The sequence below is a fragment of the Bauldia sp. genome (assembly GCA_037200845.1).
GTDB lineage: Bacteria > Pseudomonadota > Alphaproteobacteria > Rhizobiales > Kaistiaceae > DASZQY01.
In genome coordinates this window covers 2,965,001-3,021,339 of record JBBCGQ010000001.1, presented here as the reverse complement: position 1 = coordinate 3,021,339, position 56,339 = coordinate 2,965,001, and the positions used below count along the sequence as shown (strand labels likewise).

Here is a 56,339-nt window from a genome sequence, read left to right as displayed (position 1 = left end):
GCGATCCCGGGGGAATTCCCATGATTTTCAAGCGCACCGTGATTGCGCTGCTGGCTTCGCTGGCGCTGATCTACCCGCTCCTGTCGGAGGCGTCGGCGAAGACGCCGAAGGGCAGCATCTATCTGATGCGCGGCCTCGCCAACATCTTCTCGCTCGGCCTCGACGACCTGAACACCAAGCTGCAGGCGCGCGGCGTCAACTCGGTGGTGCTCAACTATTCGAGCTGGCCGGAGATCGCGGCCGACATCGTCGCGCGCTACAAGACCGACAAGAACGCCCTGCCGGTCGTCGTCATGGGCCATTCGTTCGGCGCCGATGCGACGCTGCTGCTTTCGGCGGAGCTCGCCAAGCACAACATCCCGGTCGCGCTGGTCGTCGAGTTCGATGTGGTCAGCAACATCCCGGTGCCCAAGAACATCAAGCACCTGATCAATTTCTACGAATCGGCCGGCAACGGCCGCAAGCTCGAGGCGCCGCCGGGCTTCAAGGGCCGGCTCGACAACATCGACCTGTCGAAGACCGATACGACCATCGGCCACCTCAACATCGAGAAGAACGCCGCGCTGCACGCCAAGGCGATCGCGGCGACGCTGGGCGTTCTCGGACACTAGGTTTTCCCCCAGGAATCGCGTTCCGCCGCATTGGCTCTTTGCGGCGGTTTTCGGGTATGGTTGCCGGGATGGCCGTAAGTGTATCCCGAGTTAAGGCAATTTGCGCCGCGCTGACGTTAGCCGGCGTACTGGCGCTCGGCGGTTGCGCCGACCTGCCGGAGATCACCGGCAAGGAGAAGCTTGCCGATATCGCGCCCACCGGGCCGCTCGTCGGTGCCGGCGAGGTCTATCTCCTGCGCGGCGGCTTCAACATCTTCTCGACCGGCATGGACGAGCTCGCCGCGAAGCTCAGGGCGCGCGGCGTCGATGCCCGCTCCTACGGCCACGCGCAGTGGCGCGAGCTCGCCGCCGACGCGCGCCAGCGCTATGTCGCCAACCACGCCCCGATCGTTCTGGTCGGCCACTCGTGGGGCGTGCTCGGCGCCGTGCTCATGGCGCGGGAACTCGCCAAGACGAGCACGCCGGTGGCGCTGATGGTGCTCTACGATTCGACCGACCCGGTGGTCGTCCCGGCAAACGTAAAGCACGTGATCAACCTGCGCTCGAAGGCGGCGATCGGCGCGCACATCGCGGTCACCGGCGGCTACGGCTTCGGCGGCGTCATCGACATCGAGGACCGGCCGGAATACGGCCACCTCAACATGGACAACGCCCCGGCGCTGCACGAGGAAACCATCGCCGAGGTGCTGCAGGTGCTGGCCGGGCGGAAAACGAAACGGTAACCACGCCGCAGAGGCGAGACGCGGAATCTTGGTGCCTTCCGCCGGTAACCGCGCCAGACTGTTTCGGGAATGTCCTCGATCGTCGTCCCCACGCAAGGCTGAGCCGTGATTCTGGTTCTCGGCGGACACGGGCAGCTCGGCAGCGAGCTGGTCGTCAAGGCAGGCGAAGCGGGCGTGCCGCTCGTCGCGGCCGGCCACGCGGAAGTCGACGTCGCCGACCCGAAGACGATCGCGCGCGCGGTCGCGAAATATCGCCCGACGCTGATCGTCAACGCCGCCGCCTACAACAACGTCGACAAGGCGGAGAGCCAGGTGGCGCAGGCGGAGCGCACCAATGCGCTCGGCGCCTCGGTCGCGGCAGCCTCGGCGAAGCGCGCCGGGCTGCCGATCATCCATATCTCGACCGACTACGTCTTCGACGGCGAGAAGACCGGCGCCTACGTCGAGACCGATCCGGTCGGGCCGCTCAGCGCCTACGGCCGGACGAAGGAGAAGGGCGAGGAGGGCGTCCGCAACAGTCATCCGCAGCACCTGATCCTGAGGACGAGCTGGCTCTACGGCGTGCACGGCTCGAATTTCCTGAAGACGGTGGTGAAGCTTGCCGCCGAGCGCGACACGCTGGGCTTCGTCGCCGCGCAGCGCGGCACGCCGACCTCGACAGCGGAGCTGGCGAAGGCGATCCTCACCGCCGCCGACACCATCGCCAAAGGCACCGCGCCGTGGGGCACGTATCACGTCGCGGGACAGGGCGCGACGTCGCGGCACGGCATGGCGACGGCGATCGTCGCGGCGCAGGAACGCTTCACCCACCGCGCGCCGCCGATCGAGGTGATCGCCGTTTCACCGGACGCGGCGCGCCGCCCGGCCAACTCGGCGCTCGACTCGTCGAAATTCGCGGCGACCTTCGGCTACGCGCCGGGCGACTGGCGGGAAGCCATCGAGCACGCGGTCAATCTGCTCTTCGCCAAGCAGGGGCGGATGTGAAGCTGGTGTCCCCGGCGTGACTCGAACACGCGACCCCCGGTTTAGGAAACCGGTGCTCTATCCGGCTGAGCTACGGGGACTGCCGGTGCGGCGCCAAGATAGCCATAGGCGGCGGAATGTGAAGGGCGGGATAATTCTGGTCTTGTCGTTGATGCTGACGGGCTCGGCATTGGCGGCCGAATGTCCTGCCGCGGGCTCGGATACGGCCGTGGTCGCTGAGGTCATCGACGGCGCCACGTTGCGCCTCGCCGATGGTGCCGAGATTCGTCTCGCCGGCATCGAGGCTCCGGCGCGGCCTTTGGCGCTGGCGGCCGGGGCGGCGTGGTCGGCGGGTGAGGCGGCGCGGGCGGCCCTGGCGCAACTCGCCGCCGGGAAAAGCGTCGCCCTGGCGGAAGCCGGCGACGCGCCTGATCGGTATGGGCGGGCGCATGCCTATGCATTTTTGGCCGACGGGCGGGCGCTCGCCGAGGCGCTGATTGGCGAGGGCTATGCGCGGGCGCGCTGGTTTCCGAACGAGAATGGCTGTTTTCCGGCCTTTCTGGCGGCGGAAAAGGCGGCGCGGCAGGCGAAACGCGGGCTGTGGGGCCAGCCGGAATACGCAACCCTGGAGGCCAATGATCCTTCGCTTGGCACCCGAAACGGCTTATATCACCTCGTCGAAGGTCGGGTGGTCTCGGTCGGTCACGGGTCGCGCATGATCTTCCTCGATTTCGGCCACGACATCCGGCGCGATTTCACCGTCATGGTGTCGCCGGCCGTCGGCGAGGCGCTGGCTGCAGCCGGGCGTCCGGTCGATGGCTTCGCAGAGCGGCGGGTGCGCGTGCGTGGCGTGATCGAGGAAAGCAACGGCCCGGCGATAAGATTGAACGATCCGGCCGAGATCGAATTGTTGGACGATGACGGTCAGGACGACGATGTGGGCGCTCCGCGCTGATCAGGGCTGGGGCAGGGTGGCGGCGGTGGCGCTGGCGGCGATGCTCGTCGCCGGCTGCAGCACCGCCGGCCGCAATAGCCCGACCGCGGCGATCTTCGGTGCCGATGCGCCGGGCGCCAACACCCCGGCCGTCGATACGCAGGAACATTCGCGCATCGTCGCGGCGTATGGCGGCATCTACCACGATGCCAACGTCGAGCAGACGCTGGTGCCGATCGTGTCGCGCATTGTCGCCTCGTCCGACCGGCCCGACCAGGCGTACCGCATCACCATCCTGAACTCGCCGGCGATCAACGCGTTCGCGCTCCCCGGCGGCTATCTCTACGTGACGCGCGGCCTGCTCGCGCTTGCCAGCGATTCGTCCGAGGTCGCCGCGGTGCTGGCGCACGAGATGGGCCACATCACCGCCAACCACGCGCAGGCGCGCCAGGAGAAGGCGCGTGAGGCGCTGGTGGTGTCGAAGGCGGTGTCGGAAGTGCTGAACGACGACAACAGCGGCCAGCTCGCCCTGGCGTCGAGCCAGCGCAATCTCGCCAGCTTCTCGCGCCAGCAGGAACTGGAGGCCGACGCGATCGGCGTGCGCACCATCGGCAAGGCCGGCTACGATCCGTTCGCGGCGGCGCGCTTCCTCACCGCGATGGCGCACTACTCAGACTTCCGCGCGTCGCAGACGCTGCGCGACAAGGCGCCGGACTTCCTCGCCACGCATCCCTCGACGCCGGAGCGTGTCGGCTTCGCCCAGCAGGCGGCGCGCCAGTTCGGTGCGCCGGGCATCGGCGAGACCGACCGCGACCGCTATCTCGCCGGCATCGACGGCATGGTGTTCGGCGACGATCCCGGCCAGGGCTTCGTGCGCGACCGCACGTTCATCCATCCCGGGCTCGCCATCGGCTTCACGGTGCCGGAAGGCTTCGTCATCGACAACACCAGCGACGCGGTGCTGGCGACCGGCGTCGATGGCACGGCGCTGCGCTTCGACGCGGTCGGGCTCGCGACCGGCACCGATCTCGTCGAGTATCTGAAATCAGGCTGGATCAACGGGCTCGACGAGAACAGCATCCAGAGCTTCTCGGTCAACGGCCTGCAGGCGGCGTCGGCCGAGGCGCAGGCCAAGGGCTGGTTCTTCCAGATCGCGGTGATCAAGGCGGCGGGCGCGGCGACCTACCGCTTCATCTTCGCCAACGAGGCGGCGAGCGACGCCTTCCATCGCGAGGCGCAGGCGACGACGGCGAGCTTCCGCACCGTGACGCCGCAGGAGCTCGCCGCGCTGAAGGCACTGCACGTCCACATCGTGACGGCGGCCGCCGGCGACACCGAGGCGATCGTGGCGCGCCGCATGCGCGGCGTCGACCGGCCGCGCGAACTGTTCCGCGCGCTGAACGATCTCGACCCGGGCGAGGCGATCGTCGCCGGGACGAAGCTGAAGATTGTGGACGATCGGTAAAACGCACTGCGCTTAACCTCTCCCCTTGAGGGAGGTCGAAATCGCGTCAGCGACTTCGGGAGGGGGTTGCGGCGCCTGCCGACCGAGCCCGGCCCCTCCCCAAAACCGCTTCGCGGTTTTGACCCGCCCGCAAGGGGAGGGTTGAAGCGGAGCTAGACGAACGAAGCGGTGTCGGGGTGGTCCTTGAGCAGCGCCTCGCGGAGCTTCTCCAGCGCGCGGTTCTCGATCTGGCGGACACGCTCCTTCGAGATGCCGAGGCTTTCGCCGAGCGACTCCAGCGTCGCGCCTTCGTCCTTGAGGCGGCGCTCCTTGACGATGCGCAGTTCGCGCTCGTTCAACACCGTCAGCGCCGAGCGCAGCCACGTCGTGCGGCGCTCGGTGTCGATCTGCTCGCCGACCGATTCGTCGGGCAGCGAGACCGGATCGACGAGGAAGTCCTGCCGGTTCGAGCTTTCGCCGCCGTCGCCTTCGTGCAGCGGCGCGTTCAGCGATGTGTCCGGCGCGCCGAGGCGCGAGTCCATCGTCTCGACGTCGGCGATGGAGACGCCCAAGGCCTCGGCGATCTCGCCGAAGACGACGCGGCGCGGGCGGTTGTCGTTGGTCTGCGCCAACCGGGCGCGCAGGCGACGCAGGTTGAAGAACAGCGCCTTCTGCGCCGACGAGGTGCCGCTGCGGACGATCGACCAGTTGCGCAGGATGTAGTCCTGGATGGAGGCGCGGATCCACCACGTCGCGTAGGTCGAGAAGCGGACCTCGCGGGCGGGCTCGAAACGCGCGGCGGCTTCCAAGAGGCCGACGTGGCCTTCCTGGATGAGGTCGCCCATGTTGAGGCCGAAGTTGCGGAAGCGGGCGGCCACCGCGATGACGAGGCGCATGTGCGCCGAGGTCAGCCGGTCGAGCGCGACCTGGTCTTTCTTCTCGCGCCAGCGGACGGCGAGGTCGTGCTCCTCCTCGCGCTCGAGGTAGGGAGCGCGCATCGCGGCGCGCACGAAATCACGATTTGATGCTGCTGCAGTCGTTGCCATCGGCCTGACCTCCATGTGGCTTCAAGGGCCACCGAGGAATCGTCCAACACCGAAACACTAGACCCGCGATCCGGGTGCGGAGTCACACAATCTGTTGATAGCGATTGTGATTGTCTCGGTTTGGAATCTGTTCACCCCAGAAACGGCGAAGGCGCCCGGTGTTGCCACCGGACGCCTTCGAAAATTACGAAAGTCGGTAGCGCGATCAGGCCGCCTTGGCGTCGGCCTTGGCGTCTTTCTCGCCGGCGGCCGGGGCGCCGCGGCGCGGGCTCTTGGCGAGGTTCTGCTCGATCTGGCGGACCGCTTCGGTCTCCGAGATCTTGTTCACCGATGAAATCTCACGCGACATGCGGTCGAGCGCGGCCTCGTAGAGCTGACGCTCGGAGTACGACTGCTCGGGCTGCGTGTCGGAGCGGAACAGGTCGCGGACGACCTCGGCGATCGAGATCAGGTCGCCGGAATTGATCTTGGCTTCGTATTCCTGCGCACGGCGGCTCCACATGGTGCGCTTGATGCGGGCGCGGCCACGCACCGTCTCGAGCGAACGCTTCACGGTCGCCGGGTCGGCGAGCTTGCGCATGCCGACGCTGGTCGCCTTAACGGTGGGCACCCGGAGCGTCATCTTGTCCTTGATGAAGGAGATGACGAACAGGTCGAGCTTGATGCCGGCCACTTCCTGCGTCTCGATGCCCACGATCTTGCCGACGCCATGCGCCGGATAGACGATGAACTCGCCGGTCTTGAAGCCGGAACGGGTGGTGGCGGACTTCTTGGTTGCAGCAGCCATGGGCCTTGTCGAACTCCGTTAGGTACGCGCGCCGCGAGTGGTTCGCGGGTGCCGGCGGGTTTTTCCGCCTTGCCTCCCTGCCGGAGAAAACGACGCTGGCCCACCCTTTGATCCGCCGAACCGGCGGGCGCTACCCTGGCACGACCCGGCGTATCGGCAGCGACAGCCCGACAAGCCTATCGAGGCTCGGCCGGGCGCTGGAACGCCTTAATTTTGGTCACGCTTAGGAATTTCGCGCGGGGGACGCGAGCAACAGGCTCGTTTTGTTCCGACAGTGTGTTCAAGATAACACAAAATACGGAAATTTCAATGGGTTACAGGCCCGACGGTAAATAACCTGCGGATATGCTGCGGTGCGTCATTAATGCCCGCCGGCGCATTTCTGCGGTTTTCCCTGTCCGCCGGTACAACCGCGGCTAATCGCCCTCGCCGGGGTTGGGCGAGAAGAACTTCTCGAACTTGTCGGGCTGGCCCTCGAACTCCTTGGCGTCGGGCGGGGCGTCCTTCTTGGCAGTGATGTTCGGCCACTGCTTGGCGAAGTCGGCGTTGACCTTCAGCCATTTCTCCAGGCCTGGCTCGGTGTCCGGCTTGATCGCGTCGACCGGGCATTCCGGCTCGCACACGCCGCAGTCGATGCATTCGTCGGGATGGATGACGAGCATGTTCTCGCCCTCGTAGAAGCAGTCGACGGGGCACACCTCGACGCAGTCGGTGAATTTGCACTTGATGCAGTTTTCGTTGACGACGTAGGTCACGGCGGGTCTCGGAACGGCCGGAAAAGGCGCGGGTTTCGGTTAGCCGGTTCGGGTGATGGGCGCAAGGTTTGGCGTTTCGTCTGGGGCGCTCTTTGTGTCGGAGGCGGTGAGGAGGAGAGACACCCCTCCCCAAAACCGCGATGCGGTTTTGGCCCTCCCGCAAGTGGAGGGCTCAAGTGGAGTCCCGGTCGCGCAGCGCGGCGAACCCTCCCCTTTGCGGGAGGGTCAAAACGCCGAAGGCGTTTTGGGGAGGGGTGCCTACCTCTCATCCTCCATGTCCCCACGCTTCAGCGCCGTGATCGCCCGCCGGTCGCGCTTGGTCGGCCGGCCGGCGCCGCCGTCGCGTGGCGCGGTGGGCGTCGGCACCTCGGGCGGCGTCAGGTCCTCGTAGAGCAGCCGCGCCTCGGTCGCCGGGCCGCGGCGTTCGCCGCATCCGACAACGCGCAGCACGCGGATGGTGCGGTCGAGGGTGACGGTCAGCGTGTCGCCCGGCTTGACCAGGTCGCTCGCCGTGTCGCGGCGCTCGCGGTTGATGCGGACGCGGCCGTCGACGATCAGCTTCTGGGCCAGCGTGCGACTTTTGGCGATGCGGGCGAACCACAGCCACTTGTCGAGGCGCTGGCGGTCTTCGCTCAGCCGCCGCGCTCCTTCGCCTCGAGCGCGGCCTTGAGCGCGGCGAGTGCGGCGAACGGCGAGGTCGGATCGATCGGCTTGTTGCGTTTATCGCCGGCTGGCGGCTCGGTCGAGAAGCGCATCGGCTCGGCCGAGCGCGGCTCGCGGCGCGGACGATCGCCGCGGTCGCGACCGCCGTCGTTGCGCTCGCGGCGACCCTCGGGACGCGGCCGGCGGTTGTTGCTGCGCTCAGCCTCGCCGTCCTTGCGGTCGGGGCGGGCGTGGTGCTGCGGACGCGGCGGGCGTGTCTCGCCGTTGGTTGCCGGTGTCGCGGCGTCGGCCGGGGCCGGCGAGGCGGCATCGGCCGCAGGCTTCGCCTCGACCTTCGCGTCGCGGCGCTGTGGACGGCGATGGCGCGGCGGCTGCTGGTCGCGATCCTTGCGGCCGGGGCGCCAGATCTCGATGAACTGCGGCTCGGCTGGAGTCTCGACGGCGGGAGCCTCCGCGACAGCAGCCACCTCTTCGGCGACCGGCGCGTCGGCAACGACGGGCGCAGCGTCGATCGGTTCGGCGACGGCGGCTTCCGCGGCGGCCGACTCCGGCGGCTCGGCGGCCAGCGTCTCCACGACAGGCGCCGCTTCCGCGACTGGCGCGGCCTCCGGCGGCATGCCTTCGGCCGGCGTCGCTTCTGCAGCGGGCGCGGCTTCAGCGGCGGGCTTCGGCTGGACGGGCTTGCGCTCGACGCGGTAGCCCAGCGAGCGGAGCACCGATGCAAAATCTTCGCCGGAGCATCCGAGCAGCGACGTCATCGATACCGTCGCGGTGAAGCCGTATCCGTGGATCGCGCCGGGCGGCGGCTCCGGCTGCTCGGTTGTCGGGCGCCACGCGATGAGCGGGCGGATGAGATCGGCGAGGCGCTCGAGGATGTCGATGCGTACCGCACGGTTTCCGGCAACCTTGTAGCCGACGACGCGGTAGAGCGGCCGGGTGATCGCCGTATCGACCGGCACGCTGGTGCGGCCGGAGGCGGCGAGGCGCGACAGCTCGGGCAGGCCGGCGACATCGAGGCCGCCGTTCTTCAGCGCCCACAGCGTCGCAAGCAGCGCGCTCGGCGCCGGCTTGAGCAGCGCCGGCACGTAGATGTGATAGGCGCCGAAGCGGACGCCGAGATTGCGCAGGCCGGCGCGCGTCTCCTGGTCGAGCGCCTTCACCTCGTCGGCGATGTCGCTGCGCTCGATGACGCCGAGATTTTCCGACAGGCGGAACGCGATGCCGCGCGCCGGTGCCGGCAGCGTCTCGGCGTTGCGGAGATCGACGAGCGGCTTCAGCAGCGTCTCGATGTGATTGGCGATCCACAGATCGATGCGCGCCTGGACGCGCTCACGCTGTGGGGCGGGCAGCGCCTCGTCGGCGAGCAGGATGAGGCGCGGCTTCAGTGCGTCGTCGCCCTCGGTGAGCTTGGCGATGATCGCGCCCTGCCAGCGCAATGCGCCGTCGCCGGCGAGCACGAGGTCGCCGTTGTTGGCGGTGGCGACCTTGTCGGCGCGGTTGGCGATCTCGCCGGCGAGCGCCTTCTGGGCGGCGGCGCGCAGCGCCTTTGCCTCGGGGCCGTCGGTGGCATTCGGGTCGGGCGCAAAGCGGAAACCGTCGAGGTTTCCGACGTGCTGCCCCTCCACCATCACGTCCCCGGTCGTCGTGATCTCGGCTTCCAGCATCGCGTTCTCTTTCAGGCGCCGCATCAGCACGCTGGTCCGCCTGTCCACGAAACGGGCGGTCAGCCGCTCATGGAGGGCATCCGACAGACGATCCTCTATCGCGCGCGTGCGCTCCTGCCAATGGTGCGGGTCACGCAGCCAGTTCGGACGGTTAGCCGCGAAAGTCCAGGTGCGGATGTGGGCGATGCGGTTGGCGAGGGTGTCGATGTCGCCGTCGGTACGGTCGGCGAAGGCGACCTGGCTCTCGAACCAGCTATCCGAGATGGCGCCTTCCTTGACCATGAAAGTGAACAATGTCGACACCAGCTCGGCGTGGTTGGCGGGTGCGATCTTGCGGTAGTCGGGGATCTGGCAGATGTCCCAGAGCATCGCGACGCGGTCGCGGCCGACGGCCATGTCGGCGATCGTGACATCGCGCACGACGCGGTCCAGCGCATCGACGTCGACCGACGGCGGCGCCTTAGTGAGGCCCTGGCGCTGCGGCGCGACGTCGAGGCTCGCCTTCAGCGCGGCGAGCGAAGAGAAGTCGAGATCGCGGTTCCGCCACTGCACGACCTTGACCGCATCGAAGCGGTGGCTCTCCAGCGACTCGACCAGCGCATCCTCGAACGGCTCGGCGCGGCCGGTGACGCCGAAGGTGCCGTCGCGCATGTGGCGGCCGGCGCGGCCGGCGATCTGCGCCAGTTCGGCGGAGGAAAGACGGCGGTGCTGATAGCCGTCGAACTTGCGATCCGAGGCGAAGGCGACGTGATCGACGTCGAGGTTGAGGCCCATGCCGATGGCGTCGGTGGCGACGAGGAAATCGACATCGCCGGACTGGAACAGCTCGACCTGGGCATTGCGCGTGCGCGGCGAGAGCGAGCCCAGCACGACCGCGGCGCCGCCGCGCTGGCGGCGGATCAGCTCGGCGATGGCGTAGACCTCGTCGGCGGAGAAGGCGACCACCGCCGAGCGGCTCGGCAGGCGCGTTATCTTCTTCGAGCCGGAGTAGGTGAGCAGCGACATGCGTGGGCGCGTCACGACGTTCACGCCGGGCAGGAGATTCTCGATGATGCCGCGCATGGTGGCGGCGCCGAGCAGCAGCGTCTCGTCGCGGCCGCGAAGGTTCAGCATGCGATCGGTGAAGACGTGGCCGCGTTCGAGATCGCCGGCTAACTGAATCTCGTCGATCGCCAGGAACGAGGCGTCGGTCCGCTCGGGCATCGCCTCGACAGTGCACACCTTGAAGCGCGCGTTCGGCGGGATGATCTTTTCTTCGCCGGTGATGAGCGCGACCTGCTCGACGCCGACGCGCTGCACGACACGGTTGTAGACCTCGCGCGCGAGCAGGCGCAGCGGCAGGCCGATCACGCCGGAGGCGTGCGCCAGCATCCGCTCGATGGCGAGATGGGTCTTGCCGGTGTTGGTGGGCCCAAGCACCGCGACCACGTTGCGGCCGCCCGCACTCTCGGGCTTATCGGAAAGATTCATGCTGACCGAAAACTAACGCGGGTTCCGTGTCTCTGCCGCCTGAGCCCCTCAAGACGGCAAGTGCGAGTGCGACCGCGCCTCTCCTGTACCATAGCGACACACGATCGGGGCGAAATTCACGGTCGCCTGTGCGCTGTTAATCCTCAGCGAGTCGGGCTCTCACTCAGGCGAAAACGATCTGGACCGCGCGATGAGTCCCGATCCGTTCTCCCCCACATGTGGTGGGCGGTTACCGGAGACAAGACTCCGGTCACGATGAACGTCTGTCTTCGCCTTGGATTTCCTGGGTTCCGTTAAGCTGCCGGTGCGGTTGACGCGGCCTCACCGCGTGCCGCGACTCGCTGTGGAAAGCCTGTGGATAACTTGTGGATAAGTCTTAACCGGCGTTCGCCTGCTGCTCGCCGGCGGTGACGTCGAAACTGCGCGCGCTGATGACGAGGTCGCCGACCTTGGTGCCGATGAGGATGCGCGTCGGCACGAGGTAGCGGGTGCCGGCAACCGGCGACAGCCAGATCTCGAGGCGCTGGTTGTCGGCCATGTAGGCGACGTCGTCGTCGCCGGTGCGGTGGCCGGCGACCGGCACGTAGCGGGCGGCGCAGACAGAACCTTGCCGTCGCCATTGCCGTTCCGCGTCTCCTTGTAGGACAGGCGGATGTCGAAGCGCTTCCAGCCGTCGAAAACGTGCACGACGCGGTTGCAGGCACGGTTGCCGTCGGGCGCATCGGACGGCTTGTCCATCGCCACGACGAAGGCGCCGACGGGATCGACGACGTTCTGCCGGGCTTTGCGCAGTGAGCGGCACGCGGTCGGAGGCCTTGGGCAGGTTCGGTATCGCCTGCAGGCCGACGATGGCGCCGCCGCGCATGGGTCATCGAGACGCTGGTGGCGAAGCCGCTCTCGCTGGTCTCGAGGTTATAGGACGCCGGCAGGACGCTGTTGCCGCTGATGCGGCCGGAGCCGGGCTAGCGTGCGCGCGCGTCGGAAACGAAGCGGCTGACGCCATAGGTCGAGCCGGCGATGGCGGCGGCGTAGCCCTTGTCGGTGAAGCGCGCCTTGACGTCGGCGCGGCCGATATTGATCCCCGAGATGGCGATCATATAGGTGGCCTGGAGCGTCACCCCGGCGCCGGACGACGCGGATACGGGGGCGCCAAGCGTGGCAAGGAGCAAAAGCCCCCCCGGCAAGGATGCGACCGCCCTTTGCGGCGATCGCGGGAATTGCCCTCGCGCCATAGACCCCAACTGCTTATTGTTCAGCCGGCTTCTCCCGGCTTCTCCCCTTACCCCTAACCGCAACGGGGGTAACAGGGTCATACTTAGGCCAGTTCGCCGAGGCCGTCACCCCGGCGGAGCGGAGCCGTCCACGGCCAATTTCCTTGACGCGGAATGCCGGCATCACTATACGAACGCAGCCTTCCGGCGGGATTTGGCGGCTTTGCCGCGCCTCCGAGGCGCAATCCCTTGGAAAACGAGGATTATTCGAGATGTCACGGCGTTGCGAACTTTCCGGCAAGGCGGTCCTGACGGGCAACACCGTCAGCCACGCGAACAACAAGTCGCGCCGCCGCTTCCTGCCGAACCTCAACCAGGTGACGCTCATCTCGGACGCGCTGAAGCAGAACGTGCACCTGCGGATCACCTCGCACGCGCTGCGCTCGGTCGAGGCGCGCGGCGGGCTCGATGCGTTCCTGCTCAAGGCGCGCGACACCGATCTGTCAGCGAAGGCGCTGAAGCTGAAGCGGCAGATCGCGAAGAAGACCGAGGCGGTCGCCGCGGCCTCGTAAGCATCGGCAACGGCTGGAAATTGCAAACGGCGCCTCGCGGGCGCCGTTTTTCGTTTTCGGATATGCGAGCCGGCTAGAAATGCAGGTTGAGCCCCGCGCGGACGGTGCTGCCGGAGTCGCTGCCCGTTGACGAGAAGGGCTGCCCGGCAAACCAGGTGTGGGGTCCGTGCTGGGTGTAGAGGTACTCGACCTTCACGCTGATCTTGTTCGTAACGGCCTGCTCGATGCCGCCGCCTGCGGTCCAGCCCCACAGCGTCGCCTGATCGTGAAGATCGCCTGCGGTCACATCGACCTTGTTGTGCGCCACGGCGACGCCGCCGGCGGCAAACAACAGCGTGCGATCGAAAGCGAAGCCGACGCGGCCGCGAAGGTTGGCGGCGAGATCGACGGTGGCGGTCACGGTGTTGTTGGGCGGCGGCGGGAAATTGGCGTTGCCCAAGTTGTCATCGACCGTGTCGGTGATGTTGGCGAATGTGGCATCCGCTTCCAGGCCGACGACGAGGCCGCTGTTGTACTGGTAGTTGGCGCCCACTTCGATGCCGCCGCCCCAGCCGTGCGGATTCTGGGTGTTGATGGGCAAGAGAATCAAGGCGTTGTCATAGGTCTGCGGCGCCGAGCCCCAGGAGTAGCCGCCCTGCAGGCCGACGTAGACGCCGGTCCAGCTATAGGCCGCGGCGGGCGGAGGTGTCGGTGCTGGCTCGAAGGTACCAAGGTCGGCGGCGTGCGCCGCTGCGCCAGACAGCACGACTGATGCTGCTGCCACGATCCAACTCTTCATCGCATTGCCTCCGGAGAATCCTGCGGTGGATGTTGGCGATGAAAAGTAAATTAATGCTGAGATCGCAACACCCATCCGCACGGGCAGTTCTGACAAGGTGGCAACCATCGCGAGTCTTGCTGTGCTCGGTGGGCTCGAAACCGACGTGTTATCGCCGCGGCCGCCGCGCCTTTCTGCGACCTGCGCCAGCCTGTGGCTCGCGCGCCACTTGTCCGTGTGGCGGACACACAAGAGCGTGATCGGCTACTGCGTGGCGGTGGGCGCCACGAGCTTGAACTGCAGCAGGATCGAGCGCTGTAGGAAGCCGTGGTTGTCGTCGGAGACGATGTCGAGCAGCGTGTCGCCGGTCGCCGACGTGCGCACCGCCAGGCCTTCCATGTTGTCGATCTGGAAGGTGTTGTCGGCGACGATCAGCGTCGTGCCGTCGACGGTGGCGCCCGGCTTGATGCTCGCCGCCGCGATCTCGCGAATGCGCATGGCAAAGCCGCCCATGTACGAGAAGCGCCGCTCGAGGATGAGCAGGTCGCCGTTCGGCAGGAAGTTCGCATCGGAGATGTCGAAGTCGTCCGAGCGGCGGATCTGGAACGGGCCGGGCCGGGCGCCGTCGAGGATGAAGCCGCGATGGTTGCCGGCGCCGTCCAGCGAGCGCTCGGCAATCGCGATCGTCGCGCCGGCCAGCGAACTGGCGGCGGGCGCCACGGCCAGGGCTTCCAGGCCCTGGTTGCGCCGGAGGCCCGCGACGAATTTCGGCAGCGGCGGATGGGTCGGCGTGGCGGCGGCGAAGTCGGGGCCGGCATAGCGGCGGACCGCGGCCTTCTGCTCGAAGGAGACGAGCGCCGTCTCGCGCCCCGCGCGGTTGACGATGCGCAGGCTCTCGGCATCGGTCGAGACTTTGTTCGGCGCGGGCTGGCCGTTGTCGCCCAGCATCACGCCGATCTTCGGCTCGGCGAGGTCGACCAGTTCGTCGCCGTCCTCGACCAGCCGCGCGGTCAGCCAGAAGCCGGTATCGGCGATGGCGACGATGCGGCCGTCGGCGGCAAAGTCGAGGCCCGACCACGAGCCGAAGTTGCCGTCGGTGGAATACATGGCGAAACCGCCGCGATATTCGAGTGCGCCGAAGCGGGTTTCGCCGGTGCTGAGCTTGAAGCGCGGGATCGGCACCGTGCGGACGTCGAGGGCATGGAAGCCGGGCGGCGTGATCTCGGGCGCGGCGGCGGCGATGGCCGTCGCGGCAAGGACGGCGGCGACCGCTACGATGTGTTTCATTGCAGCGTGGCGCGGCGTGGACGCGATGGAGCGCGGGTGGGCGCAGCAGTGCGCTCGTCGAACAGCTCGGCGAGCTTGTCGGTCATCGCGCCGGCCAGCTCCTCGGCGTCGACGATGGTGACGGCGCGGCGATAGTAGCGCGTGACGTCGTGGCCGATGCCGATGGCGATCAGCTCGACCGGCGAGCGAGTCTCGATCTCCTCGATGACGTGGCGGAGGTGGCGTTCCAGATAATTTCCCGCGTTGACCGACAGCGTCGAGTCGTCGACCGGCGCGCCATCCGAAATCATCATCAGAATCTTGCGCTGCTCGGGCCGCGCGACGAGGCGGGCGTGGGCCCAGGTCAGCGCCTCGCCGTCAATGTTCTCCTTGAGCAGCCCCTCGCGCATCATCAGGCCGAGATTGCGGCGGGCGCGGCGCCAGGGCGCATCGGCGGCCTTGTAGACGATGTGGCGGAGATCGTTGAGGCGGCCGGGATTGCCCGGCTTGCCGGCCTGCAGCCATGCCTCGCGCGACTGCCCGCCCTTCCAGGCGCGCGTGGTGAAGCCCAGAATCTCGACCTTGACGCCGCAGCGCTCCAGCGTGCGCGCCAGAATATCGGCGCAGGTGGCGGCGACCGTGATCGGGCGCCCGCGCATCGAGCCGGAATTGTCGAGCAGCAGCGTCACTACGGTGTCGCGGAAGTCGGTGTCGCGTTCCGCCTTGAACGACAGCGGATGCATCGGGTCGGTGACGACGCGCGACAGGCGGGCGGCGTCGATGACGCCTTCCTCGAGGTCGAAGTCCCAGGCGCGGCTCTGCTGCGCCATCAGGCGGCGCTGCAGGCGGTTGGCGAGGCGGCCGACGGCGGATTGCAGATGCGCGAGCTGCTTGTCGAGATAGGAACGCAGACGGTCGAGCTCGGCGATGTCGCACAGCTCTTCGGCCTTCACCGTCTCGTCGAACTTGGTGGTGAAGGCGTGGTAGTCGATCATCGGCGGCAGGTTCGACCACGGCGTCTCGGCGCGGCGGGCCTCGCCGGCCTCGCGCGCCTCGGTCATCTCGGAGTCGTCGATCATCTCCTCGGCTTCCGCCTCGCCGGCCTCGCCTTCGCCGGCGTCGGTTTCCTCGGCGGAGGCATCGACTTCCTCGGCGCTCGACGAGTCGGAACCTTCCGATGAATCGGAGGCGCCCTCGGCGTCGTCTTGCGGCTGGTCGTTCTCCTCGCCCTCCTCGGAGTCGTCGCCCTTCTCGGAGCCGAGCTCCTCGCCCATCTCGAGCGCCGTAAGAATTTCGCGGACGGCGTCCGCGAAGCGCGGCTGGTCGTCGATGGCGCCGGTCAACTGCGCCAGGTCGCGGCCGGCGCGTTCCTCGATCCACGGACGCCAGAGGTCGACGATCTTTTTCGCGGATGGGGGCGGCGCATCGCCGGTCAGGCGCTCGCGCACCATCAGGGCGACGGCGTCTTCCAGCGGTGCATCGGCGCGGTCGGTGACTTCCTGGTAGTTGCCGCGGTGGTAACGCTCCTCGAGCATCGCGGTGAGGTTCTTGGCGACGCCGGCCATGCGGATCGAGCCCAGCGCCTCGACGCGCGCCTGCTCGACGGCATCGAAGACGGCGCGGGCGTTCTTGCCCTGCGGCGCGTTCTGGCGATGCACGGCGGGATCGTGGCAGGCGAGGCGCAGCGCGAGGGAATCGCCGATGCCGCGGGTGATGGCGACGTCGGCGGCGGTGAGCTTGCGCGGCGGCTCCGGAATGCGCGCCTTCAGGCCGGACAGCAGCGGCCGGTCGGCGGCGAACGTCACCTCAAGCTCGGGCTTCCCGGCAATGGCGCGCACGCAGCCGACCACGGCCCGCTTGAAGGGCTCGCTCGGTCCTTCCTGCGGTTTGGTACGGGGCGCGGGATCGTTCGGGATGGCCATTTCGGTCGTGCTTTATTCGACTAGGGTAGGAGCTTATATTGATGCGACAGGAGCAATCTCGTGGCTGAGCCGGAAAATCAAACGCTTCACATCCTGCGCGAAATCCGTGCTGCCTTGCAGGGCCTGGATCGCAAGACGACATCCGGCTTTGAAGCGGTCGACGCCCGCTTCGGGAAGGTCGAGGCCCGCCTTGGGAATATCTGGCAGGCGCTCAACGGCGAAAGCATTCTTGGGCGTTATGCGGTCGCGGATGTCGAGCAGCGTCTCGAGTCGCTTGAAAAGCGACTCGCCGATCTCGAAAAAGCCGACTAGGTCCACTTAGCTCATCACCACGTTCGCCGTCGACTCGGGCAGCTCCGCGTTGAACGAGCGCTGGTAGAATTCGGCGACCAGGCTCCGTTCCAGCTCGTCGCACTTGTTGACGAAGGTGACGCGGAAGGCGAAGCCGACGTCGCCGAAGATTTCGGCGTTCTCGGCCCAGGTGATGACCGTGCGCGGGCTCATCACGGTCGAGATGTCGCCGTTGATGAAGGCGTTGCGGGTCATGTCGGCGACGCGCACCATCTTGGCGATGACGGCGCGGCCCTTGTCGTCGCGCCACTTCGGCACCTTGGCGGCGACGATGTCGACCTCTCGGTCGTGCGGCAGGTAATTGAGCGTCGTGACGATCGACCAGCGGTCCATCTGGCCCTGGTTGATCTGCTGCGTGCCGTGATAGAGGCCGGAGGTATCGCCGAGGCCGACGGTGTTGGCCGTGGCGAACAGGCGGAAGCTCGGGTGCGGGCGGATGACCTTGTTCTGGTCGAGTAGCGTCAGGCGGCCGGAAACTTCCAGCACGCGCTGGATGACGAACATCACGTCGGGGCGGCCGGCGTCGTATTCGTCGAAGCAGAGCGCGATGTTGTGCTGGAGCGCCCACGGCAGGATGCCGTCGCGGAACTCGGTGACCTGCCGGCCTTCCTTGAGGACGATGGCGTCCTTGCCGACCAGATCGATGCGGCTGATGTGGCTGTCGAGGTTGACGCGCACCATCGGCCAGTTGAGGCGGGCGGCGACCTGCTCGATGTGCGTCGACTTGCCGGTGCCATGGTAGCCGGTGACCAGCACGCGGCGGTTGCGGGCGAAACCGGCGAGGATGGCAAGCGTGGTCTCGCGGTCGAACAGGTAGTCCGGATCGGTATCCGGAACGTGCTCGTCCGGCTCGGAATAGGCCGGAACCTCGAGGTCGGTATCGAGCCCGAAGACCTGGCGGACCGAAATCTTCATGTCAGGCAGGGGCGAGGCGGCAACTTCAGTCATGGCACATCCGATGCGCCGTCAGGCGCGACGTGGGTTTCAAGGAAAATGGCGCGATTAGCCGCCGTATTAGCAGAAACCGGCGGCTTTCAGGTAGTGGTAGGCTTGGATGATCTGTCGCAGGCGGTCCTCCGACGAGCGGTCGCCGCCGTTGGCATCCGGGTGGAGCTGCTTCACCAGCGCCTTGTAGCGGGCCTTGATCTCGGTGCCGCTTTCGCCGCCTTCCAGATCCAGCGTCGCGAACGACCGCCGTTCAAGATTACGCAGCGGCCGGCTCTCCGGTTCCACTTTCTGCTCGCGGGCGCGCCGGTCGCCACTCCCGCCAAAGACGCCGAACGGGTCGGAAAACGCCGCCGCCCAGGCGCGGTTGGGGTGGAATTTCTGCGCCTCGACGCTGTCGGCGTTGACGCCCATCGTCCAGGTCGGCCGGTGCCCTATGTTGGCCGAGCGCTGGTAGGCGACGACGTCGTCGTCCTTCATGCCGGCGAAGTAGTTGTAGGACTTGTTGTACTCGCGCACATGGTCGAGGCAGAGGTTGTAGTACTGGCCTTCGCGGTCGCGGCCCTTGGGCGCCCGGTAGCCTCCAAGATTGCCGCAGCCGTGCCATTCGCAGGGACGGGTGTCCGCTGCCACGGCAGGACCTTCCTCCGGGCTGATCCGGATGCGGTCGAAATACTTGGAGTTCAGATTCATCGCCGGATTATGGTCGCCGTTGGCGCCTCCGACAAGGCGCCCGCAAGGAGAGCGCAATGACGGTCGCTGAGAGGATCACGGGGAAGTTAACCGAGGCTTTTCGCCCGGTAGAGCTCAAAGTGGTGGATGAGTCCCATCTGCACAAGGGCCACGCCGGACACCGGCCGGAAGGCGAAAGTCATTTCCGCGTGAGGATCACGGCCGAGGCGTTCCGCGGCAAGACCCGGGTGGCGGCGCACCGCATGGTTTACGACGCCCTCAAGGGCGAAATTGCCGAGGGACTGCACGCCTTGGCGATCGTAGCGAAGGCGCCGGAGGCGGGCGCCTAGCCCTTCTTGTTGTAGACCAGCCAGGTGGCGAGGTCCCACGCGTCGCGGATGCCCAGAAGCAGCAGCGCCATCGCTCCCAGCGCGACGCCATATTCGGCGAAGGCGGTCTGCTGCCACACCATCCATGCCGTGACGAACAGCCAGACGTGGCCGATTGCCGGCAACACTCCGTAAAAGACGTAGTCGCTCCAGTGCGTGGCCGTGAGCTTGCCGCTTGCCAGACGGTAGAATGCGGCGACCGCACTCATGATCCCGACGACGGTTGGAACGGCGATCGTCAAGGCCATCGCCGGCGCCGGCAGCGTGGTCACTACCGCGGCGCAGCTGATCACCAGCACCGTGACGAAGTGGAACACGGTGGGCGACAGAAACGTCCGTTGGACTGCCGTCACCCGGGCGGTCTCGGCCTCGCCCGACAGCGTGATGACGACGAACAGCAGGCCGATCAGCGCGCCGGCCGACGAGCCCACCATCAGGTAGTACGTTTCCCATGTCTCAGGCATGGGAGCGATGTTACGCGACGGGCTCCGGATGGAAAAGATGCGTCGCATCTCACTCCACGTCGTCCCCGCGAAGGCGGGGCCCAGTAGTCGCTGGCTGTGCGTCAGACGCCCGGGCGTCGTTACTGGATGCCCGCCTTCGCGGGCATGACAGCGGGGGGATGCTGACGCTGTTCTTCGATCCAACGCAGATACGCCTCGCGGTCGATGCCGGCGTCGTTGCGGCGGTGGAAATAGAGCCGCTCGGCGATGCGCCGCATCGGGGCGGAGGCGAGCGCCATGTTGATGAGGAAATTCGGCGGCGCGAGGTCGAGGGCGTAGCGCAGCGCGCGCTTGGCGGCGAAGCGGGGCACCTCGCGGGCGAGTGCCACCTCCGGCGCGGCACCGCCGATCTGGAGATGATCGGCGATCAGCGATGCGGCGCGGCGGCCGTACTTGAAGGCGAGGCGGATGCCGCCGCCGGTCATCGGCGAGACCCAGCCGGCGGCATCGCCGACGAGCAGCACGCCGGGCGCCGAGGTGCGGGCCAGCGGCCCGCCGCACGGGATCAGGCCGCTGCGGCGTCCGACGACGCGCAGTTTGCTCCAGCCAAAATTTTTCTCCGTCCGCGCCATGAAGCCGGCGAGGTCGGGCTTCACGCCGTGGCTGACGGCGAGGCCCAACTGGATGATGTCGGGGCCGGGTGCGGCCCAGGCAATGTAGCCCGGCGCCAGTTTCGAGTCGGCGAAGCAGTGGAGGAAGCGCGGGTCGATGGAGTCGTTGGGCTCCAGCTCGACTTCGAGGCCGGTGAGGAAGCGGCGGTTTTGCGACAGGCCGAAGGCTTCGGCGACGCGCGAACGGGCGCCGTCGGCGCCGATCAGGTAGCGCGTGCTTATGTCGATGTCGTTGAGGTGGATGATGGTGCCTTCCCGCGTCGCGCCGGTGAAGCGCGTGGCGTAGAGGATCTGTGCGCCGGCCTCGCGCGCCTCGCACGCCATCCAGCGGAGCAACTCGGCGGTGTCGGTGGTGAAGAAGGCGTAGCCCGGCGAGAAGAGATCGATGCTTTTGAGATTGGGTGCGTAGAGGCGGACGCCCGGCACGCGCCGTGTCAGGCGGTGCGGGATGTCGATTTCTTCCATCGCTTCGCGGACGAGGATGCCGGACGTGTGGACGCGGGCGCCGGCTTCGCGCTTGGCCTCGATCACAGCGACGGACAGGCCGCGCGAGGCGGCGGTCTTGGCGGCGGCGAGGCCCGCGAAGCTCGCGCCGACGATTACGACATCGAATTGCATGAGAGTCGCCCCCAGTTTGGATGGGGAGATTTCACCTCGGGATTGCGGCTGATTTTCGCTGGCGTTGCGGCGAAGCGGTGGCGGCCACACACACTCCGCTTCCCCCGCGAAAGCGGGGGTCCAGGTAGCGCGCTAAGCGAGGTCGCGAGTTCGGGTCGGCACCTGGGTCCCCGCCTTCGCGGGGAAAGCGGGGAGGCAACGGCCTCTCCCCAACTCTGCTCTGCTTCCCCGCGGAGGCGGGGGTCCAGGTCGTGTGCGAAGCGAGGCGGTGTGTTCGGGTTGGCACCTAGTCCCCGCCTGCGCGGGGAAAGCGGAAAACTATTATTCGCGGGGGAGACTAGGAGGCCGCGGCCGTCGCCTGTGCCTTCGGCTTCACCTGATCGACCGCCGTGATCCTGAGCGCCGTGATCCGGTTGCGGTTGCGGCGGAGCACCTGGAAGCGGAAGCCGTGGAAGGTGAACGCCTGCCCCGGTTCCGGGATGATGCGGGCTTCGTGGATGACGAGGCCGGCGATGGTGGTCGCTTCCTCGTCGGGCAAGCTCCAGCCCATGACGCGGTTCAAGTCGCGGATCGGCACCGAGCCGTCGACGTTGACCGAGCCGTCGGGCTGGCGGCGGATGCCTTCGGCGGTGACGTCGTATTCGTCGGCGATGTCGCCGACGATCTCCTCCAGAATATCTTCCAGCGTCAGCAGGCCCTGCACCTCGCCGTACTCGTCGACGACGAGTGCGATGTGCAGCTTGCGCTTCAGGAACGCGTTGAGCTGGTCGGTCAGGCTCGTGGTGTCGGGGACGAACCACGGCTTCTTGATGATCGTGCGGATGTTGATCTGCGAAAGATCGCCGCCGACGTTCTTCATGCGGGAGAGCAGATCCTTCGCGTGGAGGACGCCGATGATGTTCTCCGGCTTCTCTTCCCACACCGGCACGCGCGTGTAGGCGCTCGCCACCACCTCATCGACGATCTTCTCGATCGGGTCGCCGACGTTGATGGTCTGCATGCTGGTGCGATGGACCATCACGTCGGCGACTTCGAGCTCGCCGAAGCGGAAGAGATTGTGGATGTACTCGGCCTGCACCTCCTCGACCTTGCCGTGCTCTGCGGAGACGTCGACCAGGCCCTCGATCTCGTCCGTCTCGAGGATTTCCTGGTGCGAGCCTTCGCGCACGCCGAGCATCGCGAGGATGCCGCCGGCGGCGTTGTTGAGCAGCCAGTTCAACGGATAGAAAATCACGAACGAGACGTGCAGCGGGTAGGCGATCCACTGCGCCACCGGCTCGGGTTCGCGGATCGCCAGCGTCTTCGGCACCTGCTCGCCCAGCACGATGTGCAGCGAGGAGAAGACGAGGAAGCCGACAAAGAAGGCGGTGAAATTCACCGCCGACACCGGCAGGCCGAGCGGCAGGAGCAGCGGCTCGAGGATCGCGGCGACCGTCGGCTCGCCGACCCAGCCAAGGCCGAGGGACGCCATGGTGATGCCGAGCTGGCAGCAGGCGAGATAAGCCTCGACGTTGCGCAGCATGCGCTGCGTCAGTTTCGCGGCGAAGCGGTTCTCGTCCGCCATCGAATCGATGCGGTAGCCCTTCGATTTCACCAGCGCGAATTCGGCGGCGACGTAGAAGCCGTTGGCCGCGAGCAGGAAGAACGCGAGCAGCAGGTTGAGGGCGGAGCCGCTCATCCGCGCGTCTTCTTGTCGAGGAAATCGGTGACGGCGGTCGCCGGGATGTCGTTGGCGATGAACGCCCTGCCGATGCCGTGGGTGAGGATGAAGGTCAGCTTACCGCGCGTCACCTTCTTGTCCTGATGGATCAGCTCCATCAGGCGCGCCGCGACCATCGGCTCGCCGGGAATGTCCTGGATGCGCGTCGGCAGGCCGACTTCCTGGTAGTGCGCGATGACGCGCTCGGCGTCCTCGGGCGGGCAGAGGCCGAGGCTCGCCGAGAATTCGTGGGCCAGCACCGTGCCGATGGCGACCGCCTCACCGTGCATCAGGCGATCGGAGTACCCGGCGGAGGCTTCCAGCGCGTGACCGAATGTGTGGCCGAGATTGAGCAGTGCGCGCACGCCCTCGTCGCGCTCGTCGGCGGCCACTGTCACCGCCTTGGCCTTGCAGGCGATGGCGACGGCCTGGTCGCGCTCGGGCCAGCCGGCGGCCATGGCGCGCCAGTTGCCCTCCAGCCACTTGAAGAAGCCGGCGTCGTTGATGAGGCCGATCTTGGCGACCTCGGCGTAACCGGCGTTGAACACGCGGGGGGGAAGCGAGTCGAGCAGCGCCGAGTCGGCCATGACCAGCGACGGCTGATGGAAGGCGCCGACGAGATTCTTGCCGCGCGCCGAGTTGATGCCGGTCTTGCCCCCGACGGAGGAATCGACCTGCGCCAGCAGCGTGGTCGGCACCTGGACGAAGCGCATGCCGCGGCGGACGATTGCCGAGGCGAAGCCGGCGAGGTCGCCGACGACGCCGCCGCCCAATGCGATGACGATGTCGTTGCGCTCGACGCGGCTGGCGAGGATGGCGTCCACGACCTTGGTGAGCTGCGCGAAGCTTTTCGATTCTTCGCCGGCCGGCACGACGATCGTCGTCTGGTCGATGCCCTTGGCGCGGAGACTCGCCTGCAACTCGGGCAGGTGGAGCTTGGCCACCGTCTCGTCGGTGACGATCGCGGCGCGCACGCCCGGCAGTCGCTTCAGGATCTCGTCGCCGACGCGCTTGATCAGGCCGCGGCCGATGAGGATGTCGTACGAGCGCGGGCCGAGTTCGACCTTGACGGTAACCGGCGTGCGCGTGGGCGCTGCCACGTCGGCCATGGCGGTCAGGCCTCTGCCACCGCCTCGCGGCTCAGATAGTCGGCGAGGGCGGCGAGGATGTCGTCGATGACGGCGTCGTGCGCGATGTCGCGCGACTGGATGTGGATCGCAGCCTCGGCGTAGATCGGGTAGCGCTCGGCGATCAGCCGCTCGATGATCTCGGCGGGGTCGCCGCCGCGCAGCAGCGGACGGTTGTTGCGGCGCTTGACGCGGGAGAGCAGCAGGTCGCGGTCGGCCTTGAGCCAGATCGAGATGCCGGCCTCCTGGATCGCGGCGCGGGTGTCGGCCTGGATGAAGGCGCCGCCGCCGGTCGCCAGCACCTTGGGCTTGCCGTCGAGCAGGCGCTGGATGACGCGGCGCTCGCCGTCGCGGAAATAGGCCTCGCCGTGCTGGTCGAAAATATCGGGGATCGACTGGTTGGCGGCCTGCTCGATCTCGGTGTCGGCATCGGCGAAGGCCATGCCGAGGCGGGTCGCCAGACGGCGGCCGATCGAGGATTTGCCGGCGCCCATCATGCCGACCATGACGATGGTGCGCCCGGCCAGGAGCCGCGACACCTTCGTTTCGACAGGTTCGCTAACGTCCCTGGCAGAGCCGGTCCTGGCCACTTTCAACGTCCTTCTGGGGCGGTATGGGGTGTTGAGGGAGGGTAGAACCGCTTTCGGCCTATTCTGTCAAGGATTGCGTCGGATGCTTCCGCCTTGCCGCCGCTATCCTCAGGAATAGTAACGGCGCATTCGGAAAAACCTGCAATTATTGCCGACCCATGCCCAGTCTTGTCCGATTCCTTGTCGTGGTGGTGATTCTGGCCGCCCTTGTCGCGGCCGCGACCGTCTATCTGGCGTTTTTCGTCCACCCGGGCAGCCGCGAAATGACAATCCGCATCCCCGACGCGAAATTCGAGAGGCCGAAGTGACCGGCGGGCATCAGGTCGAAGCCTTCCTCGAGATGATGAGCGCCGAACGGGGCGCGGCCGTGAACACGCTGGCGTCGTACCGGCGCGACCTCGAGGATTACGGCGTCTTCCTCGCCAAACGCGGTATCGGCTTTGCCGAGGCCGATGCGGCGGTGGTGCGCACCTATCTTTCCGATCTCGACGATCGCGGGTTTGCGGCGAGTTCCGCGGCGCGGCGGCTTTCGGCGGTGAAGCAGTTCCACCAGTTCATGGTGTCGGAACAGATGCGCGCCGACGATCCGACCGGCATCATTTCCGGGCCGAAGAAGGGTCAGCGGCTGCCCAAGATTCTGTCCGAGGCCGAGGTCGAGAAGCTGATCGAGACGGCGGCGGCAGAAACCCGGCGCCCCGACCTTTCCGCCGGCGCCCGGCTCCGCGCGCTGCGCATGCACGCGCTGATGGAGCTGCTCTATGCCACCGGGCTGCGCGTATCCGAGCTGGTGGCGCTGCCGGCCTCGGCGGCGCGCCGCGAGGTGCGGTTCCTGACGGTGAAGGGCAAGGGCGGGCATGAGCGCGTCGTGCCGCTCACCGACAAGGCGCATGCGGCGGCGAGCGTCTATCTGATCCACCGCAAGGATTCGCCGACGGCCGACAGCCCGTGGCTGTTCCCGTCGCCGGCCGACAGCGGGCATCTCACCCGGCAGGCATTCGCGCGCGATCTCAAGGATCTGGCGGCGCTCGCCGGCATCGCGTCGGCCAAGGTCTCGCCGCATGTGCTGCGCCACGCCTTCGCCAGCCATCTGCTGCAGAACGGCGCCGATCTCCGCGTCGTGCAGCAGTTGCTCGGCCATGCCGACATCTCGACGACCCAGATCTACACGCATGTGCTGGAGGAGCGGCTCCGGGCGCTGGTTACCGAGCATCACCCGCTGGCCCGCAAACCGGCCGCCTGAAGCCTTGACTCGCAAAGCCGCCTAAAGGCATCACTCTCCCTCGTTTTGGCCACCCAAGAGTTACGGATTGCGCAGCTACCTCGACTTCGAAAAGCCCGTCGCCGACCTGCAGGGCAAGGTCCAGGAACTGCGCTCGCTCGGCGATAACGGCGACGCCGTCGCCATCGGCGAGGAAGTCGCCAAGCTCGAGAGCAAGGCGGCGCAGGCGCTGGCCGAGATCTACGCCAAGCTGACGCCGTGGCAGAAGACTCAGGTTGCGCGCCATCCCGACCGGCCGCATTTCGGCGACTACGTCAAAGGCCTGATCGAGGATTTCACGCCGCTCGCCGGCGACCGCTCGTTCGGCGAGGACGAGGCGATCGTTGCGGGCCTGGGCTTCTTCCGTGGTCGGCGGGTCGCCGTCATCGGCCAGGAAAAGGGCAACGACACCGAAAGCCGCCTCAAGCACAACTTTGGCATGGCGCGGCCGGAAGGCTACCGCAAGGCGATCCGCATCATGCACCTCGCCGACCAGTTCGGCCTGCCGGTGGTGGCGCTGGTCGATACGGCCGGCGCCTATCCCGGCATCGACGCGGAGGCCCGCGGCCAGGCCGAGGCGATCGCGCGCTCGACGGAAGCCTGCCTCAAGCTCGGCGTGCCCAACGTCGCCGTCGTCATCGGCGAAGGCGGCTCGGGCGGGGCCATCGCCATCGCCACCGCCAACAAGGTGATGATGCTGGAGCACTCGATCTACACCGTGATCTCGCCGGAGGGCGCGGCGTCGATCCTGTGGCACGATTCCAGCCGGGCGCAGGATGCGGCGACCGGCATGAAGATCACCGCCGAGGACCTCGTGCGCTTCGGCGTGATCGACAAGGTTGTCACCGAGCCGGTCGGCGGGGCGCACCGCGAGCCTGAGGTCACGATCGCCGCCACCGGCGACGCCATCGCCGAGGCGCTCGACTCGATGGACAATTTGCCGCCGGAGGAAATCCGCCGGCAGCGGCGGGAAAAATATCTCGCCATCGGGCGGTCGCTCTAAGCCCGTCGCACGTCTGTCGCCTCCGTTCGCCACATTCCTTAACGCCAAGCGGCGGTTGACGAATTGCGAGAATCCCGGTCTAAGGCGAAACGGGCTGGCTGACCGAATCTGATAAGAGAGCCTGATGGGGTTTCAGCCGTTTAGGAGAGCTGCGCTCGGCCAGTGGCTTGCCATTGGGCTCGCCGCCGTTTGGCTTTCCGCCTGCCAGGACTCGGGCGTCCCGAAGGAACTGCGGCCGGTCCCGACTTCGCTCGTCGCCAAGATGAATCTCCTCGACATGAAGGAGACGTCGCCGATCTTCGTGCGGCTCTACAAGGAGACGTCGGAGCTCGAAATCTGGAAGCAGCAGACGAACGGCGACTACGCGCTGCTCAAGACGTACGAGATCTGCAAGTGGTCCGGTAAGCTCGGACCGAAGCTCAAGGAAGGCGACCGCCAGGCGCCCGAGGGCGTCTACGTCGTCACCCCGGCGCAGATGAATCCGGCGTCGCACTACTACCTGTCGTTCAACATCGGCTATCCGAACACGTTCGACCGCTCGCTCGGCCGCACCGGCTCCAACCTGATGGTGCACGGCGCCTGCTCGTCGGCCGGCTGCTACTCGATGACCGATGCCGACGCCGGCGAGATTTTTGCGCTGGCGCGCGACTCGTTCCGCGGCGGGCAGACCTCGTTCCAGATTCAGGCACTGCCCTTCCGCATGACGGCGGAGAATCTCGCCAAGCATCGCGACGACGCGAACATGCCGTTCTGGCGGATGCTCAAGGTCGGCTCCGACAATTTCGACCTGACGCTGCGCCCGCCGAAGATCGACATCTGCGACCACGGCTACGTCTTCAATGCCGACGCCGGCCCGACCTTCGATCCGAACGGCAAGTGCCCGGACTACACGCGGCCGCAGGCGCTGGTGAACGCGCTGGCGCAGAAGCAATCGAGCGACGACGTTGCCTTCAACGCCGCGGTCGTGGCGCTTGAGGCCGAGGAAAAGCGGGCGGCCGACGTTGCCACCAGCGTGGCGGCGAAGGCGACGGGCAATGCCGCGACCGCTGCCAAGGACACGGCGGCGACCGATGCTACGCCGACGGCCGCGACAAGCGCGGCGCCGAAGGTCGTCGCCAACGTGCCGATGCCGCGGCTGCGGCCCGAGGGCAAGGCGCCGGCCGCGACGTCCGTCTCGGCGCCTGCGGCAACCGGCACGATCGCGCCGGACATGACTCCGGACATCCCCGAGGTCGGGAAGTTCGTGAAGAAGAAATTCGTCTGGCCGGGCGACGGCGAGGGAGCCGCCGCGGGAACTTCGGGCTAGGCGCTGACGGCTATTGGCGGCCAACCTCCCCCTTGAGGGGAGGTCGAAATCGCGTCGGCGATTTCGCGAGGGGGTCGCGGTGCTTGTCGATGGCTTCCGACCCCTCCCCAAAACCGCTTCGCGGTTTTGACCCTCGCTCAAGGGGAGGGTTGAGTCTCAGCTAGGCCAGCCGGCCGTGGCAGTGCTTGTACTTCTTGCCTGAGCCGCAGGGGCAGGGGGCGTTGCGCTGGGTCTTGCCCCAGGTCGACGGGTCCTTCGGGTCGACTTCGCCCGATGCCGCGGCGCCGGTGGCGGCCAGTGCCGTGAGGCCGCCGTTGCGGGCCGGCTGCTGCGTGCGCAGCGCCGAGTTCCACTCGTCCTCGGCGTCGTTCTCGCCGGTGGTAGCGTCGATGTGCGTCTCTTCCAGCGCCTGGATGTCGCCTTCCGGCGCGAGCGGCGGCGGGCGCTGGACGAGCTCGACGCGCATGATCTGGTTGGTCACCGCCTCGCGCAGCCGCGCCAGCATCGCCTGGAACAGCTCGAAGGATTCCGTCTTGTACTCGTTCAGCGGGTCGCGCTGGGCGTAGCCGCGGAAGCCGATGACGTGGCGGAGATGGTCGAGGGTGACGAGATGCTCGCGCCAGAGATGGTCGAGCGTCTGCAGCAGCACGGCCTTCTCGATCTGCCGCATGATCTCGGGCGAGAAGCGCGCCGTGCGGGCGGCGGCCGCCTCGTCGGCGACGCGGGTCAGGCGCTCGCGCACCTCTTCCTCGGCGATGCCTTCTTCCTTCGCCCACTGGTCGACGGGAACGTCGATGTTGAGGTTGGTGCGCAACTCTTCCTTGAGGCCGGCGACGTCCCACTGTTCGGCGTAGGCCTTCTCGGGGATGTGCTTGGCGATCAGCTCGTCGATCAGCTCGTTGCGCATTGAGGCGACCGTCTCGGTCACCGTGTCCTGGCCCATCAGGTCGATGCGCTGGTCGAAGATGACGCGGCGCTGGTCGTTCATGACGTCGTCGAACTTGAGCAGATTCTTGCGCATGTCGAAGTTGCGCGCCTCGACCTTCTGCTGCGCCTTTTCGAGCGCGCGATTAATCCACGGATGGATGATCGCCTCGTCCTCCTTGAGGCCGAGCTTCTGCAGCATGCCGTCCATGCGCTCGGACCCGAAGATGCGCATCAGGTCGTCCTGCAGCGACAGGAAGAACTTCGAATGGCCGGGGTCGCCCTGGCGGCCGGACCGGCCGCGGAGCTGGTTGTCGATGCGCCGGCTTTCGTGGCGCTCGGTGCCGAGCACGAAGAGGCCGCCGGCGGCGAGCGCCTTCTGCTTCAGCACCTCGATCTCGCGGCGCATCTGGGCGATGCGCTCCTCGCGTTCCGGGCCTTCCGCTATGCTGCCCAGCTCCTGCTGGATGCGCATGTCGAGGTTGCCGCCGAGCTGGATGTCGGTGCCGCGGCCGGCCATGTTGGTGGCGATGGTGACCGCGCCCGGCACGCCGGCCTGCGCGATGATGAAGGCTTCCTGCTCGTGATAGCGCGCGTTCAGCACCTGGTGCGGAATCTTCTCCTTGGTCAGGCGCTCGGAGAGTTCCTCCGACTTGCCGATCGAGGTGGTGCCGACCAGGATCGGCTGGTTGCGCTCGCGGCACTCGCGGATCAGCTTGACGATCGCCTTGTACTTCTCGTCGGCCGAGCGGTAGACCTCGTCGTCGTCGTCGATGCGGACCATGTCGCGGTTGGTCGGCACCTCGACGACTTCCAGCCCGTAGATGTCGGCGAATTCGTCGGCTTCGGTCAGCGCCGTGCCGGTCATGCCGGCGAGCTTGTCGTACATGCGGAAGTAATTCTGGAACGTGATCGAGGCGAGCGTCTGGTTCTCGGGCTGGATCTGGACGTGTTCCTTGGCTTCCAGCGCCTGGTGCAGGCCTTCCGAGTAGCGGCGGCCGGGCATCATGCGGCCGGTGAACTCGTCGATGATGACGACTTCACCGTTCTTGACGATGTAGTCCTTGTCGCGCTCGAACAGGCGATGGGCGCGCAGTGCCTGCTGGATGTGGTGGACGACAGTGACGTTCTCGACGTCGTAGAGCGAGTCGCCCTTGAGCAGCCCGGCTTCCTGCAGAAGCTGCTCGAGCTTGACGTTGCCGGCCTCGGTGAAGTTCGCCGTGCGCTGCTTCTCGTCGGTCTCGTAGTCCTCGGGCGTCAGCGCCGGGATCAGCACGTCGATCTGGTTATAGAGCTCGGAGCGATCGTCGAGCGGGCCGGAGATGATGAGCGGCGTGCGCGCCTCGTCGATCAGGATCGAGTCGACTTCGTCGACGATGGCGAAGTTGTGCCCGCGCTGGACCATGGTGGCCAGCTCGTACTTCATGTTGTCGCGCAGGTAGTCGAAGCCGTACTCGTTGTTGGTGCCGTAGGTGATGTCGGCGGCGTAGGCCTCGCGGCGCTGCGGATCGTCGAGGCCGTGGACGATGATGCCGGTGGTGAGGCCGAGAAACTTGTAGACTTGGCCCATCCATTCGGCGTCGCGCTTGGCGAGGTAGTCGTTGACGGTGACGACGTGGACGCCCTTGCCGGCCAGCGCGTTGAGATAGACGGCGAGGGTGGCGACCAGGGTCTTGCCTTCGCCGGTCTTCATCTCGGCGATGGAACCCTCATGCAGCACCATGCCGCCGATCAACTGCACGTCGAAGTGACGCTGACCGAGGGTGCGGCGTGCTGCCTCACGCACGGTGGCGAAGGCGGGCACCAGAATATCGTCGAGCGAGGCGCCGACGGCGACGTCGGCCTTGAACTTCGCGGTGCGGGCGCGCAGGTCGTCGTCGGAAAGAGCGCGAATCTCGGGTTCCAGCGCGTTTATCGCGGCGACCCTGGGCGCATATGTCTTCAGGCGGCGGTCGTTGGCGGAGCCGAAAATCTTGCGGGCGATTGAGCCGAGGCCGGCCATGCGACGTTCCTTGGAACCAGTGGGTGGACAGGCTGTCGCGGCCCTGAGCTAACCGGTAGCCAGGTGCTCTAAACCGCCGTCACCTCTAGGGATTCAAAGCGTTCTTTGACGCCAAGCTTGGAGACAGATAAGAGGGGGCATACCCCATGTCAACGGCGCGACATGCGCTTCGATCAGGCTGGGCGGCAGATCGAACACGCGCATCCCGCCACCCCACTCAACACCCGAACCGGAACAGTTTGATGACCCTTTCCCACGCTTTTCGCTCGACTTTGCTTGCCTCCGTCCTGCTGCTGGGCAGCGCCGCCATAGCCGGCGCGCAGGAGGCCGCCGCCCCCGCCACGCCTCCGGCCGCTCCGCCGGCTGCCGTCGCCCCCGCCCCGGATGTTGAGGGCGTCGTTGCCACCGACCGGGTCGTGGCCGTCGTCAACGGCGAGAAGATCACCGAACTCGACCTTGCCGCGGCCGAGCCCGACCTGCAGCAGGCGCTCGCCCAGTTTCCGGAAGACCAGCAGATGGCGGCGCTCGTGAAGGGCGTCATCGACATCCGCCTGATGGCGCAGGCGGCCGAGGCCGCCAAGATGGACAAGGGCGCGCAGATCGAGTCGACGCTCGCCTACGTCCACGACAAGGCGCTGCGTAACGCCTACCTGCAGGACAAGCTGCAGGCCGCGGTGACCGACGCGGCGCTGAAGGCGCGCTATGACGCCGAGGTCGCCAAGTTCGTGCCCGAGGACGAGATCCATGCGGTGCACATTCTGGTGAACACCGAAGACGAGGCGAAGGCGATCATCGCGCAGCTCGACCAGGGCGGCGACTTCGCCGCCATCGCCAAGGACAAGTCGACCGACAAGGGCTCCGGCCAGGCGGGCGGCGATCTCGGCTGGTTCGGCAAGGGCCAGATGGTGAAGGCGTTCGAGGACGCCGCCTTCGCGCTGGGCGCCGGGCAGTACACCAAGACGCCGGTGAAGAGCGACTTCGGCTACCACGTCATCAAGGTGCTGGAGAAGCGCAAGTCGGCGCCGCCGTCGTTCGATGACCGCAAGGACGATCTCGCCCGCACGCTCGGGCGCGAGACGATCCTCGCCGTGATCGACGCGCTGCACGCCACCGCCAAGATCGAGGTGGTGCCGCCGCCGGACGCCGCCGCTGCGCCGCCGGCCGATGCCGCCACGCCCCCGGCCGCCACGACGCCCCCGGCCGCCACGACCCCGCCGGCTGCCACCACACCTCCGGCGGCGACCACAACTCCGCCGGCGACGGCTCCGGCGCAGTAGCCATGGCCGGGACGCCGACGACGAAGTCACCGCTGGCGCCGGCGTCTTTTCCGCCGCTGCCGGCGGTCGCCGGCGTCCGTTTCGCGGTTGCCGAGGCGGGCATCCGTTACAAGAACCGGCGCGACGTGCTGCTCGCGCTGTTCGACAAGGGCACGACGGTGGCGGGCGTCTTTACCCGCTCCAAGTGCCCGTCGGCGCCGGTCGACTGGTGCAAGGCGGCGCTGAAGTCGGGCAAGGCGCGGGCGCTCCTGGTCAACTCCGGCAACGCCAACGCCTTCACCGGCAAGAAGGGCCGCGAGGCGACCAAGATGTCGGCGGCGATTGCCGCGAAGGTCGTCGGCTGCAAGCCGAACGAAGTCTTCCTCGCTTCCACCGGCGTCATCGGCGAGCCGCTCGACGCCACCAAGTTCGATGCGGTGCTCGGCGATACCGCCAGGCGCGCCGAGGCCGAGCCGTGGATCGACGCGGCTTCGGCGATCATGACGACGGACACCTACCCCAAGGGCGCGACGCGGCGGGTGAAGCTCGGCGAGGCGACGGTGACCATCAACGGCATCGCCAAGGGCGCCGGCATGATCGCGCCCGACATGGCGACGATGCTGTCGTTCGTGGTGACAGATGCGCCGATCGCGGCGCCGGTGCTGAAGCAACTGCTGGCCGCCGGCGTGACCGGCAGCTTCAACGCGATCACCGTCGACAGCGACACGTCGACCTCGGACACGCTGCTGCTGTTCGCCACCGGCAGGGCGGTGAAGGCGCCCAAGATCACCAACGCCGGCGACAAGCGACTGGTGCATTTCAAGGCGGCGCTCAACGATCTCCTGCGCGATCTGGCCCACCAGGTGGTGCGCGATGGCGAAGGGGCGCGGAAATTCGTCGAGGTGCGTGTCACCGGCGCGACCTCGAAGAAATCGGCGCGGCGGATCGCGATGTCGATCGCCAACTCGCCGCTGGTCAAGACCGCGATCGCCGGTGAGGACGCCAACTGGGGCCGGGTCGTCATGGCCGTCGGCAAGGCCGGGGAACCCGCCGACCGCGACCGGCTGGCGATTTCCTTCGGCGACATCCGCGTTGCGGTGAAGGGCGAGCGCGATGCGTCCTACTCGGAGGCGGCGGCCTCGGCGTACATGAAGCAGGACCACGTCGTCATCACCGCCGACATCGGCCTCGGCACGGCGCGCGACACGGTGTGGACGTGCGATCTCACCAAGGAATACGTCGCGATCAACGGCGATTACCGGTCGTGATTTGGGGAGCGCGTTGTGGGACGCAGGGCGTCGCCTCTCCCCGAAGGGGAGAGGCCGCGTTTGGCTTGGCGAGCGAAGCGAGCCTAGACAAACCGGGTGAGGCGACTTTTCCCTTGCCAGTCGCCCCTCACCCTTCGCCTCTAGTTCGCTGCGCTCATAAGAGTCGAAGCCCTCTCCCCTCCGGGGCGAGGGGACGTCGTGCCCTATGACCGGCCATATCGTCCTCGTCGCCGCCTGCGCGTTGGTCGACGTCGATCGCCGCGTGCTGCTCACCCAGCGGCCCGAGGGAAAATCGATGGCCGGCCTGTGGGAATTTCCCGGTGGCAAGATCGAAGCCGGCGAGACACCGGAAGCGACCCTCGTCCGCGAGTTGAAAGAAGAGATCGGCGTCGAGACTTCGGAATCGTGCCTGGCGCCGCTGACCTTTGCCAGCCACGCCTATGACGACTTCCATCTGCTGATGCCGCTTTACATCTGCCGGCGCTGGTCGGGCATCCCGCAGGGGCGCGAGGGGCAGGCGCTGAAGTGGGTGCGCGCCGCGAACCTCCGCGACTATCCCATGCCGGCCGCCGACATCCCGCTGATCCCGGCGTTAATAGATCATTTATGATGTGGCGGGAGAGTTCCGCGGAGCCGCCGAATCGCGCGGCAGCGGGACATTCTCCATGGCTTCCCACGACATCATCCTGCCGCCAGGCACGATCGCCGGCGGCATCGGCCGCTCGAAGCTCGCGGCATTCGTGCCGATCACGCTCGCCGTTCTCGGCGTCGGCGCGGTTCTCTTCGGCGGCGTCTCGGCGCGGCACGACGACAACGTCGCCGGTCTCCACCAGGTTGACCCGATGACCACCGGCGCGATCGCGGCGCCGGAAGATCAGCGGCGTGCGCTGGAAATGCTCGACCGCTAACCGCCGGCCTTCTCCCCCGCCGATTTCTCGACCGCGTTCAGCGCATCGGCGAGGCGCGCCTTGGCGCTGCCCGGACGGAGCGGCTGCTGCTGGCTGGCGTGCGGCGCCCAGCCCGACAGCGAGATGACCTCGAAGGTCGCGCGTATCCGCCCATCCGGATCGGCAAAGCGTTCGGCGTAGATCGACGCGGCGCGGATCAGCACCTGGCGACGGAGCGGACGGCGGTCGCGCTCGACCAGCACGTTGGTAGCGCCCATGGCGCGCAGGTCGCGCATCAGGTGGAGCGCGGTGTTGTAGCGGACGGTGCGCTTGTCGGCGTCGATCACCGGCAACGCGAAGCCTGCACGTTGCAACAACGCGCCGGCGGTGCGCAGTTCGGCGAACGGCGAGACGCGCGGCGAGGCGCCGCCGGTCACCTCGGACTCCGCTTGCGCCAGCGACTGGCGCAGCTCGGTCAGCGTCTCGCCGCCGAGCAGTGCGGCGAGGAACAGGCCGTCCGGTTTCAAGGCGACGCGGACCTGCGCCAGCGTGCCGGGCAGGTCGTCCGTCCAGTGGAGCGCCAGCGCCGAGACGATGAGATCGGCGCTCGCCGGCGCCAAAGGCAGCAGCTCCGGGTCGCCGACAATGTCGGGTGCGCCGATGCGGTCGATGCGGAGCACCCGGCTTGCCTGTCCGGTCGCGGCGAGACGCTCGGCGACCAGCGGCAGCGGGCTGGCGAGATCGACGCCCAGCGCAAAGGTGCGCTTAACCGCTGCGAGGCGGTCGAGCAGATCGTCGGCCACCGCCCGCAGCAGGAAGTCTTCCGCGGCGGCGGCGACGCGCTGCCGCCGCCGGTCGAGCAGCGCGCGGTCGAAGATGTGCGGGGGGCCGTCGGTCATGGGCGGAGTTATGGGTCGCTCCTGCCGCGTCGTCAAAACTGGCCCTCGTGGCGCATCCGGCTCTGCCGGGCTAGTCTGGCGCCATGGAGATCGATGGCGACGCGATCCTGGAGAGGCCGCGCCCGCTCAGGCGGGCGATTGCCGGCGCGGCGGCGCTTGCCCGCGCCGCGGCCGATGTCGCCATGCCGCCGCAGTGTCTGTCGTGCGAGGCGCCGGTCGCCGGCCACGGTGCGCTCTGCGCGCGCTGCTGGAGCAAGCTGCGGCTGATCGAGCGGCCGTATTGCGCGCAGCTCGGCATTCCGTTCGCCTACGACATCGGGGCCGGCGCGTTATCGGCCGAGGCGATCGCCGATCCGCCGCCGTTCGCGCGCTGTCGTGCCGTGGCTGCCTTCGACGATATCGCGCGCTCGCTGGTGCACGGCCTCAAGTATCGCGACCGGCTGGAGCTTGCGGCGTGGATGGCCTCGTGGATGCGGCGCGCCGGGGGCGAGATCGTCGCCGAGGCCGACGTCATCGTGCCGGTGCCGCTGCATCGCCGGCGCCTCTGGTCGCGGCGCTACAACCAGTCGGTGCTGCTGGCGCGGGGCGTTGCCCAGCTTGCCGGCAAGCCGCTTGTGACCGATGCGCTGATCCGCATCCGCGCGACCGAGCAGCAGGTTGGACTGACCGCGGACCAGCGCGACCGCAACGTCCGCGGTGCCTTCCAGGTGCCGGCGGCGGCGAAGATCGCCGTCGAGGGCCGGCGGGTGCTGCTGGTCGACGACGTGTACACGACCGGGGCGACAGTGAAGGCATCAACGCGGGCGCTGCTGCGCGCCGGAGCGTCGGCGGTCGACGTGCTGGTGTTCGCCCGGGTTGTCCGCGGCGGACCGTGACCCACATATTCGGCATGGCCCAGATCGACATTTATACGCGCCAGTTCTGTTCCTACTGCACGATGGCGAAGCGCCTGCTGCAGCGGCACGGGCTGGCCTTCGTCGAACATGACGCCACCGGCAACGCCGAGATGCGGGCCGAGATGATCCAGCGCGCCAACGGCGGCACGACCTTCCCGCAGATTTTCATCGACGGGCAGCACGTCGGCGGCTGCGACGATCTGTTCGAACTCGAGGCGTCGGGTCGCCTCGCGCGTCTCGTCAGCCAGGCCGAGGCATGAGCGTCTTCAAGGCAGCGGCCGTGCAGATGCGGAGCGGCGTCGACGTCGCGCGGAACGTCGCGTCGGCGGCGGCGCTGATCCGGCAGGCGGCGGCGGAGGGCGCGACCTACGTGCTGACGCCGGAGATGACGACGATCCTCGACCGGGATCGCGAGCGGCTGCTCGCGGCAATCGCGCCCGAGGCAACCGATCCGTCGCTGATGCAGTTCCGCGGGCTGGCGGCGGAGCTCGGCATCCATCTCCACATTGGGTCGATGGCGATCAGGATCGGCGAGGCGGACGTCGCCAACCGCTCGTTCCTGATCGGGCCGGACGGCAAGGTGATCGCGACCTACGACAAGATTCATATGTTCGACGTCGATCTCGCCGGCGGCGAAAGCTATCGCGAGTCGCGCCTCTACCGGCCGGGTGCGGCGGCGGCCGTCGCCGACCTGCCGCAGGCGAAGCTCGGCCTGTCGATCTGCTACGACGTGCGTTTCCCGCATCTCTATCGCGCGCTGGCGAAGGCCGGCGCGTCGGTCATCGCGATCCCCGCGGCGTTCACGAAAACCACCGGCGAGGCGCACTGGCATGTGCTGATCCGGGCGCGGGCGATCGAGACGGGCGCGTTCGTTGTCGCCGCCGCGCAGGGTGGGCACCATGAGGACGGGCGCGATACCTACGGCCACTCGATGATCGTCGATCCGTGGGGCAAGATTCTCGCGGAGGCCGGCACGGAGCCTGGCGTCATCGTCGCGGAGATCGATCCGGAGGCGAGTGCGACGACGCGACGGCGCTTGCCGTCGCTCGCCAACGACCGCGCGTTCACGCCGCCGGTGGCCGCATCATGATCCGCTATACGCTGCGCTGCGACCACGAGCATGAATTCGAGGCGTGGTTCCGCTCCGGCGCCGACTACGATCGCGCTGCGAACAAGGGCCAAAACGTCTGCCCCGTCTGCGGTTCGGCGACGGTCGAAAAGGCGCTGATGGCGCCTGCCGTCTCAGGCACCAAGAAGGGCGAGAAGATGAGTCTCGCGGTGCCCGACCCGCGCAACGCGGCGATGCGCGAGGCGGTCCGCGAGTTCCGCAAGAAGGTGACCGAGGGCGCTGACTACGTCGGCGACAAGTTCGCCGAGGAGGCGCGCAAGATCCACTACGAGGAGGCCGAGGCGCGCGGCATCTACGGCGAAGCGTCGCTGGAGGAGGCGCGCGAGCTCGCCGAGGAGGGTATCGGCTTCCATCCACTGCCACCGCTGCCCGACGACGCCAACTGATCGCACAACCGACACACTGTTCCGGTCAACTCCGCGAGGGGTGCACCTCGAGGAGACCTACATGGCGAAGTACATGGCAATCTATTTGGCGCCGGCTGCCGCGATGGCGCAGATGATGCAGGCGACGCCGGAGCAGATGAAGGCGGGCATGGCCGAGTGGACCCAGTGGTCCGACGACAACGACGAGGTCATCGACGATCTCGGAGGGCCGCTCGGCAAGACGAAGCGGATCAGCGGCGCCGGCGTTGCCGACACGAAGAACGAACTCACCGGCTACACGATCGTGGAAGCCGACTCGTTCGAGGAAGCAGCGAAGCTGTTCGAGGACCACCCGCATCTCAAGATGGGCGAGGGCGCTGTCATCGATCTCCTCGAAGTCATGTCGATGGACGACATGATGGAAGACGACGAAGAAGAAGACGAGGAAGCCTAGCGCGTCGCGCTCATCATGTAATTGACGTCGAGGTCCGACGTCAGGCGGAATTCATCGACGAACGGAATGTACATGACGCCGGTCTCCGCCGCGGGCTTCAGGCCCGCGGTGGCGAAGGCGGCGCGCAGTTCCTGCGGCGTCACCAGCTTGTCGTAGGTGTGCGTGCCGCGCGGCAGCCAGCGCAGCACGTACTCGGCGCCGACGATCGCCAGCACGAATGCCTTCATGGTGCGGTTGATGGTCGAGGCGATCATCATGCCGCCGGGCTTCACCATCGAGCCGCAGGTGGCGACGAAAGCCGGCACGCCGGTGACGTGCTCGACCACCTCCAGGGCCATCACCACGTCAAATTTTTCTCCCGCCGCGGCCAGCGCCTCGGCGGTCGCGGCGCGATAGTCGATCGCGAGACCCGCGTCAGACGCATGATGCTTCGCCGCCGCTATGACCTCAGCGGATGGGTCGATGCCGACGACCGCGGCGCCCATGCGCGCCAGCGGCTCGGAAAGGATTCCGGCACCGCAGCCGACGTCGAGAATTCGCAAGCCCGCCAGGGCGTCGGCGGCCTTGCCGTCGCGGCTGAAACGTCGCGCGACCTCAGCCTTAATCCACGAAACACGCAGCGGATTGAGCTTGTGCAGCGGCGCCATCGGGCCGCGTTCGTCCCACCACGTCGCGGCAAGCGCGGCGAAGCGGGAGATTTCTTCGGCGTCGACGGTTGACGTTGCGGCCTCCTGCGTCACATGGCCCCCTTACCAGATCGCACCATGAGGAAGAGGGTCGGGCGCTCCCCTCTGCTTCGCATGACAGATAAATCGACCATGACACAGCCCGCTCCGGCCGCGGACGCCGGTTATAAATGGATCGCGCTCAGCAATACGACGCTTGGCGTGCTCGCCGCCACCATCAACTCATCGATCCTGCTGATATCGCTGCCGGCGGTTTTCCGCGGCATTAACCTCGATCCGCTGCTGCCGCAGAACATCAACTACCTGCTGTGGACGATCATGGGCTACCTCGTCGCGACCTCGGTGCTGGTCGTGACCTTCGGCCGCCTCGGCGACACCTTCGGCCGGGCGCGCATGTACAACCTCGGCTTCCTCATCTTCACGCTGTCGGTGGCGGCGCTGTCGTACATTCCGGGCGAAGCCGGCACGGCGGCGACGTACCTCATCGTCGTGCGCATCATCCAGGGCGTCGGCGGCGCGATGCTGATGGCCAACGCCAGCGCGATCCTCACCGACGCGTTCCCGCAGCGCCAGCGCGGCCTGGCGCTCGGCATCAACACCATCGCCGGCATCGGCGGCTCGTTCCTCGGCCTCATCATCGGCGGCCTGCTCGCCGACATCGACTGGCGCGCGATCTTCTGGGTCAACGTGCCGTTCGGCATCGTCGGCACGGCGTGGGCGTACTGGAAGCTCAAGGACATGCGTCCGCCGAAGCACGAGAAGATGGACTGGGGCGGCAACCTCACCTTTGCCTTCGGCCTGATCTTCATCCTCATCGCGATCAACGAGGGCATCCAGCCGTATGGCGACTCGGTGATGGCGTGGGGCAATCCGTCGGTCTATGGGCTGCTGATCGCGGGCGTGCTGGCGCTGGTGGCGTTCGTGTTCATCGAGCAGCGCGTGGCGCGGCCGATGTTCGACCTGAAGCTTTTCCGTATCCGGCCGTTCACGTACGGCAGCCTCGCCAGCCTGTTGTCGGCGATCGGCCGCGGCGGCCTGCAGTTCATGCTGATCATCTGGCTGCAGGGCGTCTGGCTGCCCCTGCACGGCTACACCTTCGAGGAGACGCCGCTGTGGGCCGGCATCTTCATGCTGCCGCTGACGGTCGGCTTCCTCATCGCCGGGCCGGTGTCGGGCTGGCTGACGGACCACGTCGGCGCGCGGCCCTTCGCCACCGGCGGCATGATCGTCGGCGCTATCAGCTTCGCGCTGCTCATGCTGCTGCCGGCGGATTTCGACTACTGGGCCTTCGCGTTCCTTATCTTCCTCAATGGCCTCGGCTCGGGCCTGTTCAGCGCGCCGAACTCGACGCAGATCATGAACTCGGTGCCGGCGTCGGAACGCGGTCAGGCGTCCGGCATGCGGGCGACGACGATGAACGCCGGCATGGTGCTATCGATCGGCGTGTTCTTCTCGCTGATGATCGTCGGGCTCGCCTCGACCTTGCCGACGACGATGAAGGATGCGCTGGTCGGGCAGGGGGTGCCGGAGGTGATCGCCGAGCGTGCGGCCAAGGCGCCGCCGGTGGCGAGTCTCTTCGCTGCGTTCCTCGGCTACAATCCGATGGCGGAGCTGATCCCGGAGGACACGCTGAAGGCGTTGCCGCCGGAAAATTCGGCGACGATCACCGGCAAGCATTTCTTCCCCGACCTGATCTCCAAGCCGTTCATGCACGGGCTGACATTCGCGTTCACGTTCTCGCTGATCCTCTATCTGCTGGCGGCGGTCGCGTCGTGGCTGGGCGGTGCGCGCTTCGTGCACGACGAGGTGGTGCCGCCGGAGACGGTGCCGGCGCCGGGCGAGTAACGCTCAGTCGATCCAGCCGAAGGTGTCGTGCGCCTGGTTGCGGGCGGCGTCGCGTACTTCGTCCGACGCGGCCTTGGTGTCCATGGCGCGGGCGAGCACCATGCCGCCGACGGCGAGGGCAACCAGCGCCAGCGCGCGTTCGCGCTGCGTGCGGCCCTTGCCGGCGGGCAGGTTCGCCTCGAAGGCGTCGACCATCATTTCCATGACTTCGCGGAAGGCGCCCTTCACGGCCTTGTTGCCGCGCGAGACGTCCGAGGGAAGCGCGATCATCGGGCAGGAGGCGTCGCGCTCGGCGAAGTGCTCCTTCGATAGGTATGCATCGACGATCATGCGGGCCATCGCCGCGCCTTTGGCATCGGGGTCGTAGTTTTTCGTCTGCCAGTGCTCCGGCTCGCCGCGGATGAATTCGAGCACCGCGGCCTGGTAGAGGTCCTCCTTCGCCGAGAAGTGCTTGTAGAAGCCGCCGTGGGTCAGCCCGGCATCGCCCATGATTTCGCCGATGGTGACGGCCTCGAAACCGTTCTGGTTGAACAGGCGGCGGGCGCTCTTGATGATGCGCGTGCGGGTGTCGAGCTTGTGTTCGGCGGTGTAGGGCATGGCGGTTCTCCTGCGGTCGAGCGATCCATAGCCCGAACTCAAAAGATGTTCTTGAACATCTTTTGCATGGTCTTCTTATGAGGGTCCCCAACGACAGCGGCACCTGCCGCGACAAGGAGACCGACGATGACCACGCTTCCCTTCAAACTGATGGTCGACCCGACCCCGGCGCAGTTCCTATTCACGGTGCGCGGCCCGCTCGCCGCCAAGGATATCGAAGGCGGGCGGGCTGCCCACAACATGGCCGCCGGCTCCGACCAGGGCGTCGCGGCGGCGCGCTCGTTCAGCGATCTCAGCCATGCCGTCTACGTGCCGGCGAAACCGAACGGCGCCGGGGCAGGCGAACTGCTCATCATCGACTATTGGAGCAACCCGGCCGGCATCGGCACGTTCTTCTCCGATCCGCAGGTGCAGCAGGGCGGCAAGCTGGTCTACAGCGACCGCGAGGCGGTGATCTGGGAGCGCACGCCGGGCCTGCCGCACTTCAGCCTGCCGGCGCCGTACGGCAAGGACGACCGCTGGGTTGGCTTGGCGCGCGGCCCGATCGAGTCGCGCGAGAAGGCGGAGAGGATTCTCACCGAGGCGCTCCGCAAGCGCGCCAATATCTCACGCGCCAAGGGCCTGATGTCGCGGGAATGGTTCTTCCGCCTCGGCCGCCCGGGCGAGAAGGCGCCGCTGGAGGCGATCGGCGTCGATGTCTGGTTCGATGCCGCCGGGATGCAGGAGATGTATGCCGATCCGGGCGAGATGGATGTGCTGGACGGGCTGTTTACCGGGATGCCGGATACCAGCGTCTGGCAGAAGCCCAAGGGGCAGTGGGTGGAGTGGTAGCAGCACCGTAACAACAAGCGCCCCCACCCACCGGCCTTCGGCCGGTCCCCCCTCCCCGCAAGGGGAGCGAAATCCTCGCTGCGGCGGCCAGGCTTCCCTCCCCCCTTGCGGGGAGGGTGGCCGGCGAAGCCGAACGGGTGGGGGACTGCCTTCGCATCCTCGCGCCCCATCCCGCGCCGCGGAATCTGCCGCCATTGCCCCAAGGCATTGCTGTCGCTATGAAAGCGCGCCTTTTCCGGACGCGAGCGACCGTTTCAAATGACACGACTGGTGATGAAATTCGGCGGAACGTCTGTCGCCGACATCCCGCGCATCAAGAACGTCGCCCGTCACGTCAAGCGCGAGGTCGATGCCGGGCATGAGGTGGCGGTGGTCGTCTCCGCCATGTCGGGGTTCACCAACCAGCTCGTGACCTGGACGCGCGAGGCCTCGGCCCTCCACGATGCTCGGGAATACGACACCGTAGTCGCGGCCGGCGAGCAGATTACCTCCGGCCTCGTCGCCATCGCGCTGCAGGACATCGGCGTCAACGCGCGGTCGTGGCAGGGGTGGCAGATCCCGATCCTCACTGACAATGCACATGGCGCGGCGCGCATCCAGCAGATCGACGGGACGGAGCTGATCCGCCGCCTCGGCGAGGGGCAGGTCGCGGTCGTCTCCGGCTTCCAGGGCATCGGGCCGGATCACCGTATCGCGACGCTCGGGCGCGGCGGGTCGGATACCTCGGCGGTGGCGCTTGCCGCGGCGCTCAACGCCGACCGCTGCGACATCTACACCGACGTCGACGGCGTCTATACGACCGACCCGCGCATCGAACAGAAGGCGCGGCGGCTGTCACGCGTTTCTTACGAAGAGATGCTTGAGATGGCGTCTCTCGGGGCAAAGGTGCTGCAGGTTCGCTCGGTCGAGCTGGCGATGGTGCATGGGGTGCGCACCTTCGTCCGCTCGAGCTTCGAGGATCCTGCTTCTATCGATTCCAGTGCTGGCGGCGATCCGCCGGGAACCCTCATTTGCGACGAGGACGAGATCATGGAAAAGAAGTTCGTCTCGGGCATCGCCTACTCCAAGGACGAGGCGCAGATTTCGCTGCGTCATGTCGCCGACAAGCCGGGCGTCGCCGCCGCCGTATTCGGGCCACTCGCAGCTGCCAACATCAACGTCGATATGATCGTCCAGAACATCTCCGAAGACGGCACCCAGACCGACATGACCTTCACCGTGCCGACGGCCGACTACGAGCGCTCGCGCAAGGTGCTGGAACAGTCGCGCTCCGAGATCGGCTACAAGGCCATCCAGGGATCGACCGACGTCGCCAAAGTCTCGGTCATAGGCATCGGCATGCGCAGCCATGCGGGCGTCGCGGCGGACTGTTTCAAGGCGCTGGCCGCCAAGGGCATCAACATCCGCGCCATCACGACGTCTGAAATCAAGATATCGGTATTGATCGACGCGACCTATACCGAGCTTGCGGTCCGGACTTTGCATTCGCTATACGGACTCGACAACGCCTAACGGCGCTTCCGGGCACATTTTACCGGCCGGGTTTCCCGGCCGCTCCTTTGAGGATTGGCGGACATGCGGGGAGCCCCCGCCGGGCCGCGCGTCCTGCTCCGCCGCCTCAGGGAGATCATGGCGGAGCCGATCAGCGCACAAGCCCGGCTCGACAAAATTGTTACGCAGATCGCCGCCAACATGGTGGCCGAGGTGTGCTCGGCCTACGTGTTGCGCTCCGACGGCGTGCTCGAACTGTACGCCACCGAGGGCCTGAAGCGCGAAGCCGTGCACCATGCCTCGCTGCGCGTCGGGCAGGGCCTTGTCGGCACGATTGCCGAGGAGGCGCTGCCGCTCAACCTCAGCGACGCGCAGCATCATCCGGCGTTCCAGTACCTCCCGGAGACCGGCGAAGAAATCTACAACTCGTTCCTCGGCGTGCCGATCTTGCGCGCCGGCCGGACGCTCGGCGTTCTGGTCGTCCAGAATAAGGCGCGGCGCACCTATCACGAGGAAGAAGTCGAGGCGCTGCAGACGACCGCGATGGTGCTCGCCGAAATGATCGCGGTCGGCGAGCTCGCCTCGCTGTCGCGGCCGGGCACCTCGATCGATCTCAAGCGGCCGATATCGCTGACCGGCATCGGTCTCGGCGAAGGCGTCGGCCTCGGCCATGTCGTGCTGCATGAGCCGCGCGTTGTGGTCACCGCATTGATCGGCGAGGACGTCGAGCACGAGTCGGGGCGGCTCGACGAGGCGATCTCGTCGCTTCGCCTGTTCGTCGACGACATGCTGTCGCGTGACGACATCGCGGAGACGGGCGAGCATCGCGACGTGCTCGAGGCGTATCGCATGTTCGCGTACGACCGCGGCTGGGTGAAGCGGATGCACGAGGCGATCCGCAACGGCCTGTCGGCCGAGGCGGCGGTCGAGAAGGTGCAGAGCGACATGCGCGCGCGCCTGCAGCGCCAGTCGGATCCGTTCCTGCGCGACCGGCTGCACGATTTCGACGATCTCACCAACCGGCTGCTGCGTGTGCTGATGGGCAAGGAGCACGGGCCGGGCGCGACCTTGCCGAAGGATGCGATCGTGGTGGCGCGCACCATGGGCGCGGCGGAACTGCTCGACTACGGCCGCGAGCATATCCGCGGCCTGGTACTGGAGGAGGGCGGGCCGACCAGCCATGTCGCCATCGTGGCGCGGGCGCTCGGCATTGCCTCGGTCGGGCGGGCGGAGAACGTCGTGTCGCTGGTCGAGAACGGCGACGCGATCATCGTCGACGGCATCGCCGGCGAGGTGCATGTCCGCCCGCGGCCGGACGTCGAGTCGGCCTATGCCGAGAAGGTGCGCTTCCGCGCCAAGCGGCAGGAGCAATATCGGCTGCTGCGCGACAAGGCGCCGATCACCAAGGACGGCGCGCGCGTCGCGCTGATGATGAATGCCGGCCTGCTGGTCGATCTGCCGCATCTCGATGAGTCCGGGGCGGAGGGCATCGGCCTGTTCCGCACCGAGTTGCAGTTCATGATCGCATCGACGTTGCCGAAGCTGACCGAGCAGAGCGCGTTCTACGCCTCGGTGATGGCGGCGGTCGGCGACCGGCCGGTGACGTTCCGCACGCTCGACATCGGCGGCGACAAGGTGCTGCCCTACATGCGGACGGCGCAAGAAGAAAATCCGGCGATGGGCTGGCGCGCCATTCGTCTCGGCCTCGACCGGCCGGGGCTGCTCGGCACGCAGCTTCGCGCGCTGATGCGCGCCGCGGCGGGTCGCGAGCTCCGCGTCATGCTGCCGATGGTCACCGAGCTCGACGAGGTGCGGAAGACGCGCGCCATGATCGACCGCGAGCTGGCGCACATGAATCGGCATGGCCGGGCGGCGCCGAGCCGCGTGATGCTCGGCGCGATGCTCGAGGTGCCGGCGCTGCTCTGGCAGCTCGACGAGCTTGCCGGCGTCGCCGATTTCATCTCGGTCGGCTCCAACGATCTGCTGCAGTTCATGACGGCGAGCGACCGCGGCAACACGCTGGTTTCCGGCCGTTTCGATCCGCTGTCGAAGCCGTTCCTGCGGGCGCTCCGCTCGATCACGCGGATTACCGGCAAGGCGATTCCGGTCACGCTGTGCGGCGAGCTGGCGGGGAATCCGCTGGCGGCGATGACGCTGATCGGGCTCGGTTACCGTTCGTTGTCCATGTCGCCGGCGGCGATCGGACCGGTGAAGGCGATGACGCTGGCGCTGGACGCTGGGAAGCTGGCAGCGCTGCTCGACGGGCTGCTTGACGGGGAGGGCGGTTCGACCCATCTCCGCCCGGCGCTGACCGCCTTTGCCGACTCCGAAGGCATCCCGTATTAACGTCGCCATGCTTCCCAGAGACAAGATCAACAGCCTCGTCACGCGGCTGGCGGACATCGACAACCGCCTGATGCAGCCGCTCGACCGCGAGGCGCGCATCAAGCTTTCGCGCGAGCGCGCCGAGATCGAGCCGGTCAGCGTCGCCAACGGCGAACTGCTTGCGGCCGAGAAGGAGCGCGCCGATCTCGATCTGCTGATGGCCGATCCCGAGATGGGCGAGATGGCGGTGGTCGAGGCGCGGCAGCTCGACCGGAAGATCGCCGACCTCAACGAGAAGATCCGGCTGCTGCTCATCCCGAAGGACGCGGCCGACGAGAAAAGCGCGATCCTCGAAATCCGCGCCGGCACGGGCGGCAACGAGGCGGCGCTGTTCGCCGGCGATCTTTTCCGCATGTACCAGCGCTATGCCGCCAACCATGGCTGGAAGGTCGAGCTGCTGTCGGAGAGCGAGGGCGAGGCCGGCGGCTACAAGGAAATCGTCGCCAAGGTCGAGGGGCGCGGCGTGTTCGCCAAGCTCAAGTTCGAGTCGGGCGTGCACCGCGTGCAGCGCGTGCCGGCGACCGAGGCGCAGGGGCGCATCCATACGTCGGCGGCGACGGTGGCGGTGCTGCCCGAAGCGGAGGAGGTCGATGTCGACCTCAACCCCGCCGACCTCAGCGTCGAGACTTTGCGGGCCTCGTCCAAGGGCGGGCAGCACGCCAACACCACCGACTCGGCGGTGCGCATGACGCATGTGCCGACCGGCATCTCGGTGACCGTCTCGTCGCGCTCGCAGCACCAGAACCGGGCGCAGGCGCTGGAGGTCATGCGTTCGCGGCTCTACGAACTGGAGCGCGACAAGGTCGATAGCGAGCGTTCGGCGGCGCGCAAGGGCCAGATCGGCACCGGCGACCGCTCGGAGCGCATCCGGACCTACAATTTCCCGCAAGGGCGGGTCACCGACCATCGCATCAACCTCACCATCTACCAGCTCGAGAAGGTGCTGTCGGGCGAGGCGCTGGACGAGCTTATCGACGCGCTCACCACCGACCATCAGGCGAGTCTGCTCGCCGCCGAAGAAGCGTGACCGAGCCCCGTACGATCGCGGACCTCAGGCGCGAGATCGCGGGCATGCTGGCGAAGACCAGCGGCACAGCGGCGCTCGACGCGCGGCTGCTGGTCGCGCACGCGATGGGCGTCGAGCGCGAGCAGGTGATCTTTCGCGACCAGCTCGAACCGGAGCCGGGCGTGCCGGAGACGGCGCGCGAACTCGCAGCGCGGCGGGCGCGCGGCGAGCCGATCGCGCGCATTCTGGGCGAGAAGGAATTCTACGGCCTGACGTTCGGTCTCTCGCCGGCGACGCTGGTGCCGCGGCCGGACACCGAGACGCTGGTCGATGCGGTGCTCGACTTCGTCGATCCGGCGAGTGCGGCGACAATACTCGATCTCGGCACGGGCAGCGGTGCGATCCTGCTCTCGCTGCTGTCGCAGTTGCCCAGGGCCACGGGCGTTGGCGTCGACATTGCCGCGGACGCGCTCGAAACCGCGACGGCCAATGCGCACCGGCTGAAGCTCGAAACGCGCGCCTCGTTCGCCGTCGGCAGTTGGGCCGAGCGGCTGACGACCAGGTTCGACGTCGTCGTGTCCAATCCGCCGTACATCGCGCATGGCGAAATCTCCGGCCTGCCGGTTGATGTTCGTGACTTCGATCCCCATATAGCCTTGGACGGCGGCGATGACGGCCTCGATGCCTACCGCGCCATCCTTTCCGATCTCGATCGCATGCTCGCCAAAGGCGGCGCCGCGTTTCTCGAGGTCGGTTTCGGCCAGGCGGAGGCGGTGGGTGCGCTGGCGGCGCTGCGCGGCTTCGCAATTACGCTTAGGCGGGATTTAGCCGGCGTAGACAGGGTCGCAATTCTCGAGCGGGAACCGGCTGTTGGTTAACCTCGTCTTGCGCAAAAATGCGCTTGGAAATCAGGGGCGAACCGGCTAGGTTCCTCGCGCCGTACAAGACGAGAGCGTCCTTATTGGACGACTAGGGTCGCGGCATCGGGCGCTGGGAAGACAAGCCCAATCGAACGAAGCGCAACCTCATCAGTCCCAACTGTTCGGACCATTGGTGCGAAGTCCGAACGGAGCGGCATGGCGGGACTCCGCCCCTTGGGGAAACCTTAGACCGCGTGAGTCAAAGTTCGACAGAGGCCAGAGCGGGCCGGCGGTGCCGGAACCCGAGGCTTTACCCGACGACACCGCAATGATGCGGGCGGCGGGCTGTATGCCGGAACATATCCGGCCGTTTCAAAGAGAGCCTTCCAATGAGGCAAGGACAACCGAATAACAAAGGCATGCGCAACCGTAACCGCAACCGCAAGGGACCTAACCCGCTGCAACGTTCTTACGAGAGCAACGGCGGCGATGTGAAAATTCGCGGCACGGCGCTGCATGTCGCCGAGAAATACGTCCAGCTCGCGCGCGATGCGCAGTCGAGCGGGGACCGTGTCGCCGGCGAGAATTATCTGCAGCACGCCGAGCACTACTACCGCATCGTCGCGGCGGCGCAGGCGCAGATGCCGCAGCCGCAGCAGTTCTACCGCAACGATGACGGCGACGACGAGGGCGACGACGAGAACGCCGGCGGCGGCTACAACGGCAACCAGAACGGCAACGGCAACCCCTACCAGCAGGGCAACCGTCAGCCGTACCAGGGTGGCCAGAACGGCGGTCCCCAGGGACAGCAGGGCGCGCCGCAGCAGGCACCGAATGGGCAGAACGCGGAGCCCGGTCCGTCCTCGGTGTGGGGCAACGCAAACAGCAGCGGCGAGCAGCCGGCCTTCGAAGGCCAGCAGAACGAGCCGCGCGAAGACAACCGCCCCTACAACAACAATAATCAGGGCAACGGCAACCAGGGCGGCGACCGCAACGGCGGCAACGGCAACAACTTCCGCGGCCGGCGCCGGCGTCCCTTCCGCGACCAGTACGCGGGCGGCGATCGCAACGGCGGCGGCAACGCCAATCCGGCGGCGCCGCAGGAGCAGCCGGCAGGCGGCTTCGACGCGCCGCAGGGCGACGAGTAGCGCACCTCGCGTCGCGTCATTCCGGCGAGAGCCGGAATCCAGTCATGGCGTCTGAATAGTGCGACGGCGGTTCGTTTACGAGCCGCCGTTTGCGTTTTTAGGTTCGCGCCGGACCCCGGCTTTCGCCGGGGTGACGAGCGGGGGTAAGACGCTGCGCGCCAGGATGACGGCGGTGGGGCGGCCCTACCTGATCTGATCGCCGACCGTCACCGTGCCACCTGAGACGACCTTCAGATACACGCCGCAGTCGGCGTGGCCGTAGGCGCGTTGCAGGCTGACCGGAATTTTCAGGTCGCGCTTTGCCGTTAGCGGATCGACGTTGGTGGCGGCGCAGCGGTCGATGCGCTTCGTCACCTTGAAGGTGACGCCGCCGACGATCAGCGTCTGGCCGACCAGCGCGAATTCCTGCCAGGCATCCATTCCCTCGACGTGCAGGTTGCCGCGGAAGCGGAGCGGGTGGACGTCGGCGCCGATCTCGCGGCCGATGGCGCGCACCGTCTCGAGGTTGATCAGCGACACGACCTTCTTCGAGGTGTCGGAGAAGGAGAAGCCGGGAGCGGTCAGCACTTTCGCCGGGCCGCGCAGATCCCTGGCCGAGAAGGCGTCGAAGAATGCCTCGATGGTGCGGCGGCCTGCCTCGGTGGCGAGGTTGCCCTCCGCCGCGATGGCGCCGTCCTTGCGGATGGTGAGCACGGAGGTCGCGTCGTCGAAGCTGGTGTGGAGCTCCGCGAGGCTTTCGTTCCGTATCAGCATCAGGAACAGAATCTTCGGCAGCGTCTTCGGCTCGGCCGGGTCGAAGCCGGAGGGGCCGTTCTCGATGGCGTAGGCGCGGTCGTAGGGGATCGTCTCGCCGGGCGTCAGCGTCACCGCGGGCAGCGGCTCGGGCGACAGGCCCTTGACCGGGTAGCGGTAGATGGCGGCGACGTGCGGCGGCATGGCGGCAAAGGATGCCGCCCGGCGCGTTCCGTCAAGGGAGCGTGGGTCGCAGCGGCAGGCGGATGTGGACGATCGCAACGTCGTCGGCGTAGAGGCGCCGCCAGCCGGGCAGGCGGTCGAGCAGCGCGTTCGCGGGCGTGGCGGCGGTGAGCAGCGTCGCGCCGATCTTCCAGGTGTCGAGCATGCGCGCGAAGCCGTCGATGTCGGCGAGCGTGACCGCGCGATAATACGCCGCGGTGAAGTCGCCGCCGTAGAGTTCGGTGCGGCCGTCGATGAACGTCGGCACGCCGGCGGAGATCAGGTAGCCGCCGAAGTCGTAGTCGTTGAGGAGCGGGCCGGCGTTTGTCGCCTTCAGCGCCGCGACCGCGGCGGCCGGCGTCGTCGCCGGGTTCGGCTGGTACATGCCGAGCGTCGCGATGCCCGCGGTCGCCGGCACGACCAGGGCGGCAAACATGGCGCCGAGCGCCCACGGCGAGTTGCCGGGCGGGGCGCGGAGGTGCGGGAACTGACGGGCGAGCGGCGCCATCACTGCGAGCGGCGCGAGCAAACCGAGAAGCTCGGCGTTGCGGTCGGCCGACAGCGCCAGATGGACGAGGCCGGCGAGGATGAGGATGCGTACCGGCGGCAGCATCGCGCCGCGCCAGACGGCAAGGCCGATGCCCAGCAGGATCGCGATTTCGAGCGGACCCACGCGACTGAAATCTGCCGGCTTCCATTCGCCGATGATCGACAGGGCCGGGCCAAGGTTCAGCACCTTCAGCGTCACCAGCATCGATTCCGGGCCGTAGGGCGTTACGCAACCGGCAACCAGCGCGAGGAGGCCGAAGCGCAGCCAGGCGAGGCCGATGCGGAGGCGCGCCGTCCGCTCCGCCGAGACGACGGCATCGAGCCCGAACGCGGCGGTCAGCAGCAGCCCGAGGGTGAAGCCGGCGTGGAGGTTGGCCCACAGCACCATCAGCAACACCAGCGCATAGGGCGGCGCCCTGCCGCGGTCGGCAGCGCGGACGAGGCCGGCGACCCAGGCGACCATGACCGGCAGCGCCAGGGCGTGCGGGCGGGCGGTGGCGTGCGGGGCGATCAGCATGAAGGCGGTGGCGATGAAGGCGACCGCGGGCAGCGCGGCGAGGCGTTCGCGGAGCGCCCAGGTCAGGAGGCCGAAGGCCAGCGCGATCGCGCTGGCGGCGATGACGACGACGCCCGTCCAGCCGCTCAGCCGGTAAGCCTCGGCGTAGGCGATCTGCGACAGCCATTCCTTGGCGATCCATGGCTTGCCGGCGAAGGTGAAGGAGAACGGATCGGCGTGTGGGAAGCCATGCGCCAGGATCCAGTTGCCGGCGGCGATGTGCCAGTAGGTGTCGGCGTCGTTGAGGAGGCTGTTGCCGAGCAGGAGCAGCAGCACGTAGAGCGCGGCGGCGACCAGAAAGGGCAGCGCCGGCGCCAGGATGCCGGGCCGCGCTTCCGCCGGAAGGGTGGTGCTCGCCATGGCGCAAAGCCTAGGGCGGCGGCCGTTAAATATTGACAAAGGACAAGGCGCGCCGCCCCTTCCGGAGGCGATGATGGGTTCCTATTTTCAGTGACGGAAGACGGACCGCCCTTCGGGGGGCCGACGGAAAGGGCCGGCCGGGCCGCGAATGCGGACGGCAGGCAACAAACCGGGAAAGGGACGACACATGAATTTCGACCAATACACCGAGCGGGCGCGAGGCTTCGTGCAATCCGCTCAGACCGGAGCCCTTGGCGCCGGGCAGCAGCAATTCACACCTGAGCACATTCTGAAGGTTCTGCTCGACGACCCCGAGGGGCTCGCCGCGGGCCTGATCGAACGGGCCGGGGGCAGGGCGCGGGATGCGCTCGCCGCGACTGAGCGGGCGCTTGCCGCGCTGCCCAAGGTTTCGGGCGGCAACGGCCAGCTTTACATGGCGCCGCCGCTCGCCAAGGTTTTCGACACCGCCGAGAAGATTGCGAAGAAGGCGGGCGACTCGTTCGTCACGGTCGAGCGGCTGCTGCTCGCGCTGGCGATGGAAAAGGACGCGGGGACGGCGAAGATTCTCGCCGATGCCGGCGTAACGCCGCAGACGCTGAACGCCGCGATCGAGGAAATCCGCAAGGGCCGGACGGCGGACTCCGCTTCGGCCGAGAACCAGTACGAGGCGCTGAAGAAATACACGCGCGACCTGACGCAGTCCGCCAAGGACGGCAAGCTCGATCCGGTCATCGGCCGCGACGAGGAAATCCGCCGCACCATCCAGGTGCTGGCGCGGCGCACCAAGAACAATCCCGTGCTGATCGGCGAGCCGGGCGTCGGCAAGACGGCGATCGCCGAGGGGCTGGCGCTCCGCATCGTCAACGGCGACGTGCCGGAGAGCCTCAAGAACAAAAAGCTGCTGGCGCTCGATCTCGGTGCGCTCATCGCCGGCGCGAAGTATCGCGGCGAGTTCGAGGAGCGGCTGAAGGGCGTGCTGAACGAGATCACCGCTGCGGAAGGCGGCGTGATCCTGTTCATCGACGAGATGCACACGCTGGTCGGCGCCGGCAAGTCGGACGGCGCGATGGATGCGTCCAACCTGCTGAAGCCGGCGCTGGCGCGGGGCGACCTGCACTGCGTCGGCGCCACCACGCTGGACGAGTACCGCAAGTACGTCGAAAAGGACGCGGCGCTCGCCCGTCGCTTCCAGCCGATCTTCGTCGCCGAGCCGACGGTCGAGGACACCATCTCGATCCTGCGCGGCCTGAAGGAGAAGTACGAACTGCACCATGGCGTGCGCATCACCGACTCCGCGATCGTCGCCGCGGCGACGCTGTCGAACCGCTACATCGCGGACCGCTTCCTGCCCGACAAGGCGATCGACCTGATGGACGAGGCCGCGTCGCGGCTGCGCATGCAGGTCGACTCCAAGCCGGAGGCGCTGGACGAGCTCGACCGGCGCGTCATGCAGCTCAAGATCGAGCGCGAGGCGCTGCGCAAGGAGACCGACACGGCCTCCAAGGACCGGCTGGTGCGGCTTGAGAAGGAACTCGCCGACCTCGAGGAGCAGTCCAACGCGCTTACTCAGCGCTGGATGGCCGAAAAGGAGAAGCTTGCCTCCGCCAACAAGATCAAGGAGGCGCTCGACGCGGCGCGCGCCGATCTCGACCGCGCGCAGCGGACGGGCGACCTCGCCAAGGCGGGCGAGCTTGCCTACGGCCGCATCCCTGAACTGGAGCGCCAGCTAAAGGCGGCGGACGAGCAGGAGCGCGCGGCCGGCGACATGGTCGAGGAGGCGGTGACGCCCGACCATATCGCGCAGGTCGTGTCGCGTTGGACCGGTATTCCGGTCGACAAGATGCTGGAGGGCGAGCGCGACAAGCTGCTGCGCATGGAAGACGAACTCGCCAAGCGGGTCGTGGGCCAGGCGGAAGCGGTGCATGCCGTCTCGACAGCGGTGCGGCGCGCGCGTGCCGGCCTGCAGGACCCGAACCGGCCGATCGGCTCGTTCATGTTCCTCGGGCCGACGGGCGTCGGCAAGACGGAGCTGACCAAGACTCTCGCCTCGTTCCTGTTCGACGACGATACGGCGCTGCTCAGGATCGACATGTCGGAGTACATGGAGAAGCACTCGGTCGCCCGTCTCATCGGCGCGCCGCCAGGTTACGTCGGCTACGAGGAGGGCGGTGCCCTCACCGAAGCCGTGCGCCGGCGGCCGTATCAGGTGATCCTGTTCGACGAGATCGAGAAGGCGCACTCGGACGTGTTCAACGTGCTGCTGCAGGTGCTCGACGACGGGCGGCTGACGGATGGGCAGGGGCGGACGGTAGATTTCCGCAACACGCTCATCATCCTGACGTCGAACCTCGGCGGCGAGTTCCTCGCCAACCTTGGCGAGAACGAGGACGTCGATTCCGTGCGCGGCCCGGTGATGGATACGGTGCGGGCGCATTTCCGGCCGGAGTTTTTGAACCGGCTCGACGACATCATCCTGTTCCACCGCCTCAAGCGGCGCGACATGGGCGAGATCGTCGAGATCCAGCTCACGCGGCTCGCCAAGCTGCTGGAAGACCGCAAGGTCACGCTCGACCTCGACGAGAGCGCCCGGGCGTGGCTCGCCGAGAAGGGCTACGACCCGATCTACGGCGCGCGTCCTCTGAAGCGCGTCATCCAGCGTGAGGTGCAGGACCCGCTCGCCGACAAGATTCTCGCCGGCGAGATTCCGGACGGCGCTCGCGTGCGCATCACCGGCGGGACAGACAAGCTGCTGTTCCTGCCGCGTGTCGACGGCGGCAAGGCAGGGAAGAGCGGCAAGGCGGCCTAGCGCCTTCGTCTGTTGGAGAAATGCGAAAGGCCCGGGTCACGCCGGGCCTTTTTTTGCTCCGATCTCTCCTCCCGCTCATCCCCGCGTCAGTGGGGCTCCAGCTCGCGGCATAGTATTGGTGCTCAGGCTCTCGGTTCCGCGTCACGTTGATGCGTGGGTCCCCGCGTTCGTGGGATGAGCGTTCTGCTGGGGGCGAAGGATCGGTTACGGCGTGCCGTTGCCCGACAGCGCCAGCGCGGCGCCGCTCAGGCCGTCGCGGAAGGCGTCGTCGAAGCTGATGCCTTTCTTCTGCCAGTGCACCGGCCGGCCGCGGTCGCCGGCGATCGTCCAGTCGGCTATCCAGCCGTGGTCGGCGTCGCTCCAGTCGAGCGTGCCGACCAGCGCCGCATCGCCGCCCGAGGCCTTGGCGACGGCGTCGAGGTCGGCGGGGTTGGCGCGGAGTGCCGCGGCGAAGGTCGGCAAGCTGGCGGCGACCGCGGCTTCCGGCGGGAAGGCGATCGGCACGCTGTAGAGCAGCGAGGCGTTGCCGGCGGACTCGCGCATGGCCGCGTCGCGGGCGTCGTCGGCGTTGACGACGTACGACTGCGGGTCGCGATGGACGGCGAGGAAGATGACCAGCGTCGGCCGCGTCGCCCAGACTTTGCGGTGCAGGCCCTTCAGCGCCTTGTCGATCTTCGCCTGGTCGAAGGTGACCGTCAGATATTGCGGGCGGTCGTACGATCCCTGCTCGTCGCTGAGCTTGATGCCGAATTTCAGGTCGAGGTAGCTGAAATCGACGACGTAGTCGGCGGCGTGCTCGATCATCTTGGCCACCGTCTTGTTGTCGGCGAGGCTGCGGTCACCCGACAGCTTCACCATCAGGCGGCGGAGGGCGCCCTCGAAGCCGGCGACGCGGCGCTCCGGGCTGGTGCCCGACACGACGAACATCGACTGGTACAGGGTCTGGGGCGGCGGCGCCGACACTGCGGTCAGCAGCGCGGCGAGGGCCGCAACGACCAGGGCTGATTGCCAGCGCACGGTCACGTCTCCGTCAGTCGCTCAGCGCCGCGGTGTCGGCGCTTGCCACCTTCTGCGACGGGCCCGGGTTCTGGTTGCCGAGCAGCGTGTCGATGCGCTGGCGCTCCTTCTCGAAGCCGGCGAGGTAGTCGCCCTCCAGCACGCGGCCGCGCGGCAGGCGGATGCGCAGCGGGTCGACCGGCTTGCCGTTGACGCGGATTTCGAAGTGCAGGTGGGGGCCGGTGGAGAGGCCGGTCGAGCCGACGTAGCCGATGATCTGGCCCTGGCGGACGCTGACGCCGGGCACGATGCCCTTGGCGAACGCGGTCTGGTGGCCATAGGCCGTCTCGTAGCCGTTGTTGTGCTTGATGAGCGTGAAGTTGCCGTAGCCTTTGGATGGGCCGGCGCGCTCGATGACGCCGTTGCCGGCGGCGAGGATCGGCGTTCCGCGCGCAACCGCGTAGTCGACGCCGGCATGCAGGATGCGGTAGCCGAGGATCGGGTGCACGCGCCAGCCGAACTGCGAGGAGATGCGGACGTTGGTCGCGGTGAGCGGCTTGCGAACGAGGAACTTCTTCGCGCTGTGGCCGTCCTCGTCGTAGTAGTCGACGACGTTGTCGTCGTCGGTGCGGTAGCGATACAGGCGCTTCTGGACGCCGCCGAGCGTCAGCGACGCGTAGAGGATTTCGCCGTCGCCCGCCTCGGTGTCGGTCGGGTCGGGCATCGAGTGGAAGATTTCCAGCGAGTCGCCCGGCGAGACGCGCTGGGTGAAGTCGACGTCGTAGGCGAAGGCGCGGATGACGTCGTCGATGAGCGGCGCCGGCACCTGCTGCTCGAGCGCGGTCTGGTAGACGGCGTCGTAAAGCTTGGGCGGGCCGCCTTCCGGCACCGGCGGCTCGGGCTCGGCCGAGGCGAGCAGCTCGGGCGTCGAGCTCGGCTCGTCGGCGCGCACGAAGACGTTGTTGTCGGCGCGCGCCACGGTCGCCTGGTGGGCGCCGTTCTCGTAGATCGAAACGCGGATGGGACGGAGCACGCTCTGCGGCGCCTTGCCGTCGGAATCGAGGCCGACATCGGCGTCGCTGTCGGGCGTGTCGAGCGCCGACGTCGTCGGGTCGGTGGCGAAGGCGATGCGGATCTTCTGGCCGGGACGCAGGCGGCTGACGTCGACCAACTGCGACAGCGCGGCGATGATCTCGTCGGCGTCGTCGCCGGTGATGGCGTTGTCCTGGAAGACGGCGCGGAGGTTCTCGGCCTTCGAAACCGCCACGATCTTTTCCTGGTAGCCGTCGTCGAGGGCGACGCCCGCTTCGCTCTTGGCGATGTTGGAGAC

At 67.5% G+C, this 56,339-nt stretch carries 53 protein-coding genes, 1 tRNA gene and 1 pseudogene (1 of these 55 cut by a window edge); 29 read left to right on the top strand and 26 right to left on the bottom strand.

The annotated features are described in order from the left end of the window. Positions 1-20: 20 nt before the first annotated feature. The 3 genes from WDM94_15095 to rfbD all read left to right on the top strand — a co-directional run bounded on the left by WDM94_15095 (position 21) and on the right by rfbD (position 2,317). Positions 21-611 carry a hypothetical protein gene (locus WDM94_15095; protein ID MEJ0013901.1) on the top strand — a complete coding sequence of 197 codons (591 nt, stop codon included), beginning with the start codon at positions 21-23 and terminating at the stop codon, positions 609-611. A gap of 68 nt (positions 612-679) precedes the next feature. Further along, positions 680-1,333, top strand: coding sequence for an alpha/beta fold hydrolase (locus WDM94_15090; GenBank protein ID MEJ0013900.1), 654 nt, complete (start codon positions 680-682; stop codon positions 1,331-1,333). Positions 1,334-1,438: 105 nt separating this feature from the next. After that, the gene (gene rfbD, locus WDM94_15085) at positions 1,439-2,317 is read left to right on the top strand and encodes a dTDP-4-dehydrorhamnose reductase (protein ID MEJ0013899.1); all 879 of its coding nucleotides are present in this window, start codon (positions 1,439-1,441) and stop codon (positions 2,315-2,317) included. Positions 2,318-2,320: 3 nt separating this feature from the next. Here rfbD and WDM94_15080 read toward each other — a convergent pair. Beyond that, positions 2,321-2,397, bottom strand: a tRNA-Arg gene (locus WDM94_15080). Between the two features lie 71 nt (positions 2,398-2,468). Between WDM94_15080 and WDM94_15075 the strand changes: the two genes are divergently transcribed. Next, complete coding sequence (locus WDM94_15075) at positions 2,469-3,251, top strand: thermonuclease family protein (protein MEJ0013898.1); 783 nt, start codon at positions 2,469-2,471, stop codon at positions 3,249-3,251. Next, on the top strand, positions 3,214-4,695 hold the full coding sequence (locus WDM94_15070; protein MEJ0013897.1) for a M48 family metalloprotease: 1,482 nt from the start codon (positions 3,214-3,216) through the stop codon (positions 4,693-4,695). The genes WDM94_15075 and WDM94_15070 overlap by 38 nt, the downstream gene beginning before the upstream one ends. Positions 4,696-4,847: 152 nt before the next feature. Here WDM94_15070 and WDM94_15065 read toward each other — a convergent pair whose 3' ends face one another. The 7 genes and pseudogenes from WDM94_15065 to WDM94_15035 form a co-directional block, all read right to left on the bottom strand. Beyond that, positions 4,848-5,720, bottom strand: a complete 873-nt coding sequence (locus WDM94_15065) for an RNA polymerase factor sigma-32 (protein ID MEJ0013896.1) — start codon at positions 5,718-5,720, stop codon at positions 4,848-4,850. 205 nt (positions 5,721-5,925) lie between these two features. After that, positions 5,926-6,492: pseudogene (locus WDM94_15060) on the bottom strand (CarD family transcriptional regulator). Positions 6,493-6,923: 431 nt separating this feature from the next. Continuing rightward, positions 6,924-7,262 carry a ferredoxin FdxA gene (fdxA, locus tag WDM94_15055; GenBank protein MEJ0013895.1) on the bottom strand — a complete coding sequence of 113 codons (339 nt, stop codon included), beginning with the start codon at positions 7,260-7,262 and terminating at the stop codon, positions 6,924-6,926. 258 nt (positions 7,263-7,520) lie between these two features. Beyond that, positions 7,521-7,898, bottom strand: a complete 378-nt coding sequence (locus WDM94_15050) for an RNA-binding S4 domain-containing protein (GenBank protein ID MEJ0013894.1) — start codon at positions 7,896-7,898, stop codon at positions 7,521-7,523. Continuing rightward, complete coding sequence (locus tag WDM94_15045; protein ID MEJ0013893.1) at positions 7,895-11,059, bottom strand: helicase-related protein; 3,165 nt, start codon at positions 11,057-11,059, stop codon at positions 7,895-7,897. The genes WDM94_15050 and WDM94_15045 overlap by 4 nt, the downstream gene beginning before the upstream one ends. 376 nt (positions 11,060-11,435) lie before the next feature. Further along, positions 11,436-11,642, bottom strand: a complete 207-nt coding sequence (locus tag WDM94_15040) for a hypothetical protein (protein ID MEJ0013892.1) — start codon at positions 11,640-11,642, stop codon at positions 11,436-11,438. Between the two features lie 379 nt (positions 11,643-12,021). Next, positions 12,022-12,177 carry a hypothetical protein gene (locus WDM94_15035; protein ID MEJ0013891.1) on the bottom strand — a complete coding sequence of 52 codons (156 nt, stop codon included), beginning with the start codon at positions 12,175-12,177 and terminating at the stop codon, positions 12,022-12,024. A gap of 365 nt (positions 12,178-12,542) precedes the next feature. On the opposite strand from WDM94_15035, the gene rpmB reads away from it, so the two are divergent. Then, entirely contained in the window at positions 12,543-12,842 is a 300-nt protein-coding gene (gene rpmB / locus WDM94_15030) for a 50S ribosomal protein L28 (protein ID MEJ0013890.1), read from the top strand. A gap of 73 nt (positions 12,843-12,915) precedes the next feature. Here the strand turns inward: rpmB and WDM94_15025 are convergent, their stop codons facing one another. The 3 genes from WDM94_15025 to cobT form a co-directional block, all read right to left on the bottom strand. After that, the gene (locus WDM94_15025; GenBank protein ID MEJ0013889.1) at positions 12,916-13,605 is read right to left on the bottom strand and encodes an outer membrane beta-barrel protein; all 690 of its coding nucleotides are present in this window, start codon (positions 13,603-13,605) and stop codon (positions 12,916-12,918) included. 258 nt (positions 13,606-13,863) lie between these two features. Then, a complete protein-coding gene (locus WDM94_15020; protein ID MEJ0013888.1) occupies positions 13,864-14,886 on the bottom strand; it encodes an esterase-like activity of phytase family protein in 1,023 nt (340 codons plus the stop codon). Next, entirely contained in the window at positions 14,883-16,787 is a 1,905-nt protein-coding gene (gene cobT / locus WDM94_15015; protein MEJ0013887.1) for a cobaltochelatase subunit CobT, read from the bottom strand. The genes WDM94_15020 and cobT overlap by 4 nt, the downstream gene beginning before the upstream one ends. Positions 16,788-16,847: 60 nt before the next feature. Here cobT and WDM94_15010 point away from each other — a divergent pair, with 60 nt between their 5' ends. After that, the gene (locus WDM94_15010; GenBank protein MEJ0013886.1) at positions 16,848-17,099 is read left to right on the top strand and encodes a hypothetical protein; all 252 of its coding nucleotides are present in this window, start codon (positions 16,848-16,850) and stop codon (positions 17,097-17,099) included. 6 nt (positions 17,100-17,105) lie between these two features. Here WDM94_15010 and cobS read toward each other — a convergent pair whose 3' ends face one another. Both cobS and WDM94_15000 read right to left on the bottom strand, forming a co-directional pair. Continuing rightward, the gene (gene cobS / locus WDM94_15005; GenBank protein ID MEJ0013885.1) at positions 17,106-18,086 is read right to left on the bottom strand and encodes a cobaltochelatase subunit CobS; all 981 of its coding nucleotides are present in this window, start codon (positions 18,084-18,086) and stop codon (positions 17,106-17,108) included. Between the two features lie 66 nt (positions 18,087-18,152). After that, on the bottom strand, positions 18,153-18,776 hold the full coding sequence (locus WDM94_15000) for a J domain-containing protein (protein MEJ0013884.1): 624 nt from the start codon (positions 18,774-18,776) through the stop codon (positions 18,153-18,155). Between the two features lie 56 nt (positions 18,777-18,832). Here WDM94_15000 and WDM94_14995 point away from each other — a divergent pair, with 56 nt between their 5' ends. Then, positions 18,833-19,105, top strand: a complete 273-nt coding sequence (locus WDM94_14995) for a BolA family protein (protein ID MEJ0013883.1) — start codon at positions 18,833-18,835, stop codon at positions 19,103-19,105. Here the strand turns inward: WDM94_14995 and WDM94_14990 are convergent. From WDM94_14990 to WDM94_14970, 5 genes are all read right to left on the bottom strand, one after another. Further along, positions 19,102-19,608 carry a hypothetical protein gene (locus WDM94_14990; GenBank protein MEJ0013882.1) on the bottom strand — a complete coding sequence of 169 codons (507 nt, stop codon included), beginning with the start codon at positions 19,606-19,608 and terminating at the stop codon, positions 19,102-19,104. The two genes, WDM94_14995 and WDM94_14990, sit on opposite strands and share 4 nt — an antisense overlap. Before the next feature lie 119 nt (positions 19,609-19,727). Continuing rightward, positions 19,728-20,876: an NAD(P)/FAD-dependent oxidoreductase gene (locus tag WDM94_14985; GenBank protein ID MEJ0013881.1), complete on the bottom strand. Its 1,149-nt coding sequence runs from the start codon at positions 20,874-20,876 to the stop codon at positions 19,728-19,730. Between the two features lie 337 nt (positions 20,877-21,213). Further along, a complete protein-coding gene (locus WDM94_14980; protein ID MEJ0013880.1) occupies positions 21,214-22,554 on the bottom strand; it encodes a CNNM domain-containing protein in 1,341 nt (446 codons plus the stop codon). Further along, a complete protein-coding gene (aroB, locus tag WDM94_14975) occupies positions 22,551-23,684 on the bottom strand; it encodes a 3-dehydroquinate synthase (GenBank protein MEJ0013879.1) in 1,134 nt (377 codons plus the stop codon). Before aroB ends, WDM94_14980 begins: the two co-directional genes overlap by 4 nt. Positions 23,685-23,689: 5 nt before the next feature. Continuing rightward, positions 23,690-24,292: a shikimate kinase gene (locus WDM94_14970; protein ID MEJ0013878.1), complete on the bottom strand. Its 603-nt coding sequence runs from the start codon at positions 24,290-24,292 to the stop codon at positions 23,690-23,692. A 158-nt stretch (positions 24,293-24,450) separates the two neighbouring features. On the opposite strand from WDM94_14970, the gene WDM94_14965 reads away from it, so the two are divergent. The 4 genes from WDM94_14965 (at position 24,451) to WDM94_14950 (ending at position 27,859) form a co-directional block, all read left to right on the top strand. Then, positions 24,451-24,600, top strand: a complete 150-nt coding sequence (locus tag WDM94_14965) for a histidine kinase (protein ID MEJ0013877.1) — start codon at positions 24,451-24,453, stop codon at positions 24,598-24,600. Continuing rightward, positions 24,597-25,532 (top strand): site-specific tyrosine recombinase XerD, encoded by a 936-nt coding sequence (locus WDM94_14960; protein ID MEJ0013876.1) that lies wholly within the window; start codon positions 24,597-24,599, stop codon positions 25,530-25,532. Before WDM94_14965 ends, WDM94_14960 begins: the two co-directional genes overlap by 4 nt. A 67-nt stretch (positions 25,533-25,599) precedes the next feature. Then, complete coding sequence (locus WDM94_14955) at positions 25,600-26,553, top strand: acetyl-CoA carboxylase carboxyltransferase subunit alpha (protein ID MEJ0013875.1); 954 nt, start codon at positions 25,600-25,602, stop codon at positions 26,551-26,553. A gap of 124 nt (positions 26,554-26,677) precedes the next feature. Further along, on the top strand, positions 26,678-27,859 hold the full coding sequence (locus WDM94_14950) for a murein L,D-transpeptidase family protein (GenBank protein ID MEJ0013874.1): 1,182 nt from the start codon (positions 26,678-26,680) through the stop codon (positions 27,857-27,859). 160 nt (positions 27,860-28,019) lie between these two features. Here WDM94_14950 and secA read toward each other — a convergent pair whose 3' ends face one another. After that, on the bottom strand, positions 28,020-30,785 hold the full coding sequence (gene secA / locus WDM94_14945) for a preprotein translocase subunit SecA (GenBank protein MEJ0013873.1): 2,766 nt from the start codon (positions 30,783-30,785) through the stop codon (positions 28,020-28,022). A 242-nt stretch (positions 30,786-31,027) separates the two neighbouring features. Here secA and WDM94_14940 point away from each other — a divergent pair, with 242 nt between their 5' ends. From WDM94_14940 to WDM94_14925, 4 genes are all read left to right on the top strand, one after another. Further along, positions 31,028-32,062, top strand: coding sequence for a peptidylprolyl isomerase (locus WDM94_14940; protein MEJ0013872.1), 1,035 nt, complete (start codon positions 31,028-31,030; stop codon positions 32,060-32,062). A gap of 2 nt (positions 32,063-32,064) precedes the next feature. After that, positions 32,065-33,309 carry a bifunctional glutamate N-acetyltransferase/amino-acid acetyltransferase ArgJ gene (gene argJ / locus WDM94_14935; protein ID MEJ0013871.1) on the top strand — a complete coding sequence of 415 codons (1,245 nt, stop codon included), beginning with the start codon at positions 32,065-32,067 and terminating at the stop codon, positions 33,307-33,309. Between the two features lie 205 nt (positions 33,310-33,514). After that, positions 33,515-33,919: an 8-oxo-dGTP diphosphatase MutT gene (gene mutT, locus WDM94_14930; GenBank protein MEJ0013870.1), complete on the top strand. Its 405-nt coding sequence runs from the start codon at positions 33,515-33,517 to the stop codon at positions 33,917-33,919. A 55-nt stretch (positions 33,920-33,974) separates the two neighbouring features. Further along, the gene (locus tag WDM94_14925; protein MEJ0013869.1) at positions 33,975-34,217 is read left to right on the top strand and encodes a hypothetical protein; all 243 of its coding nucleotides are present in this window, start codon (positions 33,975-33,977) and stop codon (positions 34,215-34,217) included. Here the strand turns inward: WDM94_14925 and WDM94_14920 are convergent. Then, on the bottom strand, positions 34,214-35,095 hold the full coding sequence (locus WDM94_14920) for a methyltransferase domain-containing protein (protein ID MEJ0013868.1): 882 nt from the start codon (positions 35,093-35,095) through the stop codon (positions 34,214-34,216). The genes WDM94_14925 and WDM94_14920 overlap by 4 nt on opposite strands. Before the next feature lie 83 nt (positions 35,096-35,178). On the opposite strand from WDM94_14920, the gene WDM94_14915 reads away from it, so the two are divergent. The 5 genes from WDM94_14915 (at position 35,179) to WDM94_14895 (ending at position 37,939) form a co-directional block, all read left to right on the top strand. Then, the gene (locus WDM94_14915) at positions 35,179-35,970 is read left to right on the top strand and encodes a ComF family protein (GenBank protein ID MEJ0013867.1); all 792 of its coding nucleotides are present in this window, start codon (positions 35,179-35,181) and stop codon (positions 35,968-35,970) included. A 14-nt stretch (positions 35,971-35,984) separates the two neighbouring features. Beyond that, complete coding sequence (grxC, locus tag WDM94_14910; GenBank protein ID MEJ0013866.1) at positions 35,985-36,251, top strand: glutaredoxin 3; 267 nt, start codon at positions 35,985-35,987, stop codon at positions 36,249-36,251. Beyond that, entirely contained in the window at positions 36,248-37,081 is an 834-nt protein-coding gene (locus WDM94_14905; GenBank protein ID MEJ0013865.1) for a carbon-nitrogen hydrolase family protein, read from the top strand. Before grxC ends, WDM94_14905 begins: the two co-directional genes overlap by 4 nt. Continuing rightward, positions 37,078-37,506, top strand: a complete 429-nt coding sequence (locus WDM94_14900; GenBank protein ID MEJ0013864.1) for a DUF1178 family protein — start codon at positions 37,078-37,080, stop codon at positions 37,504-37,506. Before WDM94_14905 ends, WDM94_14900 begins: the two co-directional genes overlap by 4 nt. A gap of 61 nt (positions 37,507-37,567) precedes the next feature. Beyond that, positions 37,568-37,939: a YciI family protein gene (locus WDM94_14895; protein MEJ0013863.1), complete on the top strand. Its 372-nt coding sequence runs from the start codon at positions 37,568-37,570 to the stop codon at positions 37,937-37,939. Here WDM94_14895 and ubiG read toward each other — a convergent pair. Next, positions 37,936-38,679, bottom strand: a complete 744-nt coding sequence (gene ubiG, locus WDM94_14890; protein MEJ0013862.1) for a bifunctional 2-polyprenyl-6-hydroxyphenol methylase/3-demethylubiquinol 3-O-methyltransferase UbiG — start codon at positions 38,677-38,679, stop codon at positions 37,936-37,938. The genes WDM94_14895 and ubiG overlap by 4 nt on opposite strands. Positions 38,680-38,757: 78 nt before the next feature. On the opposite strand from ubiG, the gene WDM94_14885 reads away from it, so the two are divergent. Further along, positions 38,758-40,470, top strand: coding sequence for an MFS transporter (locus WDM94_14885; protein MEJ0013861.1), 1,713 nt, complete (start codon positions 38,758-38,760; stop codon positions 40,468-40,470). Positions 40,471-40,473: 3 nt separating this feature from the next. Here the strand turns inward: WDM94_14885 and WDM94_14880 are convergent, their stop codons facing one another. Continuing rightward, on the bottom strand, positions 40,474-41,067 hold the full coding sequence (locus WDM94_14880) for a TetR/AcrR family transcriptional regulator (GenBank protein MEJ0013860.1): 594 nt from the start codon (positions 41,065-41,067) through the stop codon (positions 40,474-40,476). A gap of 126 nt (positions 41,068-41,193) precedes the next feature. Here WDM94_14880 and WDM94_14875 point away from each other — a divergent pair, with 126 nt between their 5' ends. The 6 genes from WDM94_14875 (at position 41,194) to WDM94_14850 (ending at position 48,788) form a co-directional block, all read left to right on the top strand. Continuing rightward, entirely contained in the window at positions 41,194-41,898 is a 705-nt protein-coding gene (locus WDM94_14875; GenBank protein MEJ0013859.1) for a hypothetical protein, read from the top strand. A gap of 258 nt (positions 41,899-42,156) precedes the next feature. Further along, positions 42,157-43,410, top strand: coding sequence for an aspartate kinase (locus WDM94_14870; protein ID MEJ0013858.1), 1,254 nt, complete (start codon positions 42,157-42,159; stop codon positions 43,408-43,410). 63 nt (positions 43,411-43,473) lie between these two features. Beyond that, positions 43,474-45,735, top strand: coding sequence for a phosphoenolpyruvate--protein phosphotransferase (gene ptsP, locus WDM94_14865; protein MEJ0013857.1), 2,262 nt, complete (start codon positions 43,474-43,476; stop codon positions 45,733-45,735). Positions 45,736-45,742: 7 nt separating this feature from the next. Next, the gene (prfA, locus tag WDM94_14860; protein ID MEJ0013856.1) at positions 45,743-46,801 is read left to right on the top strand and encodes a peptide chain release factor 1; all 1,059 of its coding nucleotides are present in this window, start codon (positions 45,743-45,745) and stop codon (positions 46,799-46,801) included. Next, positions 46,798-47,658, top strand: a complete 861-nt coding sequence (prmC, locus tag WDM94_14855) for a peptide chain release factor N(5)-glutamine methyltransferase (protein ID MEJ0013855.1) — start codon at positions 46,798-46,800, stop codon at positions 47,656-47,658. Before prfA ends, prmC begins: the two co-directional genes overlap by 4 nt. Positions 47,659-48,059: 401 nt before the next feature. Continuing rightward, positions 48,060-48,788: a DUF4167 domain-containing protein gene (locus tag WDM94_14850; GenBank protein ID MEJ0013854.1), complete on the top strand. Its 729-nt coding sequence runs from the start codon at positions 48,060-48,062 to the stop codon at positions 48,786-48,788. Positions 48,789-48,971: 183 nt separating this feature from the next. On the opposite strand, the gene WDM94_14845 is transcribed toward WDM94_14850, so the two are convergent. Both WDM94_14845 and WDM94_14840 read right to left on the bottom strand, forming a co-directional pair. Continuing rightward, the gene (locus WDM94_14845; protein MEJ0013853.1) at positions 48,972-49,724 is read right to left on the bottom strand and encodes an MOSC domain-containing protein; all 753 of its coding nucleotides are present in this window, start codon (positions 49,722-49,724) and stop codon (positions 48,972-48,974) included. 31 nt (positions 49,725-49,755) lie between these two features. Next, positions 49,756-51,207 carry a hypothetical protein gene (locus WDM94_14840; protein MEJ0013852.1) on the bottom strand — a complete coding sequence of 484 codons (1,452 nt, stop codon included), beginning with the start codon at positions 51,205-51,207 and terminating at the stop codon, positions 49,756-49,758. Between the two features lie 187 nt (positions 51,208-51,394). Here WDM94_14840 and clpB point away from each other — a divergent pair, with 187 nt between their 5' ends. Beyond that, positions 51,395-54,013 carry an ATP-dependent chaperone ClpB gene (gene clpB / locus WDM94_14835; GenBank protein MEJ0013851.1) on the top strand — a complete coding sequence of 873 codons (2,619 nt, stop codon included), beginning with the start codon at positions 51,395-51,397 and terminating at the stop codon, positions 54,011-54,013. A gap of 204 nt (positions 54,014-54,217) precedes the next feature. On the opposite strand, the gene WDM94_14830 is transcribed toward clpB, so the two are convergent. Together WDM94_14830 and WDM94_14825 are read right to left on the bottom strand one after the other, a co-directional pair. Beyond that, complete coding sequence (locus tag WDM94_14830; GenBank protein ID MEJ0013850.1) at positions 54,218-55,030, bottom strand: DUF2066 domain-containing protein; 813 nt, start codon at positions 55,028-55,030, stop codon at positions 54,218-54,220. Between the two features lie 13 nt (positions 55,031-55,043). Continuing rightward, positions 55,044-56,339, bottom strand: the 3' portion of a protein-coding gene (locus WDM94_14825) for a M23 family metallopeptidase (protein MEJ0013849.1). 789 nt of this gene lie beyond the right edge of the window; the window shows 1,296 of its 2,085 coding nt (coding positions 790-2,085); the start codon falls outside the window, past its right edge — the gene reads right to left on this strand; its stop codon occupies positions 55,044-55,046.

Coding starts and splice junctions, on each gene's coding strand:
- WDM94_15095 (MEJ0013901.1), top strand. CDS start 21: ATGATTTTCAAGCGCACCGTGATTGCGCTGCTGGCTTCGCTGGCGCTG.
- WDM94_15090 (MEJ0013900.1), top strand. CDS start 680: ATGGCCGTAAGTGTATCCCGAGTTAAGGCAATTTGCGCCGCGCTGACG.
- WDM94_15075 (MEJ0013898.1), top strand. CDS start 2,469: ATGCTGACGGGCTCGGCATTGGCGGCCGAATGTCCTGCCGCGGGCTCG.
- WDM94_15070 (MEJ0013897.1), top strand. CDS start 3,214: ATGACGGTCAGGACGACGATGTGGGCGCTCCGCGCTGATCAGGGCTGG.
- WDM94_15065 (MEJ0013896.1), bottom strand. CDS start 5,720: ATGGCAACGACTGCAGCAGCATCAAATCGTGATTTCGTGCGCGCCGCG.
- WDM94_15045 (MEJ0013893.1), bottom strand. CDS start 11,059: ATGAATCTTTCCGATAAGCCCGAGAGTGCGGGCGGCCGCAACGTGGTC.
- rpmB (MEJ0013890.1), top strand. CDS start 12,543: ATGTCACGGCGTTGCGAACTTTCCGGCAAGGCGGTCCTGACGGGCAAC.
- WDM94_15020 (MEJ0013888.1), bottom strand. CDS start 14,886: ATGAAACACATCGTAGCGGTCGCCGCCGTCCTTGCCGCGACGGCCATC.
- cobT (MEJ0013887.1), bottom strand. CDS start 16,787: ATGGCCATCCCGAACGATCCCGCGCCCCGTACCAAACCGCAGGAAGGA.
- cobS (MEJ0013885.1), bottom strand. CDS start 18,086: ATGACTGAAGTTGCCGCCTCGCCCCTGCCTGACATGAAGATTTCGGTC.
- WDM94_15000 (MEJ0013884.1), bottom strand. CDS start 18,776: ATGAATCTGAACTCCAAGTATTTCGACCGCATCCGGATCAGCCCGGAG.
- WDM94_14995 (MEJ0013883.1), top strand. CDS start 18,833: ATGACGGTCGCTGAGAGGATCACGGGGAAGTTAACCGAGGCTTTTCGC.
- WDM94_14990 (MEJ0013882.1), bottom strand. CDS start 19,608: ATGCCTGAGACATGGGAAACGTACTACCTGATGGTGGGCTCGTCGGCC.
- WDM94_14985 (MEJ0013881.1), bottom strand. CDS start 20,876: ATGCAATTCGATGTCGTAATCGTCGGCGCGAGCTTCGCGGGCCTCGCC.
- WDM94_14980 (MEJ0013880.1), bottom strand. CDS start 22,554: ATGAGCGGCTCCGCCCTCAACCTGCTGCTCGCGTTCTTCCTGCTCGCG.
- aroB (MEJ0013879.1), bottom strand. CDS start 23,684: ATGGCCGACGTGGCAGCGCCCACGCGCACGCCGGTTACCGTCAAGGTC.
- WDM94_14965 (MEJ0013877.1), top strand. CDS start 24,451: ATGCCCAGTCTTGTCCGATTCCTTGTCGTGGTGGTGATTCTGGCCGCC.
- WDM94_14950 (MEJ0013874.1), top strand. CDS start 26,678: ATGGGGTTTCAGCCGTTTAGGAGAGCTGCGCTCGGCCAGTGGCTTGCC.
- secA (MEJ0013873.1), bottom strand. CDS start 30,785: ATGGCCGGCCTCGGCTCAATCGCCCGCAAGATTTTCGGCTCCGCCAAC.
- WDM94_14940 (MEJ0013872.1), top strand. CDS start 31,028: ATGACCCTTTCCCACGCTTTTCGCTCGACTTTGCTTGCCTCCGTCCTG.
- argJ (MEJ0013871.1), top strand. CDS start 32,065: ATGGCCGGGACGCCGACGACGAAGTCACCGCTGGCGCCGGCGTCTTTT.
- mutT (MEJ0013870.1), top strand. CDS start 33,515: ATGACCGGCCATATCGTCCTCGTCGCCGCCTGCGCGTTGGTCGACGTC.
- WDM94_14925 (MEJ0013869.1), top strand. CDS start 33,975: ATGGCTTCCCACGACATCATCCTGCCGCCAGGCACGATCGCCGGCGGC.
- WDM94_14920 (MEJ0013868.1), bottom strand. CDS start 35,095: ATGACCGACGGCCCCCCGCACATCTTCGACCGCGCGCTGCTCGACCGG.
- WDM94_14915 (MEJ0013867.1), top strand. CDS start 35,179: ATGGAGATCGATGGCGACGCGATCCTGGAGAGGCCGCGCCCGCTCAGG.
- grxC (MEJ0013866.1), top strand. CDS start 35,985: ATGGCCCAGATCGACATTTATACGCGCCAGTTCTGTTCCTACTGCACG.
- WDM94_14905 (MEJ0013865.1), top strand. CDS start 36,248: ATGAGCGTCTTCAAGGCAGCGGCCGTGCAGATGCGGAGCGGCGTCGAC.
- WDM94_14900 (MEJ0013864.1), top strand. CDS start 37,078: ATGATCCGCTATACGCTGCGCTGCGACCACGAGCATGAATTCGAGGCG.
- WDM94_14895 (MEJ0013863.1), top strand. CDS start 37,568: ATGGCGAAGTACATGGCAATCTATTTGGCGCCGGCTGCCGCGATGGCG.
- WDM94_14885 (MEJ0013861.1), top strand. CDS start 38,758: ATGACACAGCCCGCTCCGGCCGCGGACGCCGGTTATAAATGGATCGCG.
- WDM94_14880 (MEJ0013860.1), bottom strand. CDS start 41,067: ATGCCCTACACCGCCGAACACAAGCTCGACACCCGCACGCGCATCATC.
- WDM94_14875 (MEJ0013859.1), top strand. CDS start 41,194: ATGACCACGCTTCCCTTCAAACTGATGGTCGACCCGACCCCGGCGCAG.
- WDM94_14870 (MEJ0013858.1), top strand. CDS start 42,157: ATGACACGACTGGTGATGAAATTCGGCGGAACGTCTGTCGCCGACATC.
- ptsP (MEJ0013857.1), top strand. CDS start 43,474: ATGCGGGGAGCCCCCGCCGGGCCGCGCGTCCTGCTCCGCCGCCTCAGG.
- prfA (MEJ0013856.1), top strand. CDS start 45,743: ATGCTTCCCAGAGACAAGATCAACAGCCTCGTCACGCGGCTGGCGGAC.
- WDM94_14850 (MEJ0013854.1), top strand. CDS start 48,060: ATGCGCAACCGTAACCGCAACCGCAAGGGACCTAACCCGCTGCAACGT.
- WDM94_14845 (MEJ0013853.1), bottom strand. CDS start 49,724: ATGCCGCCGCACGTCGCCGCCATCTACCGCTACCCGGTCAAGGGCCTG.
- WDM94_14840 (MEJ0013852.1), bottom strand. CDS start 51,207: ATGGCGAGCACCACCCTTCCGGCGGAAGCGCGGCCCGGCATCCTGGCG.
- clpB (MEJ0013851.1), top strand. CDS start 51,395: ATGAATTTCGACCAATACACCGAGCGGGCGCGAGGCTTCGTGCAATCC.